Source organism: Ditibartonella choladocola (genome assembly GCF_002007565.1).
Lineage (GTDB): Bacteria > Pseudomonadota > Alphaproteobacteria > Rhizobiales > Rhizobiaceae > Bartonella > Bartonella choladocola.
On sequence record NZ_CP015625.1, the window covers coordinates 403,701 to 461,371 of the forward strand.

General features: G+C 45.2%; 46 protein-coding genes, 1 tRNA gene and 1 pseudogene (2 of these 48 cut by a window edge). 20 read left to right on the plus strand and 28 right to left on the minus strand.

What is annotated here, in order from left to right:
- From BBC0122_RS01805 to BBC0122_RS01835, 6 genes are all read right to left on the minus strand, one after another.
- Window positions 1-328: the beginning of an outer membrane protein gene (locus BBC0122_RS01805; protein ID WP_077990730.1), read on the minus strand. The gene continues 413 nt to the left of window position 1, outside the view; 328 of the gene's 741 nt are visible here — the first part of the coding sequence; the start codon lies at window positions 326-328; the stop codon falls past the left edge of the window.
- A gap of 394 nt (window positions 329-722) precedes the next feature.
- On the minus strand, window positions 723-1,460 hold the full coding sequence (locus tag BBC0122_RS01810; protein WP_077990732.1) for an outer membrane protein: 738 nt from the start codon (window positions 1,458-1,460) through the stop codon (window positions 723-725).
- A gap of 200 nt (window positions 1,461-1,660) precedes the next feature.
- Window positions 1,661-2,281 carry a ribonuclease D gene (locus BBC0122_RS01815; RefSeq protein WP_077990734.1) on the minus strand — a complete coding sequence of 207 codons (621 nt, stop codon included), beginning with the start codon at window positions 2,279-2,281 and terminating at the stop codon, window positions 1,661-1,663.
- A gap of 10 nt (window positions 2,282-2,291) precedes the next feature.
- Window positions 2,292-3,674 (minus strand): dipeptidase, encoded by a 1,383-nt coding sequence (locus BBC0122_RS01820; protein ID WP_077990735.1) that lies wholly within the window; start codon window positions 3,672-3,674, stop codon window positions 2,292-2,294.
- A 165-nt stretch (window positions 3,675-3,839) separates the two neighbouring features.
- Entirely contained in the window at window positions 3,840-4,715 is an 876-nt protein-coding gene (mutM, locus tag BBC0122_RS01825; RefSeq protein WP_077990736.1) for a bifunctional DNA-formamidopyrimidine glycosylase/DNA-(apurinic or apyrimidinic site) lyase, read from the minus strand.
- A 576-nt stretch (window positions 4,716-5,291) separates the two neighbouring features.
- The gene (locus BBC0122_RS01835; protein WP_077990738.1) at window positions 5,292-6,536 is read right to left on the minus strand and encodes an aminopeptidase; all 1,245 of its coding nucleotides are present in this window, start codon (window positions 6,534-6,536) and stop codon (window positions 5,292-5,294) included.
- A gap of 248 nt (window positions 6,537-6,784) precedes the next feature.
- Between BBC0122_RS01835 and BBC0122_RS01840 the strand changes: the two genes are divergently transcribed.
- Window positions 6,785-7,729 carry a 2-hydroxyacid dehydrogenase gene (locus BBC0122_RS01840; RefSeq protein ID WP_077990739.1) on the plus strand — a complete coding sequence of 315 codons (945 nt, stop codon included), beginning with the start codon at window positions 6,785-6,787 and terminating at the stop codon, window positions 7,727-7,729.
- A gap of 522 nt (window positions 7,730-8,251) precedes the next feature.
- Here BBC0122_RS01840 and moaA read toward each other — a convergent pair.
- From moaA to BBC0122_RS13330, 7 genes and pseudogenes are all read right to left on the minus strand, one after another.
- The gene (moaA, locus tag BBC0122_RS01845) at window positions 8,252-9,259 is read right to left on the minus strand and encodes a GTP 3',8-cyclase MoaA (protein ID WP_077990741.1); all 1,008 of its coding nucleotides are present in this window, start codon (window positions 9,257-9,259) and stop codon (window positions 8,252-8,254) included.
- Window positions 9,260-9,271: 12 nt separating this feature from the next.
- The gene (locus BBC0122_RS01850; protein WP_210329423.1) at window positions 9,272-10,213 is read right to left on the minus strand and encodes a peptidylprolyl isomerase; all 942 of its coding nucleotides are present in this window, start codon (window positions 10,211-10,213) and stop codon (window positions 9,272-9,274) included.
- Window positions 10,214-10,237: 24 nt separating this feature from the next.
- Window positions 10,238-10,960, minus strand: coding sequence for a respiratory nitrate reductase subunit gamma (narI, locus tag BBC0122_RS01855; RefSeq protein ID WP_077990743.1), 723 nt, complete (start codon window positions 10,958-10,960; stop codon window positions 10,238-10,240).
- Window positions 10,961-10,973: 13 nt separating this feature from the next.
- Window positions 10,974-11,672: a nitrate reductase molybdenum cofactor assembly chaperone gene (gene narJ, locus BBC0122_RS01860; RefSeq protein WP_077990745.1), complete on the minus strand. Its 699-nt coding sequence runs from the start codon at window positions 11,670-11,672 to the stop codon at window positions 10,974-10,976.
- Complete coding sequence (narH, locus tag BBC0122_RS01865; protein WP_077990747.1) at window positions 11,672-13,210, minus strand: nitrate reductase subunit beta; 1,539 nt, start codon at window positions 13,208-13,210, stop codon at window positions 11,672-11,674. Before narH ends, narJ begins: the two co-directional genes overlap by 1 nt.
- Window positions 13,207-16,953 (minus strand): nitrate reductase subunit alpha, encoded by a 3,747-nt coding sequence (locus BBC0122_RS01870; RefSeq protein ID WP_077990751.1) that lies wholly within the window; start codon window positions 16,951-16,953, stop codon window positions 13,207-13,209. The genes narH and BBC0122_RS01870 overlap by 4 nt, the downstream gene beginning before the upstream one ends.
- A 24-nt stretch (window positions 16,954-16,977) precedes the next feature.
- Window positions 16,978-19,691, minus strand: a pseudogene (locus BBC0122_RS13330) (nitrate/nitrite transporter).
- A gap of 208 nt (window positions 19,692-19,899) precedes the next feature.
- On the opposite strand from BBC0122_RS13330, the gene BBC0122_RS01880 reads away from it, so the two are divergent.
- The 3 genes from BBC0122_RS01880 to msrA all read left to right on the plus strand — a co-directional run bounded on the left by BBC0122_RS01880 (window position 19,900) and on the right by msrA (window position 21,722).
- Window positions 19,900-20,601, plus strand: a complete 702-nt coding sequence (locus tag BBC0122_RS01880; RefSeq protein ID WP_077990753.1) for a cyclic nucleotide-binding domain-containing protein — start codon at window positions 19,900-19,902, stop codon at window positions 20,599-20,601.
- 143 nt (window positions 20,602-20,744) lie between these two features.
- On the plus strand, window positions 20,745-20,969 hold the full coding sequence (locus BBC0122_RS13085) for a hypothetical protein (RefSeq protein ID WP_077990755.1): 225 nt from the start codon (window positions 20,745-20,747) through the stop codon (window positions 20,967-20,969).
- Between the two features lie 99 nt (window positions 20,970-21,068).
- A complete protein-coding gene (gene msrA, locus BBC0122_RS01890) occupies window positions 21,069-21,722 on the plus strand; it encodes a peptide-methionine (S)-S-oxide reductase MsrA (protein WP_188318064.1) in 654 nt (217 codons plus the stop codon).
- A gap of 331 nt (window positions 21,723-22,053) precedes the next feature.
- Here the strand turns inward: msrA and BBC0122_RS01895 are convergent, their stop codons facing one another.
- The 3 genes from BBC0122_RS01895 to BBC0122_RS01905 are packed head-to-tail and all read right to left on the minus strand — an operon-like array spanning window position 22,054 to window position 23,644.
- Window positions 22,054-22,260, minus strand: a complete 207-nt coding sequence (locus BBC0122_RS01895; RefSeq protein WP_149866626.1) for a SlyX family protein — start codon at window positions 22,258-22,260, stop codon at window positions 22,054-22,056.
- Complete coding sequence (locus BBC0122_RS01900; RefSeq protein ID WP_077990759.1) at window positions 22,257-22,679, minus strand: group III truncated hemoglobin; 423 nt, start codon at window positions 22,677-22,679, stop codon at window positions 22,257-22,259. Before BBC0122_RS01900 ends, BBC0122_RS01895 begins: the two co-directional genes overlap by 4 nt.
- A gap of 5 nt (window positions 22,680-22,684) precedes the next feature.
- Window positions 22,685-23,644, minus strand: a complete 960-nt coding sequence (locus tag BBC0122_RS01905) for a hypothetical protein (protein ID WP_077990762.1) — start codon at window positions 23,642-23,644, stop codon at window positions 22,685-22,687.
- 234 nt (window positions 23,645-23,878) lie between these two features.
- Between BBC0122_RS01905 and BBC0122_RS01910 the strand changes: the two genes are divergently transcribed.
- A tRNA-Thr gene (locus BBC0122_RS01910) sits at window positions 23,879-23,954 on the plus strand.
- A 360-nt stretch (window positions 23,955-24,314) separates the two neighbouring features.
- Here the strand turns inward: BBC0122_RS01910 and BBC0122_RS01915 are convergent.
- Genes BBC0122_RS01915 through BBC0122_RS01930 form a run of 4 tightly spaced genes read right to left on the minus strand, consistent with a single transcriptional unit; the run spans window position 24,315 to window position 28,060 of the window.
- Window positions 24,315-25,526, minus strand: coding sequence for an NnrS family protein (locus tag BBC0122_RS01915; RefSeq protein WP_077990764.1), 1,212 nt, complete (start codon window positions 25,524-25,526; stop codon window positions 24,315-24,317).
- Between the two features lie 4 nt (window positions 25,527-25,530).
- Entirely contained in the window at window positions 25,531-26,262 is a 732-nt protein-coding gene (locus BBC0122_RS01920) for an ATP-binding cassette domain-containing protein (protein ID WP_077990765.1), read from the minus strand.
- Window positions 26,259-27,074 carry an ABC transporter permease gene (locus tag BBC0122_RS01925; RefSeq protein WP_077990767.1) on the minus strand — a complete coding sequence of 272 codons (816 nt, stop codon included), beginning with the start codon at window positions 27,072-27,074 and terminating at the stop codon, window positions 26,259-26,261. Before BBC0122_RS01925 ends, BBC0122_RS01920 begins: the two co-directional genes overlap by 4 nt.
- Entirely contained in the window at window positions 27,074-28,060 is a 987-nt protein-coding gene (locus BBC0122_RS01930) for an ABC transporter substrate-binding protein (RefSeq protein ID WP_077990769.1), read from the minus strand. Before BBC0122_RS01930 ends, BBC0122_RS01925 begins: the two co-directional genes overlap by 1 nt.
- A 480-nt stretch (window positions 28,061-28,540) precedes the next feature.
- Between BBC0122_RS01930 and BBC0122_RS01935 the strand changes: the two genes are divergently transcribed.
- Both BBC0122_RS01935 and BBC0122_RS12945 read left to right on the plus strand, forming a co-directional pair.
- Entirely contained in the window at window positions 28,541-28,963 is a 423-nt protein-coding gene (locus tag BBC0122_RS01935; protein WP_149866627.1) for an ATP-binding cassette domain-containing protein, read from the plus strand.
- Window positions 28,944-29,096: a hypothetical protein gene (locus BBC0122_RS12945; protein ID WP_188318065.1), complete on the plus strand. Its 153-nt coding sequence runs from the start codon at window positions 28,944-28,946 to the stop codon at window positions 29,094-29,096. The genes BBC0122_RS01935 and BBC0122_RS12945 overlap by 20 nt, the downstream gene beginning before the upstream one ends.
- 328 nt (window positions 29,097-29,424) lie before the next feature.
- Here the strand turns inward: BBC0122_RS12945 and BBC0122_RS01940 are convergent, their stop codons facing one another.
- The 3 genes from BBC0122_RS01940 to BBC0122_RS01950 all read right to left on the minus strand — a co-directional run bounded on the left by BBC0122_RS01940 (window position 29,425) and on the right by BBC0122_RS01950 (window position 32,554).
- Window positions 29,425-29,775 (minus strand): antibiotic biosynthesis monooxygenase family protein, encoded by a 351-nt coding sequence (locus BBC0122_RS01940; RefSeq protein WP_077990770.1) that lies wholly within the window; start codon window positions 29,773-29,775, stop codon window positions 29,425-29,427.
- A gap of 656 nt (window positions 29,776-30,431) precedes the next feature.
- Window positions 30,432-31,340: a TIM barrel protein gene (locus BBC0122_RS01945; protein WP_077990772.1), complete on the minus strand. Its 909-nt coding sequence runs from the start codon at window positions 31,338-31,340 to the stop codon at window positions 30,432-30,434.
- Window positions 31,341-31,354: 14 nt separating this feature from the next.
- Window positions 31,355-32,554, minus strand: coding sequence for a mandelate racemase/muconate lactonizing enzyme family protein (locus BBC0122_RS01950; protein ID WP_077990773.1), 1,200 nt, complete (start codon window positions 32,552-32,554; stop codon window positions 31,355-31,357).
- Window positions 32,555-32,767: 213 nt separating this feature from the next.
- On the opposite strand from BBC0122_RS01950, the gene BBC0122_RS01955 reads away from it, so the two are divergent.
- Window positions 32,768-33,556, plus strand: coding sequence for an SDR family NAD(P)-dependent oxidoreductase (locus BBC0122_RS01955; RefSeq protein ID WP_077990775.1), 789 nt, complete (start codon window positions 32,768-32,770; stop codon window positions 33,554-33,556).
- A gap of 199 nt (window positions 33,557-33,755) precedes the next feature.
- Here the strand turns inward: BBC0122_RS01955 and BBC0122_RS01960 are convergent, their stop codons facing one another.
- The 4 genes from BBC0122_RS01960 to BBC0122_RS01975 are packed head-to-tail and all read right to left on the minus strand — an operon-like array spanning window position 33,756 to window position 38,006.
- Complete coding sequence (locus tag BBC0122_RS01960) at window positions 33,756-34,517, minus strand: HpcH/HpaI aldolase family protein (RefSeq protein WP_077990776.1); 762 nt, start codon at window positions 34,515-34,517, stop codon at window positions 33,756-33,758.
- Window positions 34,517-36,364, minus strand: coding sequence for a 3D-(3,5/4)-trihydroxycyclohexane-1,2-dione acylhydrolase (decyclizing) (gene iolD, locus BBC0122_RS01965; RefSeq protein WP_077990778.1), 1,848 nt, complete (start codon window positions 36,362-36,364; stop codon window positions 34,517-34,519). The genes BBC0122_RS01960 and iolD overlap by 1 nt, the downstream gene beginning before the upstream one ends.
- Before the next feature lie 27 nt (window positions 36,365-36,391).
- The gene (locus tag BBC0122_RS01970; protein WP_077990779.1) at window positions 36,392-37,168 is read right to left on the minus strand and encodes an SDR family NAD(P)-dependent oxidoreductase; all 777 of its coding nucleotides are present in this window, start codon (window positions 37,166-37,168) and stop codon (window positions 36,392-36,394) included.
- 7 nt (window positions 37,169-37,175) lie between these two features.
- A complete protein-coding gene (locus tag BBC0122_RS01975) occupies window positions 37,176-38,006 on the minus strand; it encodes an amidohydrolase family protein (RefSeq protein WP_077990782.1) in 831 nt (276 codons plus the stop codon).
- 225 nt (window positions 38,007-38,231) lie between these two features.
- Between BBC0122_RS01975 and BBC0122_RS01980 the strand changes: the two genes are divergently transcribed.
- From BBC0122_RS01980 to BBC0122_RS02005, 6 genes are all read left to right on the plus strand, one after another.
- Window positions 38,232-38,912, plus strand: coding sequence for a FadR/GntR family transcriptional regulator (locus BBC0122_RS01980; protein ID WP_077990783.1), 681 nt, complete (start codon window positions 38,232-38,234; stop codon window positions 38,910-38,912).
- Window positions 38,913-39,147: 235 nt separating this feature from the next.
- Complete coding sequence (locus BBC0122_RS01985) at window positions 39,148-40,032, plus strand: GRP family sugar transporter (protein ID WP_077990785.1); 885 nt, start codon at window positions 39,148-39,150, stop codon at window positions 40,030-40,032.
- Between the two features lie 39 nt (window positions 40,033-40,071).
- Entirely contained in the window at window positions 40,072-40,968 is an 897-nt protein-coding gene (iolE, locus tag BBC0122_RS01990; protein WP_077990787.1) for a myo-inosose-2 dehydratase, read from the plus strand.
- An 88-nt stretch (window positions 40,969-41,056) separates the two neighbouring features.
- Entirely contained in the window at window positions 41,057-41,794 is a 738-nt protein-coding gene (locus BBC0122_RS01995) for a gluconate 2-dehydrogenase subunit 3 family protein (protein WP_077990788.1), read from the plus strand.
- 2 nt (window positions 41,795-41,796) lie between these two features.
- Window positions 41,797-43,572, plus strand: a complete 1,776-nt coding sequence (locus tag BBC0122_RS02000) for a GMC family oxidoreductase (protein ID WP_077990790.1) — start codon at window positions 41,797-41,799, stop codon at window positions 43,570-43,572.
- An 8-nt stretch (window positions 43,573-43,580) separates the two neighbouring features.
- Window positions 43,581-44,894, plus strand: coding sequence for a c-type cytochrome (locus tag BBC0122_RS02005; RefSeq protein ID WP_210188146.1), 1,314 nt, complete (start codon window positions 43,581-43,583; stop codon window positions 44,892-44,894).
- Between the two features lie 98 nt (window positions 44,895-44,992).
- Here BBC0122_RS02005 and BBC0122_RS02010 read toward each other — a convergent pair whose 3' ends face one another.
- A complete protein-coding gene (locus BBC0122_RS02010) occupies window positions 44,993-46,489 on the minus strand; it encodes a CoA-acylating methylmalonate-semialdehyde dehydrogenase (protein WP_077990794.1) in 1,497 nt (498 codons plus the stop codon).
- 94 nt (window positions 46,490-46,583) lie between these two features.
- Here BBC0122_RS02010 and BBC0122_RS02015 point away from each other — a divergent pair, with 94 nt between their 5' ends.
- From BBC0122_RS02015 to BBC0122_RS02045, 6 genes are all read left to right on the plus strand, one after another.
- Window positions 46,584-47,465 (plus strand): LysR family transcriptional regulator, encoded by an 882-nt coding sequence (locus BBC0122_RS02015; protein WP_077990795.1) that lies wholly within the window; start codon window positions 46,584-46,586, stop codon window positions 47,463-47,465.
- Window positions 47,466-47,579: 114 nt separating this feature from the next.
- Window positions 47,580-51,038, plus strand: a complete 3,459-nt coding sequence (pyc, locus tag BBC0122_RS02020) for a pyruvate carboxylase (protein ID WP_077990797.1) — start codon at window positions 47,580-47,582, stop codon at window positions 51,036-51,038.
- A gap of 1,659 nt (window positions 51,039-52,697) precedes the next feature.
- Window positions 52,698-54,143 carry a PucR family transcriptional regulator gene (locus tag BBC0122_RS02030; RefSeq protein ID WP_077990799.1) on the plus strand — a complete coding sequence of 482 codons (1,446 nt, stop codon included), beginning with the start codon at window positions 52,698-52,700 and terminating at the stop codon, window positions 54,141-54,143.
- A gap of 168 nt (window positions 54,144-54,311) precedes the next feature.
- Window positions 54,312-55,592, plus strand: coding sequence for a 4-aminobutyrate--2-oxoglutarate transaminase (locus BBC0122_RS02035; RefSeq protein ID WP_077990800.1), 1,281 nt, complete (start codon window positions 54,312-54,314; stop codon window positions 55,590-55,592).
- Window positions 55,593-55,818: 226 nt separating this feature from the next.
- On the plus strand, window positions 55,819-57,120 hold the full coding sequence (locus tag BBC0122_RS02040; RefSeq protein WP_077990805.1) for an MFS transporter: 1,302 nt from the start codon (window positions 55,819-55,821) through the stop codon (window positions 57,118-57,120).
- 47 nt (window positions 57,121-57,167) lie between these two features.
- Window positions 57,168-57,671, plus strand: the start of a protein-coding gene (locus tag BBC0122_RS02045) for a Zn-dependent hydrolase (protein WP_188318066.1). It continues 744 nt past the right edge of the window; 504 of the gene's 1,248 nt are visible here — the first part of the coding sequence; the start codon lies at window positions 57,168-57,170; its stop codon lies off the right edge, out of view.

Below are 57,671 nucleotides of genomic sequence, written 5' to 3' on the forward strand. Positions count from 1 at the left end.
ATACCCAATCGGTATCAGCGCCGATAACGATGTTGTTGCCGAGGTCATAGTTATAACCGGCATAGATGCCACCGATGAAGCCTGACGGATCGGGTGAGAAACCCTGTCTACGACCCCAGTCACCTTTGTCATCTTTGTATTTGCCTTTAAGGTCTGTATCAGACCAGGAACCACCGATCTGGGCACCAGCATAGAAACCGGTCCAAGAGAAAGCAGGAGCTGCAACAACAGGAGCCGGCTCCTGATTTGCTACAACGTCAGCAGCTTGAGCTGCAGAAGCTGCTGTGAGAGCAGCTGCGGAAGCAGCGATAAGATATCTAATTTTCATTTTTATTCTCCAATGCAATAAAATGCCGTCTGAACTTATATAGTTTATCCGGATAAGAATTGCTGTAGCACGAAAGACACACCTCACAAAAACTGAATAAAAAACCTCAATAAAATGTGAAAGTGCTTGAAAAAACGGGGAAATTTAATGCAATCCATTTCGGCAAAATGATCTAAAACCCGTTTGATCGGGATCAAAAATCGTCAAAATGCTATGATTCGCAAATTCTCCGTTCTTTTCAAAACAGATAATTCATATGCCTGATATACTTTACGTAAAAGACACGCATTCGCGCTATATCAGCTTCTCTGAAAATTGGAAAGTTTATTTGAACGAGATAAAAAAAGCCCCACAGTTTTCTGCGGGGCTTTTTTTTGAATTCTTCAGAAAAGAATTAGAACTTGTAGGCAACGCCAACGCGAACATCGTTGGTCTTGTAATCTACATTATATTTGAAGTCCTTGTTGCCGTAGTCTTGGTCACCGAAGTCGGTGTAACGATATTCAGCACGAAGGATGATGTGGTCGGTCATGGCATAATCAACGCCGGCACCCAAAGTGTAGCCTGTCAAAGTATCGCTATCACTGACCTTGCTGTTACGAGCACCGGAGAACTTGGCATCCGAGTCGATCTTGGCATAAGCAACACCGCCAGCAAAGTAAGGCATCCAGCGATCCATTGCGTAGCCGATGCGAGCACGGGTAGAACCGGCCCATTTTTCTTTGATCTTGCCGCTAAGCTTGTATTCGCCCGCTTGATCTTTGAGGTAGGTCTTGCTGTCGCTTTCGTCCATATCGCCCCATACCCAGTCGGTATCGGCGCCAATTACGATGTTGTTGCCAAGGTCATAGTTGTAACCGGCATAAAGACCACCGATGAAACCTGACGGATCCGGCGAGAATGATTTACCGAAGCCTGCATAGTCCTTTACGTCGCTACGGCCTTTGATTTTCTGGTCTGTATCAGACCATGAACCACCGATTTGACCACCAGCATAGAAGCCGGTCCAGGAGAAAGCAGGAGCGGCAACAACCGGAGCCGGTTCCTGATTCATGACAACGTCAGCAGCTTGTGCGCTGGAAGCAGCGGTTAAAGCCAAAGCCGAAGCAGCAACGAGATATTTTATTTTCATTTGTTAACTCCACGCGAAATGTATTGCGATTGAGGTCAATATAGTTTGCGTGGGTATAAAGTCTGTAGCAAAAATACCACAACAAGTGGAATGCGCATTTTTTTGAGCCTTGAAGCCTATAAGCTCTTCATTATGGTAAACAAACGATAAAAAAACGCCGGAAAACCGGCGTTTTGTAATTTAAAAATGTGTTTTGCGAATCAGCTATGCGCAAAAATATCGACTTCGGGAAAGCCGATAAGGTCAAGTTCCGACCTTGACGGCAGAAACTCGAAACAAGATTTTGCCACACTTGCCCGACCATCGCGGATCAGCCTTGCTTCAAGAATCGCTTTTAACCGGTGAAGATAAAGAACGTCGGTTGCTGCATATTCGACTTGCGCCGACGACAGCTCGTCTGCCCCCCAATCCGATGATTGTTGCTGCTTTGAAATATTGATTTCAAGAAGTTCGGCGACCAGATCTTTCAAACCGTGCCGGTCGGTATAGGTACGGGTCAGTTTCGAGGCAATTTTTGTGCAGAAAACCGGTCTCGGCATAACGCCGAACGTCAAAGCCAATACGGCAAGATCGAAACGGCCAAAATGGAATATCTTGGTAATATCCGGATCTCTGAGGATTTTTACGAGATTTGGGGCAGTCTTTTGCCCCTTTGCAATCTGGATAACATCGGCAGTGCCATCACCCGGCGAAATCTGGACAACGCAGAGCCGGTCACGATGCGGTTGCAGTCCGAGAGTTTCAGTGTCAATGGCAACTTCCTTGACATTATAGTTTTTCAGGTCAGGCAAGTCGCCTTTGTGAACGCGTATTTTAGCCATTCTTATTGTCCTATTTATTTCCCAGGGCTGTTAAAATTCTGGCCCAGGAACGTTGTCCCTTATGGAATGATTTGAGATTGTATTTTTCATTAGGGGAATGGATGCGGTCATCGTCCAGACCGAAACCGACAAGCAATGATTCCATGCCGAGGAAAGATTGAAAATCACCGACAATCGGAATAGAGCCGCCCATGGCTGCAAGAATAGCCGGTTTGTTCCATTCTTCGGTCAAAGCTTTCTTGGCGAGCTGTACAAGAGCCGAATCATAGGCAAGGTTGATTGCCGGAGAAGCACCGTGGTCTTTGAATTCAACCGAACAGTCGGCCGGAATTTTGGAGCGGACATAATCACGGAATGATTTTCTGATTTTTGCCGGATCCTGTTTATGAACAAGTCTGAAGGAAATTTTTGCACTGGCTTTTGCAGCAATCACTGTTTTGAAGCCTTCTCCTTCGTAGCCGCCGCTAATGCCATTGACTTCGGCAGTCGGTCTTGCCCATGTCATTTCAAGAACAGTGCGCCCCTTTTCGCCTGCCGGTATCGACAAGCCCACAGGCCCTAAAAATTCCTTGGGGCCACGGTTAAGTGCATTCCACGATTTCAAAACAGCTTCCGGTGTTTCCTCAACTCCATCATAGAAACCTTCAAGGGTTACATGGCCGTTTTCATCGTGAAGGCAGGCAATAATCTTTGCAAGAATTTGAATCGGATTTGCCGCTGCACCACCAAAATGACCGGAATGGAGATCGCGATCGGCACCATGAATAATAATTTCTTCTCCGACCATGCCTCTTAGCGCTATAGAGATGGAAGGCGTGTCCGCATCCCACATAGTTGTGTCGCAGACAAGTGCATAATCGGCCTTCAATTCGTCTTTGTGGGCATGCAAAAATGGTTGTAGCGAGGGAGAGCCTGATTCCTCTTCCCCCTCGAACAGAATGGTAACGGCAACCGGAAGGCTACCGGTTTCATTTTTAAAAGCGCGACATGCTTCGACGAAAGTCATAAGCTGTCCCTTGTCATCGCCGGCACCGCGCGCGGCAATGACCTTTTCGCCATTGAGCTCTTTTATTTTCGGATCGAAAGGATCATCTTCCCAAAGGTTGAGCGGGTCAACCGGCTGCACATCATAATGGCCATAAAATAAAACGTGGGGTGCATCTTTTGTCGGTCCCGGATGATGGGCAACAACCATAGGATTTCCTGTGGTATCGCGACGCGAGGCTTCAAAACCGATCGATTTCAAATCATTGACCAGCCAATCGGCAGCTTTGCGACAATCTTCCCGATATTTCGGGTCGGTCGAAATAGAGGGAATGCGTAATAGCTCGAAGAGATGTTGCAGACTATTATCGAGATTTAAATCGAGACGGGATAAAACTTTATCAAGCATGGAATGCACCTGCGGTTCGTTGATTGAAAAACAACTTTAAGCCTCTCGAACCGATTTGCAAGCTGTTGACAATCAATTTTGGTTCGTTCGTTCTTATGACATCATATCGGGCACAATGTTTCAGCTTTTCGTATTTCCGGAACATTTTCCAGTCTTATCCCGACATTACCTTTGACAATGCGTGCAATAAAAACTCGAACGACCGGATTGGACAATTCGTTTTATAGCCTTTCCGCATTCGGGACAGGGTTCCCCTTCACGACCATAAACCGAAAACCGGTGTTGGAAATAGCCGAGCGAACCATCTGTATGGACGTAATCGCGTAAGGAAGAGCCACCCGCTTCAATTGCCTCGGCTATGACATCACGGATATTTTGTGCAAGCAATTCCGATTTTTTTCGCGCCGTTGCAGATTTTGCCCCTAATGTCGATGATTTGCGTTTAGGAGAAAGGTGACTTCGCCACAAAGCCTCGCAAACATAAATATTACCAAGTCCGGCAATGATGGTTTGATCGAGAAGTGCTGCTTTAAGAGGGGCTTTCCTATTTCGTAATTTCTCGTTGAGATAAGCTCCGGAAAGACCGTTTCCCGTAGGTTCGGGGCCTAAATGGGCCAATAATTTATGGTGTTCCAGCTCTGCGGTTTTTGTCAAAAGTATAAAACCGAACCGGCGCGGGTCATTATAAATAGCGTGTAACGATTGGCCGTCCGGTGTTTCTATCACCATTTCAAGATGGTCATGTACCGCGAGTTTATTTTTTTCGTGATAATAGGAACCAAGCGTCGTATTTTCAATTCGCCACGAACCGGACATACCCAAATGGCTGATAATGGTTTCATCACTATCAAGATGGATGAGGAGATATTTTGCCCGCCGTCCGAGGCCGATAATTTCGCGCCCGGTAAGGCGGGACTGAAAATTTTCAGGAAAAGGAAAACGCAAATCCGGCCGGTTTTGTTTAACGTTTATTATTTTCGCATGGGTGAAGCTTGGTTCAAGACCACGTCTTACAGTTTCAACTTCGGGAAGTTCGGGCATATTCGGCTGCTTTGCTTATCGTCGGGGATTTGTTTCAACCGTTCCAGTTCCGGCTTTAAATATTGTCGTTATCAAAATAATCTTCGGAAACGCTGTTTTTAAGGTCAAAAAAAATTTTCTTATGAAAAAAATGATGTTTTTAAATGACAGAAGGTCATATTTTTTTGAACAGAAATAAAAAATTTTGAAATCGCCCATTCGTGAAGTTTTATGGGACTTTGAACTGTCATCAGAAAGCCGGAGAATTTGATTGTTTGATCCTGTTTCAATTTTCTGGAAGACCGGTTGAAAAATTAACGGAATTTTAACGATGTTCTGTTAGTGTCAGATGACAATTAAATGTTATCTACTTGAAAAAGCACGATAACACACCTAAATTAGGTTCAATAGAGCGATGATTGACCACGGATGTACTGGCAGTCAACGCATAACGGAAGGTCGGGTTTTTCCCCGGCCTTTTTGTTGTTTTTAGCCCTGTTCAAAGACAGGCGTCGAATTTTTAGCAAAAGTCGAATTTTTAGCAAAAAACGGAATCCGTATTTTTCAAATCGGGCTTTGTTGAAAAAATGGGCTTAATTAAGCCCATTCACCTTTTCTGAAGACCGGAACTTTTTTCCCGTCAGCGGTGATGCCGTCAATATTGATTTCTCCCGACCCGATCATCCAGTCGATATGAATGAGACTTTTATTGCCACCCTGCTTTTCGATTTGTTTTTTTGAAAGCGCTGCGCCTTTCAAGAAACACTTTGAATAACATTGTCCAAGGGCGATATGGCAAGCGGCATTTTCATCAAACAATGTATTATAGAACAACAGGCCGCTTGCAGAAATCGGCGATGAATTGGGAACGAGTGCAACTTCACCCAAATGGCGGGCTCCTTCATCGGTATCGAGTATCTGTTGCAATACTTTTTCGCCCTTTGAAGCATGAGCTTCAACAATGCGCCCTTTTTCAAAACGCACTTTGATGTTGTCAATCAATGTTCCTTGATAGGATAGGGGCTTTGTCGAACTTACATAACCGTCAACCCGATGGGCGTGAGGAGTGGTAAACACCTCTTCGGTCGGGATGTTCGGGTTGCAGATAACGCCATTTTTTGCCTTTGAAGCGCCACCTTGCCATTCGTGCCCGTCAGCCAAACCGATTGTGAGATCTGTTCCGGGGCCACTATAATGAAGGGCGGAAAAGCGCTGGTCATTCAACCATTTTGCATGTTTTTTCAAATTGGCGTTATGATCTTTCCATGCACCGATTGCATCCGGCTTATCGACACGGGAAGCAGCAAATATCGCGTCGGCAAGTTTTTTTGTCGCTTCGATGATTGGTAAATCGGGAAAAACCACGGCCGCCCATGAGGGATTGGGATAGGAGACAATATTCCAGTTAATGTCAAAACCGGCAATTTTTTCGAGCGCCGGTTGGTAGGCAAGAGATGTAGCCTTATTGACGCGTGATACTTTGGCGGGATCTTCGTTAGAAAGAAGTGACGGATTGTCACCCGCAATAGCAAGTCGTGCCGCACCGTTTGCATAGGCTCTTGCCATGCCTTCATAAAGCCAGCTTGCGGCCTTATCGAAATTTTTGTCATCGGCATGTTTGAAACGGTCGAGTGTCATCTCTTCATCGCTGAAAATAGGGGTGACAACACCCGCACCGGCTTTATAAGCATGATGGGCGATGCGGCGCACAAGCGGAAGTGCCGCGAGCGGGCTTGTGAGAACGAGATCTTGACCTTTCTGCAGGTTGAGACCGACCTTGACAGCAACTTCGGCAAGCCGGTCAAGTTTTTGGGGATCGATAACAGATTGGTCTTCATTCATTGCGGGTGTTTCCTTTTACAATATAAATCGCGAAACGACGTGTTTTCGGGCAAATGATAATAGTTTTACCCGCGATGTCAAAGCCGCTTTGAAAACAGCAAGACTTGAAAAAACGGGGAAATTGGAACAATCGCCTATCATGACTTTCAAATCATGAGTGGTATTTGAATTTTTCGATAGACAGCACAGTTCCATTCATTAATATCTTTTGTTGAAAAATATTTTAATAAAACCAGAGGGAGAATAAAGTGAAACAGGATATATTGGTACTAAGCCCGCTAGGCGACCGCCAAATGGAAGACCTTGACAAGCGTTACCATTTGTTACGCGCGGATTTGGCCAAGGATAGTGCCGGTTTTATCGAAAAAAATGCAAAAGATTGTCGTGCGGTTATCAGTACCGGCAATATTGTTTTTGATAACAGGCTGATTTCAAAACTGCCACATGTCGGGCTTGTCGCCTGTGTGACGGCGGGGTTCGATCAGGTCAATCTCAAAGACCTGAAAGATCATAAAATCCGTTTAACCAATACGCCGGATGTATTGACCGATGACGTTGCCGATGTCGCGCTGATGTTGATGCTCGCCGCCCGTCGCAGACTTGTTTTTGGCGATCATTATGTGCGCTCCGGTGAGTGGGCAAAGAAAGGCCCGATGGCTCTTACAGAAACAACGGCCGGAAAACGCGCAGGTGTCGTCGGTCTCGGACGCATTGGACATGCAATAGCCAAACGGTTTGAAAGTTGCGGGCTGACAATCGGTTATTACGGTCGCCACAAAAAACCGGATATTGCTTACGAGTTTTTCCCCTCGCTTGTGGAACTTGCCAAATGGTCGGATATTCTGGTTGTTGCAGTAACCGGCGGCAAGGAAACCGAGAAGCTCATTTCCAAAGAGGTTATCGCAGCACTTGGAAACCGCGGTTCCCTTATCAATATTTCTCGCGGTACGGTTATTGATGAAGACGCCATGATTAAAGCCTTGCAAAATAAAGAATTGGAAACGGCCGGTCTTGATGTCTATCTTAACGAGCCTAATATCAATCCGGCATTTTATACGCTTGAAAATGTGGTTCTCTACCCCCATCACGGCAGTGGTACTGTTGAAACACGTGATAGAATGTCCGATCTTGTGGTGGAAAATGTCGATGCGTTTTTTGCCGACAAACCCTTGCCTTCAGAAGTGGCACTCTGACGCTTTGATAGCGGTTAAAAATGAAAAACAGTCTGTCGCCGGATAAGTCGAAAGCGCTTTTTATAAGCGCATTTTATCCAGTGATCGAGAAAAAGAAATCTTGATAAACGAGAGATAAGCACTGTAGTCCGTTACAGTGCTTATTTTATTTGATGGAAAGGTTGATTGCACAAGTTTTTGTCAGTTGAAAGCCGGTGGAAGGGCGTTTTGGAACGAACCGGTTTGAAGCAGAAAAATCACGTAAAATCCGGTTTGACAGTCTGCTCTACACATTCTAAAAATGCTCTAAAAAACTAATGGCACGTGTGTTCAACCATCGACAATTCATGGCTCTCGACCATCATTGAAAGCCACCGGTTTACGAAGTTGGGGCAGCGAGCACAATTTCTGTTACGATAATTCTGTTACGATAATAAGGTGTGCTATAACGATAATAAGTCGAGCGGCCAGTGCTTCCGGTTTTTCACTGTGTTTTCAGTTTTACCGGAATGGCTCTCTAAGCTTTTATGCTGAAGGTGGTAATCAGCCGCCAAGCTCCGACATGTGGCGGCTTAATCCGCAAATACCATCTTTTTCGATCGAAAATTCATGCCCCTTTGGCTTGCTGTCGATTGCTTTCAGGATAAGTTCGGTGAGTTTTTCATCACTTTCCGAGCTTCTGATGGCTTCACGCAATTCGACCATGCCGGATTGCCCCATGCAAGGGTAAAGTTTGCCTGTCGAACCGATGCGCACACGATTGCAAGAAGCACAGAAATCACAAGAAAGCGGGGTAATGAAACCAAGTCTGCCACCCGTTTCCTTGACTGTTACGTAACGGGCAGGGCCGCCTGAACAATGGGCATCCGGAACCAATGTCCAGCGTTGTTCGAGACTTTTGCGCAAAGCACCGAGTGAAAGGAAGGTTTCATAACGGTCATGACCGGTATAGCCCATTGGCATCTCTTCAATGACTGTCAAATCCATACCGCGCCCATGGGCAAAACGGATAAGATCGTCAACTTCACCGAGAAAGCCGCCACGCATGGCAACAGCGTTCAATTTAACTTTCAATCCGGCTTTTTGTGCCGCATCAATACCGGCAAGCACATGGGCAATATCACCGCGACGGGTCAATTGGTGATAGCGGACAGGGTCAAGTGTATCGAGAGAAACGTTGACACGTTTGACACCATTTTGAACAAGTGCCTCGGCATAACGGGCAAGCAATGTTCCATTGGTTGTCAATGTCAATTCTTCAAGGCCATGTCCGAGATGCTTACCCAGCATTTCAAACAAGACCATAATGTTGCGCCGAACCAATGGTTCTCCACCGGTAAGACGGATTTTGGTGACACCAAGATCAATCATCCGGCTGGCAACACGGTAGAGTTCTTCGATTGTCAGAAGCTCTTTTTTGGGCAAAAACACCATTTCTTCCGCCATGCAGTAAACACAGCGTAAATCACAACGATCGGTTACAGAAAGTCGCAGATAGCTGATCTTTCTGCCAAAAGGATCAACCAACTTTGATTCTGGTGTTTTTTGCACTCTCTAAACTCCTTACTGGACAAGAGGTCCCTCACCGGATTTTAAATCAATACCCGTGATATGGGATTTTCCGGCCAAAATTGCTATATATTGTTGAACAGCTTTTGACCAGCTTGACGCCTCCAGCCAGGCAGCGATTTTTTCTTTTACCAATTCCAGCGGAAGAATTTTTCCGGGAATAATCTGGTTTATTTCTACAATATGATAACCATAACGGCTCTCGATTGGTTGCATCAATAGCCCTGGTTTTTTTGCTTTTTTCAAAGCATTTTCAAATTCCGGCACAGTCGAGCCACGCGTTATCTGACCAAGATTACCACCTTCTGCCGCTGAAGGGCAGGAAGAAATATCTTTCGCAATTGTGGCAAAGTCTTGCGGATTTTTTTTCACCTGTTCCAAAATGGCATAAGCTTTCTCGCGTGCTTGATCGAAAGCCTTTTTGTCTTTCGGATTGGCGCTAACGAGAATGTGTCTAACCTGCCAGATCGTTTCGGTTGAAAAGCGTGACGGGTCACGATCATAAAAAGCTTTGCAATCTTCTTCACTTGCTTCAGGTGTTTTTATTTCACTTTCAAGAAGGGCAGAGATTGCAGCATCAAGCTTTGTCTGGCGGGCATTATCTTGCGCCCCATTATCCTCCCCCGCACTCTCTTCCCGTGGGCTGTCTTCATTATCGGGAACAAGATTTTTATTTTTTGCTTCCTGCCACAAAAGTTCACGGATAACCAATGAACGCGCGGCTTCAAGAAGCGCTTCACCCGGCGTTCGAGCCGGATGATTTTGTGCTTCTTGCAGAATATCAACTTCGGGAATGACAACGCCATTGACGCTGACTTCTTTAAATAGTGGCTTTGCTTTCGGCGGAATTCTGGTGTCGATTTCCTGCTTGGTGGGGGAAGGGGGAACCACTATTTTTCTTAATCCCGAATGTTCGATTTTAACCCTTGTTGCCATAAAATTATTCCCTTATCCGAAGTTTTACTCCGTTACTTCTCTACGGATGTGAACGGGCAGGCGTTCTTTTTTGCGAACAACCTGATAGCCCGGACGCCAGATATAACGCACCGGCGCACTCAGCATATGAACGAGACGTGTAAACGGGAATAAAAGCAAAATGGTAAGACCGAGGAAAAGGTGCAGTTTGAATACGAAAGCCACATCGGTGATATAGCTTGAAGCTGCTAGGTTGAAGGTGAATATTCCCTGTGCCCAATCCATCAGCTTGACCATTTCATGCCCGTCGAGATGCTGCATCGAAAAAGGTATGGTTGCAAGGCCGAGGAAAAGCTGTACCCACAACAGAAGAATAATCAATGTATCTGTTGTGCTTGACGTTGCCCTGACACGCGGGTCGAACAAACGTCGGTGGGCAAGCATTGTTGCGCCGATAATGGCCATGGCTCCGGCAATGCCACCGGCTGTCATTGCAACAATCTGTTTGAAACTATGGCTGACGCCTAGAGCATCCCAAACGGCTATCGGTGTGAGAAGCCCGACAAAATGGCCTAAAAAGATAAACAACACACCGACATGGAAAAGAACAGAACCCCACATCAATTGTTTACGACGCAACAACTGGCTGGAACTTGCACGCCATGTATAAGGCTCGCGGTCATAACGGATAATCGAGCCAAGTGCCAGAACAGTCAAAGCAATATAGGGATAGACCCCGAATATGAGTGTATGGAAAAAGTGCAACATTGTCTCTCTATCCTTAAATTTGCGTTGAAGCATCGCGGTGCTGGGCACGGATGCGACGTTGTAACCGGTCAGGCCCACAATCATTTTCACCCTGATTGCCACCGAAAGTAATGGCTTCTTCTTCCCAGATGCGGTCGAGAGCCTCAAGGTCATTCGGGTCATCTTCTTTACGGTTGACGATTTCGGCCGTTAGTGCCTCGTCGGCTCGTTCGCCAGACAGGCTTTCAAGAGCAACAAAAGCTGCTGCATAAACGGAACCGCGTTTTTGCAATCTCTGCCGGATAGCCGAAATGATGTGCAAGGTTTCGCCAAGAAGATGGCGGGCTTCTTCGTCACTTCTTGTTGACAGAAATTCCAGAAACATCGGCAGATAATCCGGCATTTCGTGAACGTCGATTTCAAAACCGGCCTCGTCATACATGTCCTTGAGGTCGACCATCGCCTGTCCACGATCACGGTTTTCGCCGTATACATGTTCAAAAAGATGGAGCGACAAAGACCGCGTTCTGTCAAAAAGCAAAACGTAGTCTTCCTGTACTTCATAAATGTCACGATCGGAAATTGCCGAGACCAGACTTTTCAGGCCGACAATTTCTGACGCATCAAGATCGGAAAGTTGATCGAGCGTTGCTCTGATGAGATTGCCCGATTGCTGCAATTCTTCATCCGGATAGCTTAAAAGTAAGGAAATGATTTTGAGATCGGAATTCATTACGCGCTCTCCTTCAATAAGTCTGTCGGTGTTGTGACGACTTTCTTACCCTTTGAGCCGAAAAGATCACCCTTTGAATTGCCGCCCGAACATCCGTTGCCGAATGAAAAGCCGCAAGACCCGCGCAGATCATAGGCATCTTCACTCACTTCACGGTGGGATGTCGGAATGACAAAACGGTCTTCATAATTGGCTATCGCCATGACCTGATACATGTGTTCGATCATTTCAGGTGTCATGCCGACTTTTTCCGCATATTCCGGACGATATTCACCATCGACAGATTTCGCACGCATATAAGCACGCATGGCAAGCATACGTTCAAGTGCCGAAACAACCGGTGCTTCTTTACCGGCAGTCAACAAATTGGCAAGGTAACGCACGGGTATGCGCAACGAGCGGACATTGGGAATAAAATCGTCCATTGCAAGCTTGCCGGCTTCGGCTGCCGATTGCAGCGGCGAAAGCGGCGGAATATACCAGACCATCGGCAAAGTGCGATATTCAGGATGAAGCGGAAAGGCTACTTTCCATTTCATTGCCATTTGATAGACAGGCGAATGTTGGGCGGCTTCAATCCATTCGTCACTGACACCGTCTTTACGTGCCTGTTCGATAACAGCAGGGTCATTCGGATCAAGGAAAATCTTCAATTGTTCCTCATAAAGATCCTGTTCGCCTTCTGTAGCAGCAGCATCGGAAATCTTGTCGGCATCATAAAGCATCACACCAAGATAACGGATACGCCCGACACAAGTTTCCGAACAAACAGTCGGCATACCGCTTTCAATGCGCGGATAGCAGAAAATGCATTTTTCCGATTTGCCGGAAGACCAGTTGAAATAGATCTTCTTATAGGGGCAGCCTGAAACACACATACGCCAGCCGCGGCATTTTTCCTGATCGATGAGAACAATACCGTCATCCTCGCGCTTATAAATCGCTCCCGATGGGCAAACGGCCACGCAGGCAGGATTGAGGCAATGTTCGCAAAGACGTGGCAAATACATCATGAATGTATTTTCAAATTCGCCGTAAATTTCTTTTTCGACATTGGCAAAATTGTAATCTTCGGAACGCTTGGAAAATTCGCCACCAAGCACATCTTCCCAATTCGGGCCCCATTTGATTTTTTCCATGCGCTCGCCGGTAATCTTCGAGCGCGGACGGGCAACCGGCATGGTTTTTGACTCTTTTGCCGTTTGCAAATGCTCATAGTCGAAATCGAACGGTTCGTAATAATCGTCAATCTCCGGCAGATCGGGATTGGCAAAAATTTTGGAGAGAACGCGCCATTTTGCGCCCATGCGCGGACGTATCTTGCCATTCGATTTTCTTATCCAGCCGCCATTCCAGCGTTTCTGGTTTTCCCAATCTTTGGGAAAACCGATGCCGGGTTTGGTCTCGACATTGTTGAACCAGGCATATTCAACGCCTTCACGGTTCGTCCAGACATTTTTGCAGGTGACAGAGCAGGTATGGCAACCGATACATTTATCGAGGTTCAGAACCATACCTATTTGCGCGCGAACCTTCATTCTGCGGCCTCCTTCATTGCTGAATTTGCTTCACCATCCATCCAATCGACATGGTCAAGTTTGCGTACCACCACAAACTCGTCGCGATTGGCACCGACAGTGCCGTAATAATTGAAACCGTATGATTGCTGGACATAGCCGCCGATCATATGGGTCGGTTTGGTAATAACGCGGGTCACCGAGTTATGGATCCCTCCGCGTTGTTTGGTTAAAGGCGAGCCAGGAACATTCACGATTTTTTCCTGGGCATGATACATGAAGACCGTTCCGTCTTTCATGCGCTGTGAAACGATGACACGGGCAACAAGCGAACCATTGGCATTGAAAGCTTCCACCCAGTCATTATCGACAATACCGGCCTTTTGAGCGTCATTTTCCGAAATCCAGACAACCGGTCCGCCTCTGTTCAAAGTCAACATCAACAGATTGTCGGAATAGGTCGAATGGATACCCCATTTCTGGTGCGGGGTTATGAAGTTCAAAATCAGATGCGGCTTGTCACCGGCCTTGGCTTCGATCGCCGTTGTTACCGTTTTGGTGTCGATCGGCGGGCGATAAACGCAGAAACCTTCACCAAAGGCACGCATCCACAAATGATCCTGATAAAGTTGCTGGCGACCGGTGATAGTGCGCCACGGGATCAATTCGTGAACATTGGTATAGCCGGCATTATAGCAGACTTTTTCTGATTCAAGACCAGACCACGTGGGTGACGAAATGATTTTACGCGGCTGGGCAACAATGTCGCGATAACGGATCTTTTCGTCTTCCTTAGGTAATGCGAGATGCGTATGGTCGCGTCCTGTATGTTCACCCAAAGCTTCCCATGCCTTGACGGCAACTTCACCATTGGTTTCAGGTGCAAGGGTCAAAATGACTTCGGTTGCATCAATATCGGTTGCAATGCTCGGCATGCCTTTTGTGGCACCCTCATCTTCAACAACGCCATTGATACGGCCGACGAGATCGACTTCCTCTTCGGTTTTCCAGTTGATACCTTTGCCACCATTACCGACCTTTTTCATCAAAGGCCCAAGGGCGGTAAAACGCTTGTAGATATTCGGATAGTCGCGTTCAACCACTGCAATGGCCGGCATTGTTTTGCCGGGAACGGGTTCGATTTCGCCCTTTTTCCAATCCTTGACATCGAATGGCTGACCAAGCTCGCCCGCAGTATCGTGCTGGCTCGGAGACAAAACGACATCTTTTTCAACACCCAGCACTTCTTTCGATACTTCGGAGAATTTCTCGGCAAGGCCTTTGAAAATATCCCAGTCGCATCTTGCTTCCCAAGCCGGATCAACCGCGCTTGAAAGCGGGTGGATGAAGGGGTGCATGTCCGACGTGTTAAGGTCATTCTTTTCGTACCATGTTGCAGTCGGCAACACGATATCGGAATAGACACAGGTTGTAGACATACGGAAATCGAGTGTGACGAGAAGATCGAGTTTGCCTTCCGGCGCTTCGTCGTGCCAGACGGCTTCTTTGGTCTCGACCCGTCCCTGATCTCCCAGATCCTTGCCCAACACTCCATTGGCCGTGCCGAGGAAGTGTTTGAGGAAATATTCGTGCCCTTTACCTGATGAACCGAGAATGTTCGAGCGCCAGACAAACATGTTGCGTGGCCAGTTTAACGGATCATCCGGATCTTCGCACGACATTTGAAGGCTGCCCGATTTCAGACCGTCGACGATATAATCCTTCGTTTCTTTACCGGCAGCTTCCGCTTCTTTAACAAGGTTGATCGGATTTGCTTTCAATTGTGGTGCCGACGGCAGCCATCCCATGCGCTCGGCACGGATATTATAGTCGATCAATGCACCATCCCACGACCCTTCGGGAGCAGTTGGCGACAACAATTCGCTGACTTTCACAGTTTCATAGCGCCATTGATCGGTATGGGCATAGAAAAACGACGTACCGTTCATCTGGCGTGGCGGGCGCGACCAGTCAAGACCGAAAGCAAGCGGAGCCCAACCGGTTTGCGGGCGCAATTTTTCCTGTCCCACATAGTGGCTCCAGCCACCTCCGGATTGGCCGATACAACCGCACATAACAAGCATATTGATAATGCCGCGATAGTTCATATCCATATGGTACCAGTGATTGATACCGGCACCGAGAATAACCATCGAGCGACCTTTGGTCTTTTCGGCATTGCGGGCAAATTCCCGCGCAACGGTTATGATTTTGTCGCGCGAAACGCCCGTAATCTTTTCTGCCCATGCGGGAGTATAAGGGATGTTGTCATCATAGGAGGTTGCACAGTTTTTGTCTTTGAAGCCACGTTCCAAGCCGTAATTGGCAACGAACAGGTCAAAAACGGTGGCGACAACAACCTCGCCTTCCGGCAATTTCAATTTGCGGGCAGGTACTTTGCGTGTGAGAATGCTCTCATGATCTGTGCCGTCATCGAAACTGTGTTCGCGACTTGCAAAATAGGGGAAATCGACATCGGCAACGGTGTCATGCTCGCCTTCAAGCATGAAACTCATTTCCAATGTGACATCACGGCCCTTGCCATCTTTTGATTCAAGGTTCCATTTGCCTTTTTCGCCCCAACGGAAACCGGATGAGCCAAGTGGCGCAACATAATCACCGCTTTTCATATCAACGGCAACAGTTTTCCATTCGGGATTATTGGTTTCACCGAGCTTGTCGGCAAAGTCGGAGGCACGCAGCAACCGGTCAGGAATGAAGTGGCCATTTTTGCTAACCAGTCTGACGAGCATCGGCATATCTGTGTAGCGCTGGCAATAATCTTCAAAATATTCAGCCTGACGCTCCAGATGGAATTCGCGCAAAATAACGTGGCCGAGCGCCATGGCAAGTGCTGCGTCGGTTCCTTGCTTGGGATGAAGCCAGAGATCGGCGAATTTGCTTGCTTCCGAATAATCGGGTGAAACCACCACCGATTTTGTGCCTTTATAGCGGGCTTCCGAATAAAAATGCGCGTCCGGTGTGCGGGTTTGCGGCACGTTAGAGCCCCAAAGCATAAGGAAACCGGCATTATACCAGTCGGCAGATTCAGGCACATCTGTCTGTTCACCCCATGTCATAGGTGAAGCAGGCGGCAAATCGCAATACCAGTCATAGAAAGACATGCATACACCGCCCAGAAGTGACAGGTAACGCGAACCGGAAGCATAGGAGACCATGGACATTGCCGGAATCGGCGAAAAGCCGATAATCCGGTCGGGACCATATTTCTTGATTGTGTAAGAATTGGCAGCAGCGATAATCTCGTTGACTTCGTCCCATGTAGAACGAACAAAGCCACCAAGCCCGCGTACCTTCTGGTATTCAGCCCGCTTTTCAGGATTTTCCTGAATTGCAGCCCATGCACCGACCGGTGTTTTTACCACGCGTTCCTTGCGCCACAATTTGATGAGACGCGAGCGGATCAGCGGATATTTTACACGGTTTGCCGAATACATATACCAGCTATAGCTTGCGCCCCGTGGACAGCCACGTGGTTCATGGTTGGGGAGATCGGGGCGGGTACGCGGATAATCGGTCTGCTGGGTTTCCCAAGTGACAATACCACCCTTGACGTAGATTTTCCACGAGCACGAGCCGGTGCAATTGACACCATGCGTGGAGCGCACGATTTTGTCATATTGCCAGCGTTTGCGATAAGCGTCTTCCCATGAGCGGTTTTCATCGGTTGTTACACCATGTCCATGAGAAAACGGTTGTTTTTTTCGTGCCAGAAAATTCAGGCGATCGAGTAGTAGACTCATCAATGGTCTCCTTAACTTACAGCGTTATTTTTGTGTCCGACGACCTTCGACATGGAGGATTGCACCGTTACGGATGTAACAGAACCATGTGATGGCGAGGCAAATAACGTAAAAAATCATAAATCCCCAAAGTGCGGCTTGCGGGCCACCCGTTGCATCTTTGGATAGTGCAAAACTTACGGGTATAAGAAAGAAGGCATAGGCAGCAATGGCGGCAGTAAAGCCGGTGATTGCAGCCGATTCACGGTCGCTTTGATGGCGTTTTTGTTCTTCCGTGGCGTTCGGCATGGTCTTGTCGATAACACGGCTCATAATAACCGGTATCATCTGGAAGGTTGAAGCATTGCCAACACCGGTTGCAAAGAACAAAACCATGAATGCAGCAAAGAAACCGGGGAAAGCAATGGCGCTTCCGGGATTAGCAACAAAATAGAGTGCGGCACCCAGAGCAAGCATCATCAGGATGAATGCCCAGAAGGTTACACGTCCACCGCCGATTTTGTCGCTTACGCCACCAAATCCCGCACGTGCGAGTGCCGAAATCAGTGGTCCCAAGAATACATAGTGCAACACGTTAACATCCGGAAAAGTCAACCGCATCAAAAGTGGGAATGCAGCAGAAAAACCGATGAACGAGCCAAAAGTTCCCATATAAAGAACGCACATCAACCAGTTGTCTTTGCGTTTGAAAATAATAGCCTGATCGGCAAATGAAGCCTTGGCATCGGCAATGTCGTTCATTCCGAACCAGCAGCATATGGCTGATAAAGCAATGAAGGGTACGAAAACAAAAGCACCATTCTGTAACCAGAGTTCGGAAGTGGAACCGTCCGCTTGCGTCACTGTGAGCGGGTGGCCGCCCAACCAGCCGAAGGCATTGGTGGCAATAACGAGCGGGACAACAAATTGCACAACCGACACACCGAGATTGCCCAAACCGGCATTAAGGCCGCTCGCTTTACCTTTTTCGGCTTTCGGGTAGAAAAACGAGATGTTCGACATGGAGGAGGAAAAGTTTCCGCCACCGAAGCCGCACAATAGTGCAAGAAGCGCCATGATCCAATAAGGGGTGTTGACGTCCTGCACCGCAAAACCGATTCCGAGTGCCGGTATCAACAAAGAAGCGGTTGTGAGCGCCGTCCAGCGGCGGCCACCGAATATCGGCACCATGAAGGAATAGAAAATACGCAGTGTTGCGCCTGAAAGCCCCGGTAAAGCGGTAAGCCAGAACAATTGTGTCGAGCTGAATTTGAAACCGGCACGCGGCAATTCAGCCACAACCACCGACCAAACCTGCCACACAGCAAAAGCTAAAAGCAGAGCCGGAATAGACAACCAGAGATTCTTGTTGGCAATTTTGCGCCCGTAATTGTTCCAGAAGCTGTTGTCTTCGGGATTCCATTCGGTTAATACATAACCTTTATTAATTTGATTGGACATGCGAATTACTCCTGAAATTCAGGCGTTTTTTGCCCGAGCTCTACCAATTTGCGGTGGTCCATCAGAAGGATTGAAACATGCATCCAGATGAGTGCCGCGAGTGAAATGACAAATAAAATCATGAAGCAGGTTGAATAGACGCCGGTGATGTCGAGGACTTCACCGAAGAGAATTGGCAGGATAAAACCGCCAAGTCCGCCCATCATACCGACGAGGCCACCAACGGCACCGACGCTTTTCGGGTAATAAACCGGAATATGCTTATAAACAGCCGCTTTCCCTAGAGCCATGAAGAAGCCAAGTATGGCAACGATCAGGGCAAAACCGACAAGGCTGATAGCGAATGTAAAGGTGAATGGACCTTTGGCCGTTTCAACCGTGTACTGTGTCGGCGGGTAAGAGAGGATGAAACATGTAATTGTACACATTGTCAGTGTCCAATACATGACACGGCGTGCACCGAATTTATCAGAAAGATAACCGCCATAGGCACGGAAGAGTGACGCGGGTATCGAATAGAGTGCTGCGATAACACCGGCAAGCCACAGATCAATCGAATAAACATCCTGCAAATAGTGCGGCAACCACGTTGCCAAAGCGATATATCCACCGAATACGAAGAAGTAATAGAAGGAAAAACGCCATACTTGCAGTTTCTTTAAAGGTGCCAGTTCAAGCAAAGCACTTTGCGGTTTTGTGCCTGAACGGCGTTGTTCGACAAGCACAGGATCATCGGACGTAAAGAGCCAGAAGATCACCGCCGTGATAACGAGCACCAGTGCCCAGATATAGGCCACACCTTCCCAGCTACCCCACCAGCTCATCACCCATGGAGCGCCAAGTTTTGTGACGGCTGCACCAACATTGCCTGCACCGAAAATACCCAGTGTGAGACCCTGTCTTTTGGCGCTGAACCAGCGCGAAACATAGGCAACGCCGACAGAAAATGTGCCACCGGCAATGCCAATTCCAAGAGCTGCCACCAACATCCACGTGTAGGTGTGGGCAAATGTGAGAAGAAACGTCGATAAAGCGGAGGCGAGCATTGATAATACAAAAATAATGCGTCCACCGATCTGTTCAGTCCAGATGCCAAGTGGAATACGCACGAGTGAGCCGGTGAGAACCGGCGTGGCTATCAGAAGTCCGAGTTCAGACTGGCTCAAGCCCAATTTTTTCTGTATCGCAATGCCGATAATCGAAAAAATTGTCCATACCGCAAAACAAACGGTAAAGGCTAAAGAGCTCAGCCAAAGTGCCTCTGAAGAGCCTTTGATTGGAGTATCAGTTTGTTCCATTTTTTAGCACCAGATAAATTCTTTCTTTTTGTTGAGGGCGTATGTAGTAATGAGTGAAATAGCGCACCTTGATCAAAATCAAATGAGTTTTATTTAAAATAAAAGAAAAGCTTAATTTAAAATAATGATGATTGTGGCTTGAAATATTTCTCTGCTGCACTTGATATTTGTTAAGGCAAAAACAAAAAATGCTAATTAGAGGAACAATATGAGATCAGAAGATCGATTAAAAATTCAAAATCTTGATATTTTTTCACAGGCAAGCGAAAAAACCTTCCACTCATTAACGGGGCCGGGTTTTTTTCAACGTTTTCCGCCAGGAGTGGTTCTGGTGAGCGAAAACAACATGCAGGATTTTCTCTATATATTGGTCGATGGTCAGGTCGAAATGTACGCGACCAGCCATGGGCGGGTAACAATTCTTGATATTCTCCAGCCGGTCAGTCTCTTCATTCTCGCAGCTATTTTGAATGATGATGTGTGTTTGCAATCTGCCAGAACATTGACCGAAGCCGAGGTGCTGATGATTCCGGCAGCGCGGTTCAGAGAAGCAATTGATAATGATACCGCATTTATGCATGCGGTGGTGCGCGAATTGTCGCGTCGGTACCGCACGACCATCAAGGAGTTGAAGAACCAGAAATTGAGAAATGGCAGTGAAAGATTGGCAAACTGGATTTTGGCTGAAGCCGATTATCATGTGGATGCCAATTATATTGAAATTCCGTTCGAGAAGAAGCTGCTTGCGTTCAAACTCGGTATGACACCGGAAAATCTTTCACGTGCATTCGCAACTGTTGCAAAACACGGTGTCAATGTTGATGGTTCACGCATTGTCTTCACGGACAGGCAAAAGCTTATCAATTTTGCCCATCCGGATAAACTCATCGACAAACGCGAGCCTCTTTGATTATTAATAAACGAACGATACAAAACCGGTTTCAGAATGGCTGCCCGAATTTCAAGTGCCAAACGTGAATGCGTTCGAGCTTGAAGTCTTTCGAGCTTGAAATTATTCAGAACTGAAATCATTATTGATAAGGAATTGTTCTTGTGCGGTTTATTCGTCGGATCTTTCGTTTCGTTTCGTTTTTATTTCTTGTTATCATGATTATTGTACTTGTCATTGATGCAGCCCATTCGGTCGGAGCTTCAACGATCACATTTACTTCAATCGCGTCGACAGCCTCGTTCATTCTATCGCTAGGCACGTCGACTGCGGAGAATCCGGTTTTGAATTTTTTCCCCTTTATCTTTCGCCAGCCGTTGAATTTGTAAGTCGCTGTCCGACATGGATCGTTTTTGGTATTTTAGCGTTGGTATCTTATATGATCGGTTATGATGGTGAAGCCTTACCGGATGCCGGAAACTTTGGGGATGAAAATGTTTGATATTTTGTCATTTTCGGAAAAACTCGATATGCCGAAAAAAGAAGATGCACTTGTCGGCAGGAGTGAACCGATTGCAACCGCAAAAACACACTATGTCAATGGTCACAATCTGAAAGGTCCATATCCTGAAAATATGCGTCATATTATTGTGGCAATGGGCTGTTTCTGGGGTGTCGAGCGACTGTTCTGGAAAATTTCCGGCGTTTACGTGACAGCCGCGGGTTACACAGGCGGCTTTACACCAAACCCGACTTATGAAGAAGTTTGCACAGGTAAAACCGGTCATACAGAAGCGGTACTTGTCGTCTATGACCCGAAGATCCTTCATCTCGACGAGATATTGAAAACCTTTTGGGAACAACATGATCCCACGCAAGGAATGCGGCAGGGAAATGATATAGGCAATAATTATCGTTCCGGCCTTTATCTGGCAAATGACGAAGATCTCAAAATTGCCCAAAAAAGCAAAGCACAATTTGAAAAGGCACTGCAATCAAAGGGATTGGGGTCAATCACAACGGAAATCGCGCTGGAAGGGCCGTTCTATTTTGCCGAAGATTATCATCAGCAATATCTTGCCAAAAACCCGAATGGCTATTGTGGATTGAAGGGAACCGGTGTGACCTGTCCTATTTCATGAAGATGATCGTCGGTAGTTAAAAGCAAGTTTCAAAGTTTTATTAAAAATCTGCCGTCCATTACAATGTTGGACGGCATTATTCTTTTTGATAATTTATTATTCGGATAAAAACGTGTCACGAAAATTCCCGACCATTTCCGGTATTTGAATTTTACAGGAAACTTGAACTATTCGTGGAAATTGCAGGAGAAAAAGCCTCGCTTAAGAATACAGAATTTATGATTACCGAAAAAACATGGCAGGGGTCATTATTCCTAATAAATGTTGATTATCAATATTGTCTAACAGAGTTTCGGCTTCAACACCTTTGGAACAAGGCTTAACCCATGTTTCACCAATGCGGTGGTCGGGTAACAGGAATGTCGGGCTGGCTTTGTTCTTCAAGCTCCAGAAAGCGTTTGGTTAGAGCTTTCAATTTTTTATCCATAAGGTCGATTGTTTTCCATTGTTCGGCAAGAACAGTAGAAAGCTCCTCGACGAGCCGCTCCTGTTCGGCAAGTTTTATTTCCACTTCGGTAAGACGATCTTCTTCAATCACAATGTGTGATCCTTATTTCTGATATAGCGTTCGCCGGGTTGTAAAAGAACCTTATTGTTGAAGGCAAGACCCAGCTCAAGACTGTGGGCAATCTGGGTTGCTTTTTTCATGAACAATTCGGCATCTTCCTTCACGCAAAGTTCTTCAACGGTTTTTTTGAAAATGTCGAGCCACTGGTCGAAATGTGCAGAATCAATCGGTAAAACGACATGCTTTGGCATAGGGCGCCCGTTATAACGGTTGGTATGCAGCATGACCGATGACCAGAAGGCGAACATGTTTTGTAAATGCGGCTCCCAATCTCGAATATGTTCTTCAAAAATGGGACCAAGTAAATGATCCTTTCTTACCCGTCCATAAAATGTACGAACCACAGATTCGATAAGTGTTTCATCTACTGCAATCGGTTCTTGTGCCATAAATTTCAATCCGCTGCTTTTATTTTCATACCGTAAATATCAATTCCATGGCCTTCGCCTAAAAGATCAGTCGTAAAATAAAGCTTGGCCGCACTCGTTCCTTCAGCCGGTATTGTGACCTCGCACAGAAGGTCGGTTCTATTCGAGGGAACTTCAAAACGGCGTCTGCCGCAATCCGCATTACTTCCGAGATCGCAGGTAATGCTCATCTGGCTAGGCATTGAACTATCACTCTTTGCATTGATGTCGAGCATGGCTTTTTTGCCGCGTAAGCCGGACAGTACTCCCGCACCGATTTCTATAACGACGACATCTTGCTCGCTATTTGCGGAAATATGCGTATAAGGCACACCGTCATCATCCTTTATGGACACAGATGTGCTTCCATATGTTGTGATTGCTGTTGCATCACCGGGGTTGAAAAATTTTATCCAACCGTCATCCTTGCTTGCTTCCTGACGAAAAGGAACAACTGTTTTTACCTGTTGGCTTTGCGTCAGAGCTTGCGCGCGATGTTCGATAATTGCGCGTCCGGAAAGACTATTGAAAAACGACCAGGCAGTAAAGCCGATTATCATAACAATCGCAAGAATTGACGGTGCAACAATCAATAGAATTTTTGAACGTCGACGCGCCGATGCGCGGTGTTGTGTGGTGTTTATAAGATTGGTTGCACCATTGACTTCTATTTCTACCTGTTCTTCGGGACCTTCGGCTGCAAGTTTATGATTCTCCTCAGCGGGATCGTCCGGATTGGAAGCCGTATAGCCGTTTTCAATGTGTTGGATAAGTTGCATCAACGCATCCCGACGATTGGTCCGGCTTTCATCATTCAGCCTGTGATTAGCCAATAGAGCACGTTCATGTGCATTCCAGGCTGATTCATACACACGCCGTCTTTGGGCAACATTGCTCGCATCAATTTTTAATAATGCGTTGCGGATGGCTTGCTCGGCATTGGCCAAAGAACAATTCTCCTTATAATCGAAAATCCGTTCGATAGAATAAGCAAGAGCGGAAAGATTGGCAAACCAAATCGCAAATCAAATTTATGGACAAGTTTTCAAAGAAACCGTTTTTTTGATATAGTAATATCGAGAACCAACGAAAAACACTGAAAGACCGAATTGCCCGCTTGCTTTCGTTTGATCTTTTAGTTATCACCCGATACCGGTTCTTTTATCGTTAAAAGAATCTGTGCCGCATTAGCTCAGTTGGTAGAGCACGTCATTCGTAATGATGGGGTCGCTGGTTCGATTCCGGCATGCGGCACCAATAAAATTTTCATAAGCATGTATTTTTATTGAATTTTTTTATTTTCAATTTTTAAGATATTGATATTTTAGCCAAAAATGTAACACAAAATGTAACACATTTACAAAATACAACGGTAAAAATATAATAAAAACAATATTATATAAAAAATTATGCCGCCGGCATGCTGCACCAAAAATCACAAATAAAACAACATATTAATTCTTATCCTGAATGGAGCGCGTCATGATAGGGCGCACTACGATTTTCCAGATGGATTCACACGTTTTTTAACACAGAAAAAGCGAACGAAAAATTCCTGCAGATCAAAAAAAAATTCTTCCGGAGATGAAGATCGGCACAAATAAAAAAGCCCGGAAATCATTCAGGAAAGCTCACTTTTACGGGGTGTCCGAGGATTGGCAAATATCCCCACAGCCACAGCAAAAAAGCCACCGACCATAATGTTGCAGCCACAGCATAATGGGAGTTGATGAACGCGAATGCACTGCTTGTTTCAGGAAGAACCCGCGACGCCGCCGCAAATATAATAAATGCGATTGCCGCTTTTGATTGCCATGGTACGGCTATCAATTTTCGTCCTGAATGACGTAAACCGGCGATCGTGAATACACCCAGAACACCAAGTCCGAGTGTTACGATAGTCAATATATGTAATCCTGCATAAATTGATATGCTTTCGTTGAAACCGGAAAGACCGATAAGAAAAAAGCCCACACCCGCGCTGGTGTTTGCAAGCGCGAGACATAACACTTCAGCCTTGAAAGCAGCCTTACCGATAAACCATTCCGCTGTTCTGTCCATAAAACCAGCACTGGCAGCGAAAGCCAGATAATATTGCATTTGTGAAGATGGCAGGAAAAGCATTGAAAGAGCATATAAGACTGTCAAAAATGGCGACAGATTGCGTCTGCCCGGATGCGGGCGATAAGGGCTTGTTTCGCCCGAAGGATCCAATGAGAGATTTGTAACGACGGTGTTGATGCGCGAAATTGCCAAAGAGAACAAAACAACAAAAACAGAAATGATCGCCCATAAAAGACGAGACGAGAGTTCTGTTTCTTCCTGCCACCATGAAATTTTCAAAGTTGTTTCGAGTATGAAAAGGATGAGGAGCCATAACAGGAACGAAATGCTTTTCCATTTTTTTTTCAAAATAATTGGCAAGCCGACATAAGCGATCAACAAGGCTAAAAAGGCGCAATCAAATAGACTGCCCGTTATCATCAGGTAATCCGAACCGAAAAAACCGACAATGCGTCCGGGAAGCCATAATAAAAATAACCGGAAAAGTCTCATGCCATTTAACGGCTTGGTTTCTGTCCATTCGGCAACGGCCGAACACAGAAAGCCTGCAAGGGCAGCAGAGTAAAAGCCGAAAATCATTTCATGCGCATGCCACTGCTGGGGGAAGATATATCGTGTACCGGGATAGTCGAGTTGATAGACAATCACCCAGATAAACGGCATCAATACGGCGTAACAGGCAGATACCGGAAAGAAAAGAAAAACGCCCTCTATAAAAAAGGGACTATGAGCAATCACTGCTCTGATCTTTTTGCCAAGCCCCATCGCGCTAATCCTTGTTCCTATAAAGAAGGTCGTAAAAATCACGATCTTTGGCAAATTCTTCGCTCATATCGAATATTTCGCGTTCGCTCCTCTTTCCCGGTTCACCTTCAACATGTCTTTCAGCGACAATTGTTGCCGGATCGCCACCAACCAGTAACAGACGGTGAGCAATGCGCAATGCTTCGTGAAGATCATGGGTAACAAATAATGACGAAAAACCTTGGCCTTTTGCCTCTTCAATAACAATATCCTGAAGATTGCGCCGTAAGCCAATGTCAACTGCCGAAAACGGTTCGTCAAAAAAGATAATATCGGGATTGACAGCAAGAGCACGCGCGACTGCTGCGCGCTGACGCATACCACCGGATAATGCGGCCGGATATTTTTCAAGATCTGTTATTTTTAAACCGACTTTTCTTGCGCAGTCCGACACGGGATCATTTGTTTCGTCTCTCCGGCGTGAATGATTCAAACCATAGGCAATATTTTCATATGTCGTTTTCCAGGGTAACAATCTCGGTTCCTGAAAAACGATTGCCTGTTGCCGGAAACTTTTCTTGATCTCTCCTTTGTTAGGTGTCAACAGGCCCGCCGCTATCTGCAATATTGTCGTTTTTCCGGCTCCGGAGGCACCCAGAACAACCAATGTTTCATGGTCGTCGACGTGAATATTGACGTTTTCAAGAATACGTCTTCCGAGATAAGAAAACGCAATATCATGCATTTCAATTCTCATCTTTTAACGCCCCAAGGGTCGGATGCATGCCGCCAGCTTTCAAAAAATTCCCGTATCGGATGAATAATGCCGAATTCGGTTATCAAAGCAAAACACACAATAATCAAAATGATCGCAGTAACTTCGGGTACATCAAAGGTACTACGTGCCTCGAAAAGTAAGCCTCCCAAGCCCCCCGAATAACTTAAAAGTTCGGCCATGACCGCAACTTTCCATGCACTTCCTGCCGAAAGCGACAAGGCGGGAAATATGAAAGATACCATTTGCGGAAATGTGATTGTACGAAATCGTTTCAATATGCCGATGTTGAAAGCACGCGCCATATCGTCGAGCGAGCGGTCACGCGTGGCAATTGCTTCCACGCTATTGATAAAAATAAGCGGAAAGGACGCAACTGCAATCGTCATCACAACAGACCCGCCGCCGTTTTCAAACCATATGAGTGCAAGGACAATCCAGCCTATCGGTGGAACCCCTAATAGAATGATAATGATCGGACGCATCAGCCGGATCGCAGCAAATGAATAACCGCATAATACACCGCTTAGAATTCCGATTGAACCGGCTATCGCAAAGCCCAAGAAAGAACGCTCGGCCGTTATTTTTGCCATCGCTATGAATTTGTCCGTTTGGACAAGCAAGATCATTGCTTGCAAAGTTTGTTGCGGAGAGGGGAGCACATAACTGCCATAAAGCTCATGCGCCAACTGCCAGACAGCAAAAAAACAGAAGCAACCGGCAAGCCCTGCAAAACCTCCCCAGAAATAGTTTCCAAGCGAAACAAGATGAGAAATGAGTCTGGTAGAGCGCATCAGGCATAAAATCCGTCGTCAGGAAGTTTTCCGCCTAGAATTGCAGAATTTTGTTCGATGAGAACATTAAAAAATGTTTCAAGCGACGGTTTGACTTCTCTGGCATTATGGACAACAAGATGACTGAAAGCCACGGATGCGGCAATCAATCGTGGAGGGAAATCAAGCAAATCGCCAACCTGTTCGGCGGCTTTTTCCGGATCGGCCTTAATTCGTTCGAGCGCACTTGCCAAACATGCATTGAGTGCTGCTATTTTTTTTGTTCCTGCGTCCCCTTCAAATCCTTTGCCGGTAACAAGACCGGCTTGCGGAATAGCATCCGTCTTTGAAACTTTTTCCCAAAGTTTTTGAATATCGAGCGCACGAACAATTTTTTTAGGCGATGCAGCGCTCATAGAAATCACTGTGGATGCTGCAGGTTCGACAATGACTGCAGCATCAACACGCCCGATCATAAGAAGCGGCATGGCTTCGGGGAGGCTTCCCGTATATTGTATGTCGATTGCATCCGGCTTGATGTCATATGCTTTTAAAATTGCTTGCATAATGTAGTCGGGCATATCGTTTTTGAACGGTACAGCAAGTTTTTTCCCGACAAGATCCTGAAGTGTTTTGATATTGGATGCTTCCGGTGCGACGATGTAAAGAAGCCCGTCTGTCAGAATATTTGCCAATCTCACGTCAAGACCCTTATTATATAAATTCGCGCCGCTATAGCTTGGCAAAATAGCCATATTGACAGAACCGGAGCTTAAGCCTGCTCTGATCTGGTCGGGATTGTTCCAAACCTTGAATTGGCATCCGGGTAGCAAATCTTCCAACATGCCGGTTTTTACTGCATAAGCCGCGACGATAGAAGGACCCGCCGGAGGCCCCCATATTACCGGTTTTTTGTCTTCGGCAGCGGCAATAGCAGGAAATGCACAAATAGCGGGGAGAAGTGAAGCACCAATTAAAAAATGACGGCGTGTTTGAGTAAGCATCATCTACCTCTGGTAAAAATCATTCATTAACAATGGTCATATGAATTGGTCATGGGCGTTTGATTATGGCATAGAATTTAAGATGAGTTTATTCCTCAATTTTAAAAAATCAAAATGCTGCTTTCATTTCAGGCGAAAAAATATTTCCTGACAAGGCGAAATGTCGCTTTACTATAGCGCATTTCCTGAAATGATTATTGTTAAAATTCTTTGTTTTTAGATTATTATCATGTAATTTTAAAAGATATATTCGTTCGTGTGTTGATATATTGAATTGGAAAAATATTTTTAAAACAATATATGAATGCTACGATCTTTTTGTCTGATTTTATATTTTGCTTCCATGTTTATTCTGGTTTTATATATTGAGAATCTGTGAAAATTCGTCATTTATAGATAAAATACGACACATTGCGGTTGACAGTAAGTATTGCGGGAAAATTCATAACAAGTATATTCAAAACGTTGTATCGGTTATCTTACGTGCTAAATGGTGCCGGAAAAACAACATTTACGCGCACGATTATGGGAATTCTTCCGTTATCCAAAGGGCAAATATGGATTGATGGAAAAGATATGACGAACCAGCCGACCCATATGCGGGCGAGGATTGGCGTGGGCTATATGCCGGAAGATCGCCGTTTGATTCCTGAATTCAGCGTAGAAGAAAATATTCTTTTGCCTCTCGATGCCACTGGACAGAAACGACAGCCTGAACGCTTGAAATGGATATATGAACTCATGCCCGAAATTGCCCGTTTTGCAAACCGTAAGGCGATTACTCTTTCTGGAGGGCAACAAAAACTTGTTGCATCGGGACGTGCATTAATTATCGGGCGTTCATTATTATTGTTGGACGAACCTTTCGAGGGGGGGTGCTCCGGCTTTGGCTCAACGATTGATTGAAGTGATTGCCGCCTTACGAACGAAAGGTTTGACAATTTTACTTTCCGAGGCCGATCATGTGCATTCCAAGAGCCTCCTTGATGATGTTTATGTTATCGAGCGTGGAAAAGTTGAAAAAAATATCAAACAGTAAAAACGTTGAAACTTAAATGACAAAAATCGTTCATTTTCCCGATTTTCAATCTGTTTTCATCGTATAGTGCGTAAAAAGATAAAAACAATTAGAAATCGTTATATTCAATCATTGTTCATTTGAATGGATATCAAAACGATGAATTTCAATTCAGGTCGGGCGTTGGATTGATATGAATGCACAGAATATCTGTTCTCATCTATTATGCTATCGGTTGTCACGTCGTCCCTTTAAAACCGGTTATAGATTTATCACCGGAGATGAAATAAACGATTGTTCGGCTTTGACCGTGGAAGGTCAACTCGAAAAACGAAATTGCATCAGTCAATCAATTTGTTGCTGTGACTTCTTTGTCAAAACCATAGTCCCGCTCGACTTTCGCAATGCGGATGATGTAACGGGAATAAAATATTTCCTTCCCTAATTTTTGAGCCAATTTGTGATCCACATTTGCTTTCCAGGCCTTCATACTGGCTTCGTCTTTCCAGAACGAGTTGGTAATCCCGAAGCCATCAGCACCGCGAACACTTTCAGCACCAAGACAACCCGGTTGCTGCAAGGCCAGTTTTTCCATGGCTATGGACATTTCCCCATAGCCATTGTCTCCCTCAGTCCTTTGTGACGAAAAGGCTACAATGTAATAGGGGGGTGGGGGTGTTATTGAAAAAGCTTTTGTCATTGCAATAAAGGTTCCGAATATAATTCCAATTCGAGCAGATTAGCTTAATTCACGTTTTATAACAGCATTTTTAACGTTATCAGACAAATTCTTTTAGTTTCTTTTAGCGATTTCGCCATTGCCGAATGATAAAGTAAAAAGAACGTATAAAGACTTGCACCGATTATTTCACAACAATAGCTTTGTTCAATTTTTCAAGGACAATAGTAAAAATAAAAACTCGTAATTTTTTTACTTTTTATAGGAAAAGTGAGAATACATAAAATAAAAGTTAAAATTAAACAAACGCGATAAAATTGGACAAAACAAATATATTTATTTTTTAATATTATTTAATAGGAGGTAAAAATACATTTCTCGCGATATTTTCGCAGAAAATAATGAAATATCCGGTTATCTTATGAAACAAGAGTAAGCGAATGTATGCGGTTTTAAATAAGAAAAACCCGATAGGCGCAGATCAAGTTTGAAGGTATTATGAATACGGTATTATAAATTTTATTATATAATATTACGAAGTATCATTCGTCTTTATAAAAATAAAACAGTATAATTATAAAATAATATGGTTTTAAAAATGAATATAATAAAATAAAATGGATGAAATAAAAGTTTTTCACCCATTTTTAAATGTCTGTTATCATATCGGTGCGTGGTTACGCTAAAGAAGAGCGGATATATTCCATGGACGTATTCAATCGTGAAGCGATGTTTTTATCGTTTTGTACGTTCGGTGAGAATATTTCATGTGAAATATCACCTTTATATCCACGTTTCCGAAGCTCTTTAAGTTGCTGGATGTTGCTCATAATATCTTGTGGGTCGACAACGGTTCGGTCTTCATTGCGAATTGCATCAATAGGCAGGTTTTTATCGTCAACACCCGAAATATGGACAATTGCGGTCATATCGACAAAGTAATCCGGATCCTGTGCCAGAAAATGATGGAATGTATCGTGAACCAGCCGGAAGACATCATTTCCACCGACATCCGATATGGCTTGGAGTGCAGTTTTTTTGCGGCGCAGAGATGATTGTGTAAAACCTAGCGGCTCGATATATCCCATCACATTATGATCGTGAAATATTTTTGCCAATGCGTCGAGTGAACGTCGTAAACCGGCCGCTTTTTCTTCGCTACTTCTCTTGTCATCCGGCTCGACTGACGGGCAGCAAACCACGCCTTTAGCCCCCAATTGTTGTGCTGCGGCAGCAATTGTTATCGCTTTATTCTTTAATTCGTCGTTCCAAATATCCATCGGGTATAAGGCGTTGACTGTTAAAACTTTAATGTTTGCGGATTGACAGGTTTTTGCAACCTGACCGATGTCTTTTGTGTTTTGTATTTCGCTACCGGCTATATCATTTCTAAGCTCGATATTGTCGATACCAAGGGTATGACATAAATCAAGATAATGACCGAGCGATAAATGCGGTGCTGTTATCCGGTTCAAGGCAAATTTCGGTAAAGCTGGCTGGTTGCTTTCGGCGAGGGATTGTTTGATGTAAAATGGATTGGCAATGGCCATGAGGCCGATAGATTTCAGGATCTGTCTTCTATTCATTTTAGGTCCCTCCGTCAAAGGTGACTGTTTCGCAAGATTGCATCTTTCCGGCGTTTTACATTTTCATGAAGAGATATTCCGAGCCCCGGTTTTTCAGGAGCATGAATGCTTCCGTTTTCAATCGGCGGCAGGCCGGAAACGAGTTCGGGATACCACGATGCCAGACTTGCTCTGACCACTTCTTGATAAATGGCTGTGGAAGCATGGAGCGCCAGATGAAGACCGGCAACCAGTGTAACCGGACCGGTACAATCATGCGGTGCAAAGGGTTTGCTATAGATTTCGGCAAGATAGGCTATTTTGCGTCCTTCGGTCAGGCCGCCGCACCACGCGAGATCAGCCATCACAATATCGGTGGCATCTGCCGACAGCATTTTTTGAAAACTTGCCGCTCCACCGAGTGTCTCACTACCGCAGACCGGAACGCGCACCCGTTGCCGCAGATCTGCCAATGCTTTGAAATTGTCCATTTTATTAATCGGGTCTTCGACCCAGAAGATATTGTAATCTTCCAAAGCGCGACAAATCCGCTCGGCTGCATATGAGCTCCACAAACTATGAAGTTCACACATGACTTCTATGCGATCACCGACCGCTTGCCGAATTTTTCTGAAAGGTTCCAATCCTTGCTTCAGTTCGGGCAAAGTGATGGTATTGCCACCTGTCACAGCAAAAATATCAAAAGGCCAAATTTTCATTGCACTATAACCTTCCGATAACAGGCTTTCTGCGAGCGCACCGGCATCTTTTGTAAAAGCTATCTGGTCGTCGGATGGACCGGCAGGAATTTCATTGCCACTTACCAAACGTCGGTTTACACCGCGCGAATTGAAGTCATAGCCGGCACAGGTATTATAAACGCGTATTTCGTTCCTGCTTTTTCCGCCTATCGCTTCATAAACCGGTATGCCGTGGCGCTTGCCTGCAATATCCCACAGAGCAATATCGACAGCACTGGCCGCACGGATTTCAGCACCACTGCTGTTAAATCCGAGATAATAGCCCATCAACAAACGTGAAATTTCTTCTATATTTCTGGAATCTTTTCCAAGTATCTGGGGAGCAACGTGTTCATGAATCAGGGCTTCGACACTTTCAGCATTGCGGAAACTTTCTCCAAGACCGACAATGCCTTCATCGGTTGTGATTTCTACCCATATAAGTTTCGGGCGGTCGGCAATCCGGATTGTTTGAATGGACTGAATTTTGGACATAATAACTCTCCCATTGCAGCATGTTGAAACTTATAATCGAAAAAAGTCAATAATTATTTGTAAAAATGTGTTATATTATACAAATAATTTTTAAAAAAAGTTGTTATTACAATATGTTAAAAACGGGTATTTTACTAATTTATACAAATTAACGTTTGAAGCGGAATCGCTTTGTCCGTTGGTGTGAAAAAACAGAATTGAAGGAAGATGTAAATGAAAATTGAACTTAATGGTAAGCGGGCTATCGTAACCGGATCGACAAAAGGCATCGGTCTGGCGATCGCCAAAGGATTGGCGCTATCGGGCGCAGATGTCATCATTAATGGACGCAGTCGCGAAAGTGTCGAACATGCATCTGAAGAGTTGAAAAAAGCGACTGGCAAGGCTGTCCAGTCTTTTGTTGGCGATCTCTCTTTGGCGCAGGATTGCACAAAATTGACCGAGACTTTTCCATCTGTCGATATATTGGTGAATAATCTTGGAATATTCGGCGAACGCGATTTTTATGACACAGGAGACGACGTTTGGGAGCAGTTTTTTGAAACCAATATTATGTCGGGTGTTCGCTTATCGCGCAATTTAACCCCGTCCATGATTAAAAAAGGATGGGGCAGGGTCATTTTTATTTCTTCGGAATCGGCCTTCAATATACCTTCGGAAATGATTCATTATGGTGTGACAAAAACGGCGCTTTTGGCTTTATCGCGCGGTTTGGCAAAAAGACTGGCAGGAACCGGCGTGACGGTGAATGCGGTTCTGCCAGGGCCGACATTATCAGATGGTATGATTGAACAGTTGCAGGATGACATCAAGAAGAACGGTAAAACACTGGATCAGGCAGCCCGTGATTACGTTATGCGCATGCGTCCAAGTTCAATTCTTCAACGTCCAACGACAACAGACGAGGTCGCCAATATGGTCGTCTATATCGCTTCGCAACAGGCCTCAGGAACGACAGGTGCATCTATACGTGTCGACGGCGGTGTGATTGACTCAATTTGATGTTCTATTATTGGAGCCATAATTAACTGCCAGTGCATGACTCAATGTTGACAGTTTACCGCATTGTCGGAGTTCAATATTTGAAATCGGCAAACGGGGTGAAATCATTGAAATCGGCAAACGGGGTTAAATCAATGAAACCGGCAAAACGGAGTTGCCGGTTTCAATACAAAAATCAATAGGTTAAAACTCGATATAGTCAGGTGCGGCAGGCTTTGACAAGTCCGGCTGTTTCGCGAGCAAGCAGCCAGGTATCGGCACCAACTGCAACAAAATCGGCACCTTCTGCAAAAAACTCGTGTGCAAGGGGAGCACCATATCCGAGCACACCGGCACCCTTTCCGTTGCTTTTAATGGTTCCCAATGCCTCTTTGATGACGCGTCTTACTTCAGGTGCATTCGCGTTACCCGTATATCCCATTGATGCTGAAAGATCACCGGGGCCAATGAAAATCGCATCAATGCCTTTAACGGCAGCAATTGCCGGAATATTGGCAATAGCCTGAGGTGTTTCAGCCTGCACAATAACGCAGATTTCTTCTTCGAGACGTTCGCGATATTGGCTATCTCTGCCATAGTCGGAAGCGCGGATAACTCCGGAAATGCCGCGTATACCGTGTGGCGGATACCTTGTCCATGAGACAACCGCCTTAGCCTGTTCGGGTGTATCGATCATGGGAAACATAATGGTTTTAACACCTATATCGAGAAGGCGTTTGGCATATGTCTGTGTGCTTTCGGGCGGGCGGACAATGACTGCGGTTGCATGTTCGGCCGCTCTTAGCTGATCGGCAACGCCGGCCACCTCATTGGGGGCATGTTCCATGTCGACCAGTACCCAATCGGCTCCCGAACGGGCACAAATTTCGGCAGATGCGGGTGAACACAGCGAAACCCATAATCCTATGAGCTTCTTTTTGTGCAAATTTGCTTTAAAACTATTTCCCTGTTGCGTCATCATTATACCCCCTCGCGTTGCATTTTTCTTCCATCAACTTGCTCGGCTCTTGCATCACAAACTTCCTTGCGGTGGCTTATTTCCGGAACCCCGACATCCCAGAACGAGTCGCCGGGCGTCCATTTGTCAGCAGCAACCGGAACATGAATAAGACAACTTTTATCCTGTTTGCGTGCCCAGTCCAAAGCATCTTCGAGCTCGCTATAACTGTCAACCCGTCTTGTAGCAGCTCCCATAGCGGCAGCATGGGCAGCAAAGTCGACGCCAAAGGGTTGCTTTACCTTACTTTCGGCGATCATGTTATTATAAGGAACATTACCTTTTCCCACCTGTAGGCGGCGGATAACTGCAAAACCTTCATTGTCGCAGACGATAACAATAATCTTGTGCCCTGTGAGGACGGAAGAATAGATATCCGAATTGGCCATCAGGTAAGAGCCGTCGCCAAGCATGACATAGACTTCACCTTTATTACGTGCCATCGCTGTTCCCCAACCCGCGCCGATTTCATAGCCCATCGTCGAGGAGCCCATCTCGCTGTCGAAGCCGTAACGTCCCTTGACATGCCAGCCTTTCAGGAGTTCGCCGACAATTCCGCCTGCGGATGAAACGACGGTGTCAAATTCATCCGATTGGGCATTAACGGCACCGACAACTTGTGCGTAAGTGAGGATTTCACCATTGTCAGGTTTTTGAAACTGCTCGACTTTTTCATACCATTTTCGAGTGGCATCCTGTCCTCGTTTCAGCCAGTCTTTATCAGCTTTCCAAGAGCCGAGCTTTTCCGAAATATCGGCTAGTGCTTCTTTAGCATCGCCGACGACGCCTTGTGCCTGATGTTTGACGCTGTCAAAGCGCGTTGTATTGATTGAAACAAATTTCGCGTCGCGTGGAAAACACGTCCACGAGCCGGTGATGTAGTCTTGCAAACGTGTCCCAATGGCAATAATGCAGTCGGCGTTTGCTGCCATCATATTTCCGGCATCGGAACCGGATACGCCGATCATTCCCATCAGATTTTGATGACCATGTATCAATGTTCCTTTACCGGCGATTGTTTCTACAACCGGCAAATTGTATTTTTCGGCGAAGCTTTGCAAGTCCTGTTCGGCTTTTGAATAACGCACACCCCCGCCGGCAATGACAAGCGGACGTTCAGCTTTTTTAAGAGTTTCAACAGCCTGTTCTATGGATTTTTTGTCGGCGCGCGGGCGGTCTATGTGATGTATTTTTTTGGCAAAAAATGCTTCCGGATAGTCATAAGCCATTTCCTGAACATCCTGACATAATCCGATAAATGCCGGTCCCGCAGTGGCCGGATCAAGCATGGTTGATACAGCATGAGGCAGTGAAGAAATAATCTGGGATGGATAGGTTATGCGATCCCAATAACGTGTGAACGGTTTAAAACCGTCACTCACAGTTGCTGTTGCATCCTGAAAATTTTCGGTTTGTTGTAAAACCGGATCGGGTCGACGGGTTGCAAAAACATCGCCCGATAACAAAAGAACCGGCAATCTGTTCGAGTAGGCGGCAGCGGCTGCGGTCATCATATTCGACGAGCCTGGTCCAATCGACGAAAGCGCTATCATAATCTGGCGGCGGCGGTGCTCTTTTGCGTAAGCAATGGCGGCCATCGCCATCGACTGTTCATTCTGTCCACGCCAAACCGGAAGTCTGTCGCGATAGGGTTCCAGGGCCTCGCCAAGGCATGTCACATTGCCATGACCGAATATAGCAAAAATACCGGGAAATAGCGGCTTTTCAACGCCATCGTCGTCAATGAACTGATTGATAAGGTAGCGAACCAATGCTTGCGCCATTGTCAGGCGTATCGTTTTTTGAGTCATGTTTTCCTCCCGGTCATGGGTTGATGTTTATTTTTTGAGTATGAGATTTTGAACTGTTCTTCCGCCGTCTGCGTAAAGTGATTGTCCGGTCACGTAACTTGAAGCATCATCGAGCAGAAAAGCGATGGAGCTTGCAATCTCTTCGGGGTTACCGACACGGCCTAATGGCGTTCGGGAAAGGACTGAATCGAGAGCATCGGGACTTTCTTTAACGAGAGCGTCGAGAAGTGCCGTTCGTATTGTTCCGGGAGCCATCGCGTTCACGCGAATGCCATATGGAGCAAGCTCGACTGACATAACACGGGTCATTTGTGCAACCGCTCCCTTTGATGTCGCATAAGCCGTGTGGGTCGCTGTAGCAATGATCGCATTGACTGACGAAAGCAACACGACAGCATATGTACTATTGTCCTGACGCGGATGCTCTTTCCACAGACGCGCGCAGATCTGGGTAAATCTGAAAGAACCCAATACATTAATATCAAGAATGTTTTTGAATTCGTCGTCACTTAATGAAAAGAAATCATGGTGCCGATCAACACCTGCGCTGGTTACAAGACCGTCCGGCATTCCGAATTTTTCGACGGCTTGCCCGATGATTGTTTCGATTTGTTTCCGGTCGGTTACATCGCAGGTTTCAAACGTTATGCGATCAAACTCCGCTTCCGATTGTGAAAAAGACGCTTTTTGCCGATCAATAGCGAGAATTCTTGCACCACGTTTGGCGAGATATTTCGCGGTCGCTAGTCCAATGCCGCCGGCACCACCTGTAATAATATAGAATTTTCCGTCGAATGACATCATAAAGTCCTTAAGGTTTTGAAAAGCCGTAGAGGCGCATTGCGTTTGAATAAAATAACTTTTCTGCCGCTTCCGGTGTGTCGGTAAGCCTCATTGTCAATTCAATGAGGGCCAAATCGTCGGGGGGCGGCTGTAAATTGGGATGCGGCCAATTGGATGCCCAAACCACCCGATCCGGTATATGGGAAACGAGCGTGCGCGCCAGAACCGTTACATCTTCATAATCGGGAGCGCCGGTTTTCGACGTTTCATAAAAGCCGGAAATCTTGACCCATCTGTTTTCGTTTTCGAGAAGGCGCAGAAGTGTTTGGAATTCATCCGAATGAACTTTAACGGGGGGGATAAATTTGCCTACGTGATCGATGACGAGCGGACAGGCAATTTGTGAAATGATGTCCCGATATTGCGGCAGTTTTCTTCCGTCCATTTGCAAATGAAGCTGCCAGCCTATATCCGCCAGACGTTTTGATAACTCTACCAGTTCACTCCATTGCAATAACGGGTCAAACAGCATAAAGGCTCTTAAACCGCGAACGCCTTTGTTATCGAGATCCTGCCATAATTTTTTAGGCGCATCGGCTTTTGTAACCGCAATAGCGCAAGCGCGCTTCAATCCAAGCGCTTCAACGCCGTGAAGCATCACCGAATTATCGGTGCCATAGAGCATTGATTGCACAACAGCTACTTTTTCAATATTCAGTTCCGCCATTTTTTGTTGATAGGAATTAACGTCGGCGACGGGAACTTTAAATGGCGTTGTCGCCGTGTTAGCGACAGTATTATAAAAGTGCATATGTGCATCAAAAAGACGAGGTGGTAAGAATTTGTTATTATCAAGCATCAAATTTACTGGGAGTTGATGCCATTATCGAACATCTGTATTCCCGCTCCCCATTATGGTTTTACTGAAAGTTTCACCTGAACTATATAAAAGCCTATCTATAGTTTTAGTCAATATTAATTTTAAAAAAGAAAGGGCTGTTTTTTAATATAATGATTTTACTTATTAAAAATAGTTGTAAAAAATTAAAAATTACAAATTATTACTAATTTAGGAGATGGTTTTATGACGACGCCGCTCATTGATGGTGCTCTTGATAAATTAAGAACTTTGTTGCGTGATCCTGCTATCAAGGTTGGTGACAGATTGCCGCCGGAGACATATTTGTCGCGCCAGATACAGGTTTCACGCCCTGTTTTGCGTAAGGCGCTCGATATATTGAAGGCCGAAGGCGTACTTGAATCCCGTCGCGGGTCGGGAACGTATCTGCGTGAAAAAGCAACAGAAGAAACGGCCTTTATCGACCCGCCGACGACGATTGCCGATCTCGTTAAATGTTTACAATTCAGAATGATTATCGAGGGGGGAGCCGCCCGACAAGCAGCACTTGTTCGCAGCGACGAGGATGTCGAAAAAATACACGCGGCCATGGAGCTTTATGCAAAGTCCGGTGTTGACGGTGAAGAACAGATGGATCGCGATATCGAATTTCATCGTCTGATTGTCGCAGCCGCACACAACCATTATCTTGATTTTACATTCAATATGTTGAAGCCGCATATTCTGGTCGCTATGCGTCTGGGACGCCAAATGCGCACCGTTGCTTTCGATTGGAGACATGCTGAAAGAGTGGCAAAAGAACATGCCGGTATATTTACAGCTATCAAAGACAACGCGCCGGATGAGGCGGAAGCGGCTGTATTGAAACATTTGTCGGCAGGCATAGAACGATTGATAGGGAAATAATTAATTAGTAAAAATTAGTAAATAATAATAGTTAAGATATTGAAAAATATAAGAAAATATATTAATATTGTTCAATATTGACATTTATGGAAACTGAACATATCATTCGTCACTGGGTGGAGATCCTTTGACGCAAATAACTTTCAGATGTTTCTGACCGGCCAAATGAAAAGTGCCGTTTTAGAATGGAGCTGCAAAAAGAGGTCTCTGGTGCTTTACAAATCGGGAGGAAAATATGGAAGCACTGCTTATTGGCCTGGTGCCTGCTCTGGGATGGGGGCTGCAAGTCCTCTCTATGCAAAAAGTCGGTGGTATTACCCAAAATAAATTGATGGGTGTTGTCACTGCCACACTTATATTTGCAATTGTCGTCTGGATATTCGGGGAGCCGATCATTTGGTCCCCAACATTGATTGCAGCAGCCCTGATTAATGGTATTTGCTGGACAGTCGCGCAATTTTTACAGGTTCGCGCTTTCGAGCTCATAGGCGTATCGAAAGCTTATCCGATTGTGACAGGACTGACATTGGCCTGTAATACTCTGCTTGGCGTCCTTTTCTTCAAAGATTGGATTGCTTCCTGGCAGTTTATGTGCGGTGTTCCGGCTCTTCTGCTTTTGATTGTCGGCGTTTGGCTTACCACATTCACCGAGAAAAAAGAAGAAGTCCACGGCAATGCCAAGCTTGGCATGATATTTGTCTTGCTATCGTCACTGACATATATCGCCTACGCCTCTATCGGAAAGTTTTTTACTGTCGATGGCTGGCAGATGGTCGTTCCACAATCAATTGTGATGTTTGTCGCTACATTAATCTTATGTGTTTTGACCATGGGGAAATCTGTTGGCGACAAGGATACCGGTGTTTTCGGTAAAAAGACATTTGCCAATTTACTTTCCGGCCTTTTCTTCGCAATAGCCAATTTTACACTTTTGATTTCTATCCAGATGAATGGATTGGCTGTCGGTTGGACGCTGTCTCAAATGGCTGTGGTTGTTGCAACATTGGGTGCACTTCTGTTTTTGAAGGAAAAAAAGACACGTAAAGAGCTGATCTATGTTTTGTCCGGCGTCGGCTGTGTTGTCATTGGCGGTTTGATGGTCGGCGCGACCAAAATGTAAGCGTTAAATTTTCGTCATCATGGTTGAAGGATTAGAAAAATGAAAGCTCGATTGGCAGCATGCCCTATCGCATGGACAAATGACGATCTTCCCGAATTGGGCGGAGATACTCCGGTTGAACAATGTTTGGAAGAAAGCCGCAAAGCTGGCTACAGCGGAACAGAAATGGGCGGCAAATTCCCGCGCGAAACAAATGTTCTTCGGCAATTATTGGCAAACAATGATCTGGCATTGGCCGCAAGCTGGTATTCCGGCACTTTGCTTGATAACAATTTGGAAGCGGAAAAAAAGCAAGCCTTGCCTTTAATGAAGTTGCTACGTGATCTTGATGTAAAGACAATGGTTTATGGTGAAGTTGCCCGCAGCATACAAGGTCAACGTCATGTTCCGTTAAACAAGCGTCCGCAATTGAACGACGATGAAATTCTCGGCTATGCGCAGAAGATGAACGATTTTGCCGATTGGTGTCTCACAGAAGATATTCAACTTGCCTATCACCACCATCTTGGCGCGGTGATTGAAAGGGAACATGATATTGATCGCTTTCTTGCAGCAACCAAAAAGAGCGTTGGCTTGTTGTTTGACACCGGACATCTCGTTATGGCGGGCGTTGATCCGTTATCTATACTGAAAAAATACGGCAAACGTGTCGTCCATGTCCATTGCAAGGATGTTCGTGAAAATATCATGAATGGAATTGATCGGGATCGTTCCTCCTTTCTGGATTGCGTTCTGGAAGGCGTCTTTACCGTGCCCGGTGACGGTATGATCGATTTCCAGAAAATTTGTGACGAACTGGCCGCACAACATTATCAAGGCTGGTTCGTTGTTGAAGCCGAACAGGATCCTGAAAAAGCACCTCCGCTGCAATATGCTACCATGGGTTATAACTATCTGAAAAAATGCTTGAATAATTCGGGCTATATTATAGAGTAGTTTAGAATAGATCTAAATTACGAGACAAGTTCTATTGACTTAAAAATACGGAAATCGAGAAATACATTGATATTGAAAGCCTAGACTGATGAGACGCCGTGAATTTATTACAATGTTAACGGGATTTATGGTGGCGGGAACATTTGTCCAGAAAGGTTGTGCGACAATTATAAACAGCACAATGCCCTGGAAGGCCGATGCAACGCCTATGTCGTTTTATCCTGTTATTGATGAACATAAACTTGTTTTTTTCACACAATCGGAAGCCGATGTGATGGGTGCAATTGCCGATTGTTTTATTCCGTCGGATGAATTGGGTATTGGCGGGAAAGAAGCCGGTTGTGTAACCTTTATCGACAATCAATTGGCCGGTGCATTCGGCAAGGGAACAAAACAATATCTGGTTGGCCCGTTTTTGAAAGGCACGCCTGAACAAGGCCCGCAATATTCATTTTCTCCGGCTGAACGCTATAAAATCGGTTTGGCTGCACTTGATACATATTGCAAAAATACGGATGGCAAGAGCTTTGATAAACTATCGAACGAACGTCAGATAGCCATATTGGAGGCTATGGAAGAAGGAACTTTGCCTTTACCCGACAATGTTCATCCCAAAGCTCTTTTTGAACTCATGCTGCAAAACGTCCGTGAAGGTTATCTTTCGGATCCGATATATGGGGGTAACAAAGGAATGGCAAGCTGGAAGATGCTGGGCTTTCCGGGTGCCCGGTACGATTTCCGTTTTGCAATGGATCGCAAAGGCGAAAATCTCGGCATCGAGCCTATCAGTCTCGTTATGCGTAGCAATCATAAACAAGGAATCTGATTATGACAAATCATCGTCCTAAAGCCGATGTTGTCATCGTCGGTCTTGGTTGGGCAGGGTCTTTGATTGCCGAAGAACTGACCCGCGCTGGTCTTGATGTTGTTGCAATCGAACGGGGGCCATGGTTGGAAACCTCGACCGACCATCCGCCTGCTGTCGATGCTGATGAACTACGTTGGGATACACGTCGTGACCTGATTTTACCGCCGGCCATAGAAACCATCACGGTGCGTAATGATCGCACACAAACAGCCTTGCCTGTGCGTGACTGGAGCACTTTCGACATGGGCTATAATGTCGGTGGTGCAGGCGCCCATTGGGCAGGAATGGCATGGCGTTTTACGGCCTATGATTTCAAGCCGATGACAACGATTGCCGAGCGTTACGGTAAAGATAAACTGGTTGATGGCCTTATCGTACAGGATTGGGGTGTCAGCTACGATGATCTGGAGCCGTTTTACGATCGTTATGAAAAAATTGCCGGTATTTCCGGCAAAGCCGGTAACCTTCAGGGTAAAATTATTGAAGGCGGCAATCCGTTTGAAGAACCGCGTCAAAACGAATATCCGTTGCCACCTTTGAAAACAACACGTTTGACGGATATTTTTACCGAAGCAACGGCAAATATGGGCTATCATCCGTTCATGGTACCGGCAGCCCAGACATCTGCTGCCTATACCAATCCGTTCAACATCCATATGGCACCATGTACCTATTGTGGTTATTGCCTCTATTATGGTTGCGGAAACTGGTCAAAGGGAACGCCGAACAATTGTGTTATTCCGGCCTTGATGCAACGCAAGAATTTTACAGTTATTGCAGATTCAACCGTTCTTAAAGCCAATCTTGCACCCGACGGCAAAACTGCGACCGGTGTGAGCTATATTGATAAACATACCGGTGAAGAATGGGAACAACCTGCCGATATTGTAGTGTTCAGCGCATTCCAGTTGCATAATGTGCGCCTGTTGCTGCTTTCAAAAATTGGCAAGCCTTACGATCCGGTATCCGGAGAAGGTACGGTCGGTCGCGCTTATTGTTTCCAGACAGTTTCCGGCGCAAGCATTTTCTTCAAGAACGAATATCTCAACCAGTTCGCCGGTTCGGGTGCCTTGTCTGCCCAGATTGACGATTTCAATGGCGATTGTTTCGATCATTCAAATCTCGATTTTATTGGTGGCGCGGGCATTCTGGTTGTTACCAGAGGTTCCCGCCCCATCGGAAATACAGACTTTCTCCCGCCCGGTACTCCGCGTTGGGGAAGAGAGTGGAAAAAAGCCTACAAACATGCGTTTCAGAACGCGACTGTCGTTTTCGGGCAGGGTACAAGCTATTCCCACAAGGATTACTACCTTGATCTCGACCCCACTTATAAAGACGGCCATGGACAACCATTGTTGAGAATGACCTTCAATTATAATGAAAATGATCGCCGTTCTGCCCGATTTATTGAGCAAAAAAGTGTCGAAATCGGTTATGCCATGAAAGCCGAACATGTTGTCGGTACAAATTCTGCACGAGCAAATTTCACCGGCTATGACACAGCGAGCGATCACACAATTGGTGGCGCAGTGATGGGTGAAGATCCCAGAACGAGCGTTTTGAACCGCTATCAACAAAGCTGGGATGTGCATAACGTATTCGTATCGGGAGCGTCGTCATTTCCCAATAATGCCGGCTATAATCCTACCGCAACAGTCGGTGCACTGGCACTGTGGACTGCACGCGCAATTATAGAAAAATATATACCGGCTCCCGGTCCGTTGGTACGTGTTTGAGGAGGGGGATGATGAAGAGATTTTTTAAAATTATCCTTGGCCTCGTTGTTCTGGGTGTTATCGTGGCAGTTGGCGGAATTGTAACAATGCCGTCGCGCAATTACGATAGTTCGCAATTTGCTAGTAAAGGCTCTGACCGGAAAGATGATAGCGAGCTGAAGGCAAGTATTTTACGCGGGCAATATGTTGCCTTGACTGCCGATTGTGTTGCCTGTCACCAAACCAAAGATCATAAGGCTGATCTTTCTGGCGGTTTCGGGGTAGAAACGCCCTTCGGTATGCTTTATGCCAGCAATATTACGCCGGATAAAGAAACCGGTATAGGAAATTGGACAGAAGCACAATTTGCCGATGCTGTGCGCAATGGCAAGGGGCCGAATGGCCCGCTTTATCCGGCAATGCCTTATACATCCTATGTCAAGATGAGCGATCAGGATATTCATGATTTGTGGAACTATCTGCAAACTGTAACCCCTGTTCATAATGAGGTTGTCGAAAACCGGTTATCATTTCCCTTCAATATCCGTTTTCTGATGCTTGGTTGGAAACGGCTGTTCTTTGATGCCTCGGATATAAAGGTTGTGAAAGACCAATCACCGGAATGGAACCGCGGTCGTTATCTCGTTCAGGGGGCTGCACATTGTTCCATGTGCCATACGCCACGTAATGCTTTTGGTGCCGAAATCAATTCCCGTCGTTACACCGGAGCGACGTTGCAAAACTGGTATGCACCATCACTAACCGGTTCCAAAGACGAAGGGTTGGGCAATTGGGATGAAGCTTCATTGGTTCAATATTTGAAAACCGGCAGCAACCATGTAACTGTTGCATCCGGCCCGATGGCAGAGGCCGTCAAGGCATCCTTCCAGTATTTCACCGACGACGATTTGAAAGCCATGGCGATTTATATCAAATCATTGCCGGATCACGGTGCAGTGAAACTGCAAGCTTTATCGGCCGATAACCCGCAAATGGTCAATGGCAAACGCATCTTTAACGACAATTGCACTGCCTGTCATGTATCCAATGGAACAGGTGTCGCCGATATGATTCCGGCTTTCAAAGGCAATAACGGGATTAAAGGTGGAAGTAGTGAAAGCTTGACACGTGTTTTGCTGGTCGGTTCTCAAGGAGCGATCACACGGTTTAATCCGACGGGTGCGTCAATGCCGGGTTTTGCATGGAAATTTACAAACCGGCAGGCTGCCGATGTGTTGACCTATATCCGTAATGAGTGGGGCAATGCGGCACCTGCGGTTTCGCCTGACGAAGTTGCCAAAATGCGTGAAACGTTGAAAGCAAGAAAACCGTTAGGGGAATGATACTCGACACGTCGGGCTTTGAGCCAAGGTCGCTCTCGATATTGGTAAAACTTTAAAAAATCCGGGGTATTCTTCATAATACCCCGGATTGTTCAGCTTTATTTCATAGTCGGCATCGAGAATTCGGCGCCGCTGCGAATACCTGAGGGCCAACGCGACGTGACCGTCTTGGTGCGTGTGAAGAAGCGGAACGCATCCGGTCCATGTTGGTTCAAATCACCAAAAATGGAAGCTTTCCAGCCACCGAAAGTATAATAGGCAACCGGTGTCGGTATCGGCACATTGACGCCGACCATGCCAACTTCTACGCGACTGACAAAATCCCGCGCTGCATCACCGTCACGCGTGAAAATAGTCACGCCATTGCCGAATAAATGTGTGGTTGGCAAAGCGAGAGCTTCTTCATAATTCTTGGCACGAATAACGCCAAGAACCGGCCCGAAGATTTCTTCTTTATATATCTGCATTTCATTGGTGACATTATCAAACAGGCAGGGGCCGACATAAAAGCCGTTTTCATAGCCCGGAAGTTTGAAGTTGCGCCCGTCGACGACCAGTTTTGCACCTTCTTTGACACCGATATCGACATAATTGAGGATACGCTGTTGGGCTTCTCTTGTTACAACCGGACCATAATCGGCTGAAGGATCGAGCGAATTGCCAACCTTCAAGGCTTTGACACGGGGAATAAGCTTTTCCATTAACCGGTTGGCTGTATCTTCTCCGATGGGAACTGCGACCGAGATCGCCATGCAACGTTCACCGGCAGAACCATAACCGGCTCCGATCAATGCATCTACAACCTGATCGAGATCGGCATCCGGCATAATCAACATGTGATTTTTGGCGCCGCCCAGAGCTTGTACCCGCTTGCCATTTGCGGCCGCCCGTTCGTAAATATATCGGGCTATAGGCGTCGAGCCTACAAAACTTACAGCTTTAATATCGGGATTATCCAGAATTGCGTTAACTGCGTCTTTGTCGCCGTTAACAACGTTAAATATTCCGGCAGGGCCACCGGCTTCGATAAACAATTCTGCCAATCTGAGCGGCACACCCGGATCGCGTTCGGACGGTTTGAGAATGAAAGCGTTGCCGCAAGCAATTGCAGGTCCGGCCATCCAAAGCGGAATCATAGCCGGAAAATTGAAAGGGGTAATACCGGCGACGACGCCCAAAGGTTGGCGGATCGAATAAGTGTCAATGCCGGGGCCGGCACCTTCAGTAAATTCTCCCTTTGTCAAATGGGGCACACCAAGGCTTAATTCCACAACTTCCAGACCGCGCTGTATATCTCCGGCAGCATCGGAAACTGTTTTGCCATGCTCTTTGGCGAGAAGTTCCGAAAGCGGTTTCATTTCCTCCTCGACAAGTGTTAAAAATTTGCGCAACACACGCGATCGGCGTTGCGGGTTGACAGCCGCCCAGGCAGGTTGTGCCGCTGCTGCAATCTTCACCACTTCGTCGATTTCAGCTTTCGTTGCCAAATCGACTTTGGCTTGAACCGAACCATCCATAGGCAGAAAAACGTCGGACTGGCGCCCGCTTTTACCTTTGACAGATTTACCGTTTATAAAATGACCATATTCTTGCATTACTTCCTCCAATGAAGTTATGACTCCATTGTTACGTGTTATTATACAAAAACAATGGTGGATAATTCTTATCTGTTGTGCAAAATTATGTATTATGAACTGGGATGATCTAAAAATATTTTTGGCGGTCGCACGGAAAGGGCAACTTCTTTCTGCGGCAAAACTTTTGTCTGTTAATCATACAACAGTTGCCCGCAGGCTCACGGCGTTGGAAGATGAACTCAAAACGCAATTGGTAGTAAGACGTACCACCGGTTGTGACCTGACGGCTTCCGGCGAAGAATTGCTGGTGCGTGCCGAAAAGATAGAAGCCGAATTGTTACTTGCGCAAGAACAGCTTGGCGGCAAAAATATCAATCTTGCCGGTCATGTACGTATTGCAGCGCCTGATGGTTTCGGGGTTTCTTTTCTTGCTCCCCGTTTAAATGATATTTTATTGCGTTATCCCGATCTTGTCTTGCAATTGGTGCCTATGCCACGATCCTTTTCTTTATCGCAGCGCGAGGCCGACATCGCCATAACAGTTGAAAGACCAAGACACGGGCGGCTTATTGCCCGCAAACTTGTCGATTATCGGCTGGGTCTCTATGCCCATCGTAATTATATCAAGGAATATGGCCTTCCTGAACGCATTGAAGAACTTAAGGCGCACCATCTCATAAGCTATGTTGAAGATTTGGTGGCTTCCCAGGCACTTGCCTATAATGATGAAATCAGTCGTGATTTTACATCCAATTTCCAGATTTCGAGCACATTGGGGCAATTGGAAGCAGCCAGAAGTGGCGCCGGTATTGCGGTGTTACACTCCTATATAGCGCAAAATTATAATGATTTGATACCCGTATTGCCAGACCACAAGATCGAGCGTGCCTATTGGCTATCCTACCACGAGTCTGCACGCAATATTCGTCGGGTGAGCGAGGTTGCATCAATGATTGCGGTCATTGTGCAAAAAAACCGTTCTCTTTTCGAGTAATAACAATTTCATCTTGGTAGTTTCTTCCACAGTCGATGTGCAAAAAACAATATTGAATGTGATCTATTTACCGGTTCAATATAAAATAATAATAATAAAAGGGAACATATACAGATGGGCATTCGTAAACTTCTGGTTGCCAATCGTTCAGAGATTGCAATTCGCGTTTTTCGCGCAGCCAACGAGCTGAATATCAAGACGGTTGCTGTTTTTGCCGAACAGGACAAGCTTGCACTGCATCGCTTCAAAGCGGATGAAAGTTATCTGATTGGCAGGGGAGCCCATCTCGACCACGAAATGGGACCGATCGAAAGCTATCTATCAATTGACGAAATCATCCGTGTCGCCAAATTGTCGGGAGCCGATGCAATCCATCCGGGTTACGGGCTTTTGTCGGAAAGTCCCGAATTTGCCGATGCATGTGCTGCAAACGGAATTATTTTTATCGGCCCGACGAGTGAAACGATGCGCCGTCTGGGCAACAAGGTTGCGGCACGCAATCTTGCTGTCGAAATCGGAGTTCCGGTTGTTCCTGCTACCGATCCGCTACCGGATGATCTCGACGAGATAAAGAGTCTCGCCGAGAAAATAGGCTATCCGTTAATGCTGAAAGCTTCCTGGGGCGGGGGCGGTCGCGGCATGCGTACCATTCGCAAAGCCGACGATTTGGCGAAAGAAGTGTTGGAAGCAAAACGCGAGGCCAAGGCGGCTTTCGGCAAGGATGAAGTTTACCTTGAAAAATTGGTTGAACATGCCCGTCATGTCGAGGTGCAAATTCTTGGAGATACTCACGGCAATGCAGTGCACTTGTTCGAGCGGGATTGTTCTATCCAACGCCGTAACCAGAAAGTAGTGGAACGCGCGCCCGCGCCCTATTTGAATGACGATGAACGCAGCGAACTTGCTTCCTATGGTTTGAAGATTGCAAACGCGACAAAATATATCGGTGCCGGCACTGTCGAATTCTTGATGGATGTCGATAGCGGCAAATTCTACTTTATCGAAGTTAATCCCCGTATTCAGGTTGAACATACGGTCACGGAAGAAATAACCGGTATTGACGTGGTCAAAGCGCAAATCCGTATTGCGGAAGGCGCTGCTATCGGTACACCACAATCGGGTATTCCGAAGCAGGAAGACATTCGCATACGTGGCCATGCGCTCCAGTGTCGCATTACCACCGAAGATCCGGAACAGAATTTTATTCCCGATTATGGTCGGATTACCGCCTATCGTGGTGCAACAGGTTTCGGAATCCGTCTTGATGGTGGCACTGCCTATTCAGGGGCGGTGATTACCCGCTTTTATGACCCGTTGCTTGAAAAGGTTACAGCATGGGCTCCGACAACGGATGAAGTTATTGCCCGTATGCATAGAGCACTTCGCGAATTCCGGATTCGGGGTGTTGCTACCAATCTGACTTTTTTGGAAGCAATCATCAGCCACCCGAAATTTGCTGCCAACGACTATACTACCCGATTTATTGATACCACGCCGGAATTGTTCAATTTTGTAAAACGTCAGGATAGAGCAACAAAGCTGCTGACCTATATTGCCGATGTCACGGTGAATGGTCATCCTGAAGTAAAAGGGCGTTCAAAGCCGTCCGAACATTTGGCTCGTCCTGTCGTACCCGTCACCGATAACCAGAATATCAGGAGCGGCACCAAGAACCGGCTAGACGAGTTGGGAGCGCAGAAATTTGCCGAATGGATACGCAAACAGGATCGTGTACTTGTTACCGATACAACAATGCGGGACGGGCATCAATCATTACTGGCAACGCGTATGCGTACCCATGATATTGTCACGATTGCCGGAACATATGCAAAAGCTCTGCCCGATCTCTTCTCGGTCGAATGCTGGGGTGGCGCCACTTTCGATGTTGCAATGCGCTTTTTGACCGAAGACCCGTGGGAACGTTTGCAAAAAATACGTGAATCCATTCCCAACATTTTGACACAGATGTTGTTACGGGGTGCCAATGGCGTTGGTTATAAGAGCTATCCTGATAATGTCGTCAAATATTTCATCCGTCAGGCTGCCAAAAACGGCATTGATATTTTTCGCGTTTTTGACAGTCTCAATTGGGTGGAAAACATGCGCGTGTCGATGGACAGCGTGCTTGAGGAAGGAAAACTTTGCGAGGCCGCCATTTGTTATACAGGCGATATTCTGGATAGTGCCCGTCCGAAATATGATTTGAAATATTATTTGAAACTTGCACGTGAAGTGGAAAATGCTGGCGCCCACATCATAGCCATTAAAGATATGGCAGGTTTGATGAAGCCGCGTGCAGCACGTGTTTTGTTTAAAGCATTGCGTGAATCTACCGATCTGCCGATCCACTTTCATACCCATGACACATCCGGCATTGCAGCGGCATCTGTACTGGCTGCTGTGGAAAGCGGTGTCGATATTGTTGATGCTGCGATGGATGCGTTTTCCGGAAATACGTCTCAACCCTGTCTCGGATCAATCGTCGAAGCATTGAAAGGAACCGACCGTGATACCGGATTGGATAGCAAGTGGATACGCCGCATTTCGTTCTATTGGGAAGCGGTACGTCAACAATATGCGGCTTTTGAAAGTGATTTGAAAGGCCCTGCCTCTGAAGTATATTTGCACGAAATGCCGGGCGGGCAATTTACCAATCTCAAAGAGCAGGCACGTTCATTGGGATTGGAAAGCCGTTGGCATGAAGTGGCGCAGGCCTATGCCGATGTTAACCGGATGTTCGGCGATATTGTCAAAGTGACCCCTTCTTCCAAGGTTGTTGGCGATATGGCCTTGATGATGGTGAGCCAAAATCTGTCGGTTGCAGATGTCGAAAATCCGGATAAAGACATCGCGTTTCCGGATTCGGTTGTCTCGATGATGAAAGGTGATCTGGGACAACCGGAAGGCGGGTGGCCGGTTGCTTTACAGAAAAAGATACTCAAAGACATAAAACCTTTTACAGTTCGGCCCGGTTCTTTGCTTAAAGCCGCAAATCTTGAACAAGAAAGAAAGATCGCAACCGAAAAAGCAGGACGTGATATTGACGATGCGGAATTTGCGTCTTTTTTGATGTATCCAAAAGTCTTCACGGATTATGTGGTGGCCAAAAATCTCTATGGTCCGGTAAGCTCGCTTCCGACGCCGGTTTATTTTTATGGCCTGCCTTTGGAAAATGAAATACTGGTCGAAATCGAAAACGGCAAATCGTTAATCATCCATTATCTGGGGCGTAGCGAACCGGATGAAAAAGGTATGGTTACGTTATTCTTCGAGTTGAACGGCCAACCACGCCGCATCCATGTGCATTATCGTGCTCATGGTTCGTCCAACAATATTCGTCTGAAAGCGGAAGCCGGAAACGCTTTCCAGATCGGTTCTCCGATGCCGGGTATGATCTCTTCCGTTGCGGTTCATGTCGGCGATAAAGTAAAGACAGGCGATGTTTTGGTGTCAATCGAGGCCATGAAGATGGAAACAGTCCTTCATGCCGATAAAAATGCTACGGTAAAAGAAGTTCTGGTCAAACAGGGCGACCAGATTGATGCCAAAGATCTGCTTGTCGTTTTGGAATAAATATTAACTGTTATTTTCTTAACAATCCCGTTCCGGCGCGGCAGTATTATTCTCGTTTGCTTGCGCCGGAACCGGTTACAAGTCGGATAAAGTCGTCTCGGCTTTCCGGCTCGGTTCCATTCTTTATCAATGATAAAGACAGTCAAGCGACGAACCGTTTTCCTCGCGATTGAGATTACATTTGTAAAATTTTTAATTCGAGCTTTGTGCTCGCATATCTATGTTCCGCATAATGTCAACGCATTATACCCTTGCATTCGGGAGAAATGTCCAAGCAGAGGAAAAGCTTTAGACACCGGTAAGGGGGAGTGAGCCTGTTGCAAGTAGATACACTATATGCATGTCCAATCAGAACCGGTTTTACAGCACTATATATAGATACAGGAATATCTTTAACTTTGTATTTTGTTTGGAACAAACAGCACAGTAAAGTTCGGTTGGTGTATGACATTGACCGATCTACGGCACAATTCCGGCAGATTTTATATAAAGAACTCTTCTTCCTATTTTACATAAAATTATTCTTCAGTTTAAGAGATGAATTGCGCGGAAAATATGAAGGAATAATGTGTACGGAACTAGAGGTGTTGTCGGATTAACTCTCGTTCGTCTCTAAAAGTGAAGAGTGGGGACATTTTATGCAAGCATCATATGTACCACTCATGAAGAGCGCCGTTCGTTTTTCCTCGTAAGTTTGTCGGCTGATAAGATACCTTTCGTGATGAAAATAATACAAAAGCGGTGCTTCTATATCGACAAAATCCTCTAGACTTATGAGGTTTTTAAACTCTTGAAACGCTCCTTATTGTTGTCGGACGGATAGGCAAGAATTCTTACATCAATTATTTAATCAACGCTCTGTATTTTGCGATAAGCTATTCCCAGATCTTTAAGACAGCATGATAAGTGCGAAGCTTATCTGTAACAAAATTCATCGGCAAGCCTTGATTTTTCCGCGATTTCCCAATGAATTACTTGGCAGATTTCTTGTGACATTTTTTTTAAAACGTAATATTCAAGAATTTTACCATTATGATGGACTGCTCTCCATAAATCGTGTTTTTCACCATTTGTTTTGACGAAGACATTCATCAATCTCCCTTCGCCAATTCGTGCATTTATGTCTTCGTTTTATTGGTATAGAGCTTGCTATTATTTTGCCAAAGCATGCAAACCGATAACGAACCGTTTCGGGTTAAATATCAATGCGGCGATCACACTGGACACCTTCAACTTGACGAAAGATGGGTAAAAATCGCCCGTAATATATAATGGCTAAACTGATAATTTCGTTTGAAGGTTTAAATTATTTGAATGGATTTGCTTTACGAATAACGCAAAATTATTCCGTCATTGTTGAAACATAAATTCAATCTGATAATGCCTTTGGATGCATTCCTGAATATGTTAATGTCGTTCTGGATCAAGGCGACACTTTTTATGGGATGATCCCGACGCATAATGACCGTTCGTTTATAGAATTCGGGCTAGAATGGGAGCAATCAGGGATTCAATAAACATCTAATCTTGCTTTTATTGTTTTAATCGATTGAAAATCAGCAAGATTATCTGCATATTTTATGTTTCTTATTTCTTCAAGACATCTCACAATGACAGTTATGAATGATTTGTAATGACATGTAGCGGAGGAATTTAATAGTGGTTTTGACTGTTGAAGACTTATGCCAAATGACGGAACCTGCAATTATTCCGGTAGCCGGGAAGACCCGTTTAAAAAACAAAATAAACTGGGTTATTGCAACAGATCATCCTAATCCTAAACAATGGATAAGAGGAGGCGAATTTAATCTTATTTGTGGCTGTAATTTGAAAGACAATCCTGTTGAATTGGTAAGTTACATAGATAGATTATATTCTTGTGGTATATCAGGCATTGGGTTTGGTATTGGTTTAAAATTCGATAAAATTCCGCAAATCATTATTGAGCGTGCGAATGCACTACAGCTTCCAGTTTGTGAAGTGCCTTATGAATTAAGCTTTTCTCGTATTTCACAAATAGCGGCTGAAAATATAATTAATGAACAACTGAAAAAAAATAAACGGCTTTTAGAAAGCCGCGTAATTGAAGATGCTATTGATGGTCGTTTGACTATTTATGATATTGCAATGCGTATTTCATCAACATTGGTTTGCGATACGAGATTTATTAGCCATGACGATACTATTATAGCACAGGTTTTATGTGGGCAAGGTCTCATAAAGGCAAACTATATTAACGAAATATTGGATAGACGTGATGTTTTTTCCTGTACGCCAACGGTAAAACTCGAAATTATACGTCAAGTTGATAGTCTTTCTGCAACGGAAACAGCTTTTATTTCAAAAATGCTTTTAGCGGCACGTATTATTTTAACACGTCAGGATGCTGTTGCACGTGAACGAGCGCAGTTATCAATTGATTTGTTGTCGGAAATTTATGCAGGTCAAAATAAACCGAAAGATTTAATGCGTAAATTTGCCATTTTAGGTTTTTCTTTGAATGCAAAATATCGCATTATTGTCATTCGTTCTTCTTCCGGTATTTTGGATGAAACTTTTCAAATATTACGCAAGACGCTACCACAACATATGCTCATCGGCTTTGAAAATGATAACGGGGTTGTTCTTATTCCCGAAGAAACAAAAGACAATAAAGTCAATTTTTTGCTGAGTACATTGTGTACACGTTTGCCGGATGTAACGATCGGAGTAAGTTCCCCCTGTGAAATTAAAGATTTATCTGCCGCGGTCAATCAAGCAAAAGCACTATCAAAAATTAAAGAACCGGGCTTAAAATATCCGGATAATATGAATATTGAAAGTTTACTTAAGTCATTGGATCCGGTTATTTTACAAAATTATGTTACTACACTGTTTACGAAGAAGTTAACGCGAGAATTGAGAGAAACGATTGAAATATTATTAGATTGTGGCTTCAACATTAAACAGGCGGCTGAAAAATTGGGGGTTCATCGCCATACGATACGTATCCGTATAGATCGTTTTTGCGATGTTACCGGTGTTGATATCAAAATAGCTGAAAATAGAAATAAAATTTGGTTTTTATTGAAATTAGCAAAAACGTTGGATGACAGTGCAAATTGAACGACAGTGCAAGGTTTTGTTTGTTCAGGATTTTAATGCTGGTAACATGTTAAATGTTTTAGAAATTGTACGGCATGTATAATAAATAATTCTTCTATATACGGTTTGGATATAGCATACTGATAATTCTTTATTAAACTCTTCCAAAAAAATGGTGGGGTTTAAAATATGAAAAATAAAAAATTGGAAAAACGCCGTTCTGCTGCTGTTGCCAGAGGCGTGGGGGTTTCAACGCCATTATTTGCCGTAAGAGCAGAAAATTCAGAACTTTGGGATGAGGATGGACGCCGTTATATTGATTTTGCGTCAGGTATAGCCGTTGTTAATACCGGTCATCGTCATCCACGCGTTATTGCTGCTGTTAAACAGCAACTTGATCGCTTTACGCATACTTGTCATCAGGTTGTTCCTTATGAAAATTATGTCGAGTTAGCAGAAAAGTTAAACCAATTAACGCCAGGTGATTTCGATAAAAAGACAGTATTCGTAACGACTGGTGCCGAGGCAGTTGAAAATGCCATTAAAATCGCGCGTGCTCATACCGGTCGTGATGGTGTTATAGCTTTTTCCGGTGGTTTTCATGGCCGCACTTTTATGGGGATGGCGTTAACCGGAAAAGTTTCACCTTATAAAATCGGTTTTGGTTCAATGCCCGGTGATGTGTATCATGTACCTTATCCTAATGAAGTTCATCAGATTACACCGGAAGATAGTATTAACGCAGTGCGTACTTTATTACGCGCAGATATTGATCCCAAAAGAATTGCAGCCATTATTCTGGAACCTGTTCAGGGTGAAGGCGGCTTTTATCCAGCTTCACCAGAACTTATGCGTAAAATTCGTGAAATTTGCGATGAATACGATATTGTTATGATTGCAGATGAAGTTCAGACGGGTTTTGCCCGTACTGGTAAGCTGTTTGCGATGGAGCATTATGACGTAACGCCTGATTTAATCACAATGGCAAAAAGCTTGGCAGGTGGTTTTCCTCTTGCGGCTGTAACGGGTCGTGCTGAAATGATGGATGCACCGGTTGTTGGTGGTCTTGGGGGAACCTATGGAGGAAGCCCTATAGGTGTTGCCGCTGCTCTTGCTGTTTTAGATGTCATTGAAGACGAAAAATTGTGTCAAAAAGCAGAAATGCTTGGATCCCGCTTGCATCAAAGATTGGCATCATTGCAACACGAAATTCCTGAGATCAGGGATATTCGTGGTCCAGGCTTTATGAAGGCTGTTGAATTTTTCGATAAGAACAGAAAACCTTCACCAATATTTACCACTATGGTGCGTGATATTGCTCTGGAAAAAGGATTGATCCTGCTTATTTGCGGTGTCTATAGCAACGTCATCCGTTTTCTTGCACCAATCACTATTGAAGATCATATCTTCAATGAAGCTCAAGATATTCTCGACGTTTCAATTCGTGAAGCGAAAAGAAGAATTGGGTAGGAATAGCTAATTATCAGGATTTTCTACCTAAGTTTCTAGTAATTCAAAATAAAAATAATTTCGTTTAATAAAAAACGATCATTCTGACTGGGGAGCAAGATGGAAAAAATGGGAATTATAATAGCGTTTTACTTATGATTGCTCCTTTTGATGAATGAGGTCTAACCGTCTGTAAAGTATATAACGATTATAACAACTTTGCAGGTTGAGCCATCAGGAGGGAAATATGGCCAAACAACAACCCGTTAGAGCTGCGCTGGCAGCATTCATTGGAACTGCTATTGAATGGTATGATTTTTATATTTACGGAACCGCTGCAGCTCTTGTTTTCGGTGAAATTTTTTTCGCTTCACAGAGTGAATTTGTTGGCACTCTTGCGGCATTGGGAACATTTGCTGTCGGTTTTGTTGCTCGCCCCTTCGGGGCTGTTATTTTTGGCCATCTTGGTGATAAAATAGGGCGCAAAAAAAGTCTCGTCATTACTTTGTTGATAATGGGCGGTGTTACCGTTCTTATCGGTTTACTTCCTACTTATAGATCTATTGGTATGGCGGCAGCTCTTCTATTGGTTATACTGCGTTTTGTGCAAGGCATTGCCGTAGGTGGCGAGTGGGGTGGAGCTGTTTTAATCGCTGCAGAACATGCGCCCGCAAAATGGCGGACATTTTTGGCAGCCGCTCCACAATATGGAAGCCCTATCGGACTCATATTGGCTTCATTAGCATTTGGTTTTGTTTCCGATTTACCGAAAGAGCAACTTCTGTCTTGGGGATGGCGTATTCCGTTTTTATTAAGCGGTGTTCTACTCTTGATTGCTTTTATCGTTCGTGCCGGCGTGAACGAAAGCCCCGAAATGGTCAATGAGCTTGAAAAAAATAAAACAATAGATGTTGCTCCGATAAGAGAAGTATTTGCCACAAAAAAATTGACATTAGTATATGGTATTGGTGCTTGCATATTAGGTGTTGCCGGGTTTTATTTTATAACGACATTTATGATCAATTATACGACCACTTATTTAGGCATAGAGAAAAAGACTATCCTCAATATTGTGGCGTGGGTTGGCGTTGTTGAAATTACGAGCGCCCTGATCGGCTCTTATTTGGCAATTCGATTTAGTGAACGGTCTCTGTTACTTTTTATGACAGGACTTGGTGTTATTTGGGCCGCACCGATGATGTTACTTGTGGTGACAGGTGATATTACCAATATTACAATCGCTATTCTTTTTGCAACCGGAGTTTTAGGTGCATATTATTCGGTTATTGCGCCTTATTTACCCAATGCTTTTCCGGTTCGTATGCGTTATACAGGTATTTCCTTAAGTTATCAGCTTTGCGGCGCTATTTTTGGTGGTGCAACACCTATGATTGGTGTGTGGTTAGCAAGTATTTACGGAACGAACTGGCTTCCATTGGCCATATTATTTGGAATGTTATGTTTACTAACATTTATTTGTGTCTGGTTTCTACCAACCGAACATAAAACGATTTTTAATACAATAGATGAAGATCGTACATTCAAGTAAGAATGTTTAAGAAAGTGAAATATAAATTTATAGGGAGCTTGGATAAAATGGATACTTCAAACAAAAATACAAACTATAATAATGTTACTATTGATGAAGATCGGTTGTGGAAGTCTCTTATGGATATGGCGCTTATTGGTGCTACATCCAAAGGAGGATGCAATAGGATTGCTTTTTCAAAGCAGGATGACGAGGCTCGTTCGCTTTATCGCAAATGGTGTGAAAGCTTGGGCTTAAAAGTGTCATTTGATGCTTTCGGTAATATGTTTGCTTATAGAGCTGGTAAGGAAAACTTACCACCAGTCGTCATTGGCAGCCATTTGGATACACAGCCAACAGGCGGAAAATTTGACGGTATATTGGGAGTTTTAGGGGGGCTTGAGGTTGTACGAACCTTGGTAAATGCGGATATACAAACGAAACACCCTATCATTATTGCAAACTGGACAAATGAGGAAGGCGTTGTTATGCGCCAAATGCTCGGTTCAGCTGTTTTTGCGGGCGCTCTTGATCTAAAGACGGCTTTATTACTTGATGACGGACATGGAAAT

Excerpts from the sequence above, each read along its gene's own strand:
- BBC0122_RS01810 (WP_077990732.1), bottom strand. The coding sequence starts at position 1,460 with ATGAAAATAAAATATCTCGTTGCTGCTTCGGCTTTGGCTTTAACCGCT.
- BBC0122_RS01815 (WP_077990734.1), bottom strand. The coding sequence starts at position 2,281 with ATGGCTAAAATACGCGTTCACAAAGGCGACTTGCCTGACCTGAAAAAC.
- BBC0122_RS01820 (WP_077990735.1), bottom strand. The coding sequence starts at position 3,674 with ATGCTTGATAAAGTTTTATCCCGTCTCGATTTAAATCTCGATAATAGT.
- mutM (WP_077990736.1), bottom strand. The coding sequence starts at position 4,715 with ATGCCCGAACTTCCCGAAGTTGAAACTGTAAGACGTGGTCTTGAACCA.
- BBC0122_RS01835 (WP_077990738.1), bottom strand. The coding sequence starts at position 6,536 with ATGAATGAAGACCAATCTGTTATCGATCCCCAAAAACTTGACCGGCTT.
- BBC0122_RS01850 (WP_210329423.1), bottom strand. The coding sequence starts at position 10,213 with ATGGCAACAAGGGTTAAAATCGAACATTCGGGATTAAGAAAAATAGTG.
- narI (WP_077990743.1), bottom strand. The coding sequence starts at position 10,960 with ATGTTGCACTTTTTCCATACACTCATATTCGGGGTCTATCCCTATATT.
- narJ (WP_077990745.1), bottom strand. The coding sequence starts at position 11,672 with ATGAATTCCGATCTCAAAATCATTTCCTTACTTTTAAGCTATCCGGAT.
- narH (WP_077990747.1), bottom strand. The coding sequence starts at position 13,210 with ATGAAGGTTCGCGCGCAAATAGGTATGGTTCTGAACCTCGATAAATGT.
- BBC0122_RS01870 (WP_077990751.1), bottom strand. The coding sequence starts at position 16,953 with ATGAGTCTACTACTCGATCGCCTGAATTTTCTGGCACGAAAAAAACAA.
- BBC0122_RS01880 (WP_077990753.1), top strand. The coding sequence starts at position 19,900 with ATGAGATCAGAAGATCGATTAAAAATTCAAAATCTTGATATTTTTTCA.
- msrA (WP_188318064.1), top strand. The coding sequence starts at position 21,069 with ATGAAAATGTTTGATATTTTGTCATTTTCGGAAAAACTCGATATGCCG.
- BBC0122_RS01900 (WP_077990759.1), bottom strand. The coding sequence starts at position 22,679 with ATGGCACAAGAACCGATTGCAGTAGATGAAACACTTATCGAATCTGTG.
- BBC0122_RS01915 (WP_077990764.1), bottom strand. The coding sequence starts at position 25,526 with ATGGGGCTTGGCAAAAAGATCAGAGCAGTGATTGCTCATAGTCCCTTT.
- BBC0122_RS01920 (WP_077990765.1), bottom strand. The coding sequence starts at position 26,262 with ATGAGAATTGAAATGCATGATATTGCGTTTTCTTATCTCGGAAGACGT.
- BBC0122_RS01925 (WP_077990767.1), bottom strand. The coding sequence starts at position 27,074 with ATGCGCTCTACCAGACTCATTTCTCATCTTGTTTCGCTTGGAAACTAT.
- BBC0122_RS01930 (WP_077990769.1), bottom strand. The coding sequence starts at position 28,060 with ATGATGCTTACTCAAACACGCCGTCATTTTTTAATTGGTGCTTCACTT.
- BBC0122_RS01940 (WP_077990770.1), bottom strand. The coding sequence starts at position 29,775 with ATGACAAAAGCTTTTTCAATAACACCCCCACCCCCCTATTACATTGTA.
- BBC0122_RS01945 (WP_077990772.1), bottom strand. The coding sequence starts at position 31,340 with ATGAATAGAAGACAGATCCTGAAATCTATCGGCCTCATGGCCATTGCC.
- BBC0122_RS01950 (WP_077990773.1), bottom strand. The coding sequence starts at position 32,554 with ATGTCCAAAATTCAGTCCATTCAAACAATCCGGATTGCCGACCGCCCG.
- BBC0122_RS01955 (WP_077990775.1), top strand. The coding sequence starts at position 32,768 with ATGAAAATTGAACTTAATGGTAAGCGGGCTATCGTAACCGGATCGACA.
- BBC0122_RS01960 (WP_077990776.1), bottom strand. The coding sequence starts at position 34,517 with ATGATGACGCAACAGGGAAATAGTTTTAAAGCAAATTTGCACAAAAAG.
- iolD (WP_077990778.1), bottom strand. The coding sequence starts at position 36,364 with ATGACTCAAAAAACGATACGCCTGACAATGGCGCAAGCATTGGTTCGC.
- BBC0122_RS01970 (WP_077990779.1), bottom strand. The coding sequence starts at position 37,168 with ATGATGTCATTCGACGGAAAATTCTATATTATTACAGGTGGTGCCGGC.
- BBC0122_RS01975 (WP_077990782.1), bottom strand. The coding sequence starts at position 38,006 with ATGCTTGATAATAACAAATTCTTACCACCTCGTCTTTTTGATGCACAT.
- BBC0122_RS01980 (WP_077990783.1), top strand. The coding sequence starts at position 38,232 with ATGACGACGCCGCTCATTGATGGTGCTCTTGATAAATTAAGAACTTTG.
- BBC0122_RS01985 (WP_077990785.1), top strand. The coding sequence starts at position 39,148 with ATGGAAGCACTGCTTATTGGCCTGGTGCCTGCTCTGGGATGGGGGCTG.
- iolE (WP_077990787.1), top strand. The coding sequence starts at position 40,072 with ATGAAAGCTCGATTGGCAGCATGCCCTATCGCATGGACAAATGACGAT.
- BBC0122_RS01995 (WP_077990788.1), top strand. The coding sequence starts at position 41,057 with ATGAGACGCCGTGAATTTATTACAATGTTAACGGGATTTATGGTGGCG.
- BBC0122_RS02000 (WP_077990790.1), top strand. The coding sequence starts at position 41,797 with ATGACAAATCATCGTCCTAAAGCCGATGTTGTCATCGTCGGTCTTGGT.
- BBC0122_RS02005 (WP_210188146.1), top strand. The coding sequence starts at position 43,581 with ATGATGAAGAGATTTTTTAAAATTATCCTTGGCCTCGTTGTTCTGGGT.
- BBC0122_RS02010 (WP_077990794.1), bottom strand. The coding sequence starts at position 46,489 with ATGCAAGAATATGGTCATTTTATAAACGGTAAATCTGTCAAAGGTAAA.
- BBC0122_RS02015 (WP_077990795.1), top strand. The coding sequence starts at position 46,584 with ATGAACTGGGATGATCTAAAAATATTTTTGGCGGTCGCACGGAAAGGG.
- pyc (WP_077990797.1), top strand. The coding sequence starts at position 47,580 with ATGGGCATTCGTAAACTTCTGGTTGCCAATCGTTCAGAGATTGCAATT.
- BBC0122_RS02035 (WP_077990800.1), top strand. The coding sequence starts at position 54,312 with ATGAAAAATAAAAAATTGGAAAAACGCCGTTCTGCTGCTGTTGCCAGA.
- BBC0122_RS02040 (WP_077990805.1), top strand. The coding sequence starts at position 55,819 with ATGGCCAAACAACAACCCGTTAGAGCTGCGCTGGCAGCATTCATTGGA.